At 60.0% G+C, this 56,609-nt stretch carries 52 protein-coding genes and 3 tRNA genes (2 of these 55 running past the window's edge); 29 read left to right on the forward strand and 26 right to left on the reverse strand.

What is annotated here, in order from left to right; all coding sequences use genetic code 11:
- Positions 1–878, reverse strand: partial view of a methyl-accepting chemotaxis protein gene (locus KI617_RS07470; protein WP_226451381.1) — the 5' portion only. It extends 757 nt beyond the left edge of the window; 878 of the gene's 1,635 nt are visible here — the first part of the coding sequence; it begins with the start codon at positions 876–878; its stop codon lies beyond the left edge, outside the window.
- Positions 879–1,061: 183 nt separating this feature from the next.
- Here KI617_RS07470 and clpB point away from each other — a divergent pair, with 183 nt between their 5' ends.
- Positions 1,062–3,680, forward strand: a complete 2,619-nt coding sequence (gene clpB / locus KI617_RS07475; RefSeq protein WP_226451382.1) for an ATP-dependent chaperone ClpB — start codon at positions 1,062–1,064, stop codon at positions 3,678–3,680.
- Positions 3,681–3,751: 71 nt separating this feature from the next.
- On the opposite strand, the gene KI617_RS07480 is transcribed toward clpB, so the two are convergent.
- Positions 3,752–4,051: a DUF2502 domain-containing protein gene (locus KI617_RS07480; RefSeq protein ID WP_226451383.1), complete on the reverse strand. Its 300-nt coding sequence runs from the start codon at positions 4,049–4,051 to the stop codon at positions 3,752–3,754.
- 98 nt (positions 4,052–4,149) lie between these two features.
- Between KI617_RS07480 and KI617_RS07485 the strand changes: the two genes are divergently transcribed.
- The 4 genes from KI617_RS07485 (at position 4,150) to KI617_RS07500 (ending at position 11,313) form a co-directional block, all read left to right on the forward strand.
- Positions 4,150–4,926 carry a DUF1684 domain-containing protein gene (locus KI617_RS07485; RefSeq protein ID WP_226451384.1) on the forward strand — a complete coding sequence of 259 codons (777 nt, stop codon included), beginning with the start codon at positions 4,150–4,152 and terminating at the stop codon, positions 4,924–4,926.
- Positions 4,923–5,528: a hypothetical protein gene (locus tag KI617_RS07490; protein WP_226451385.1), complete on the forward strand. Its 606-nt coding sequence runs from the start codon at positions 4,923–4,925 to the stop codon at positions 5,526–5,528. The genes KI617_RS07485 and KI617_RS07490 overlap by 4 nt, the downstream gene beginning before the upstream one ends.
- Positions 5,529–5,689: 161 nt before the next feature.
- Positions 5,690–9,118, forward strand: a complete 3,429-nt coding sequence (locus KI617_RS07495; protein ID WP_226451386.1) for a PAS domain S-box protein — start codon at positions 5,690–5,692, stop codon at positions 9,116–9,118.
- Positions 9,115–11,313 (forward strand): GGDEF/EAL domain-containing response regulator, encoded by a 2,199-nt coding sequence (locus KI617_RS07500; protein ID WP_226451387.1) that lies wholly within the window; start codon positions 9,115–9,117, stop codon positions 11,311–11,313. The genes KI617_RS07495 and KI617_RS07500 overlap by 4 nt, the downstream gene beginning before the upstream one ends.
- 18 nt (positions 11,314–11,331) lie before the next feature.
- On the opposite strand, the gene KI617_RS07505 is transcribed toward KI617_RS07500, so the two are convergent.
- Positions 11,332–12,459, reverse strand: a complete 1,128-nt coding sequence (locus KI617_RS07505) for an aminotransferase class V-fold PLP-dependent enzyme (protein WP_226451388.1) — start codon at positions 12,457–12,459, stop codon at positions 11,332–11,334.
- 117 nt (positions 12,460–12,576) lie between these two features.
- Between KI617_RS07505 and KI617_RS07510 the strand changes: the two genes are divergently transcribed.
- Positions 12,577–13,860, forward strand: a complete 1,284-nt coding sequence (locus KI617_RS07510) for a Glu/Leu/Phe/Val family dehydrogenase (RefSeq protein WP_226451389.1) — start codon at positions 12,577–12,579, stop codon at positions 13,858–13,860.
- Positions 13,861–13,935: 75 nt separating this feature from the next.
- The gene (locus KI617_RS07515) at positions 13,936–14,805 is read left to right on the forward strand and encodes a hypothetical protein (protein ID WP_226451390.1); all 870 of its coding nucleotides are present in this window, start codon (positions 13,936–13,938) and stop codon (positions 14,803–14,805) included.
- A gap of 20 nt (positions 14,806–14,825) precedes the next feature.
- Here the strand turns inward: KI617_RS07515 and KI617_RS07520 are convergent, their stop codons facing one another.
- On the reverse strand, positions 14,826–15,311 hold the full coding sequence (locus KI617_RS07520) for a DUF2141 domain-containing protein (protein ID WP_226451391.1): 486 nt from the start codon (positions 15,309–15,311) through the stop codon (positions 14,826–14,828).
- A gap of 183 nt (positions 15,312–15,494) precedes the next feature.
- Here KI617_RS07520 and KI617_RS07525 point away from each other — a divergent pair, with 183 nt between their 5' ends.
- Complete coding sequence (locus KI617_RS07525) at positions 15,495–15,752, forward strand: DUF3460 family protein (protein ID WP_226451392.1); 258 nt, start codon at positions 15,495–15,497, stop codon at positions 15,750–15,752.
- 94 nt (positions 15,753–15,846) lie between these two features.
- On the opposite strand, the gene KI617_RS07530 is transcribed toward KI617_RS07525, so the two are convergent.
- Positions 15,847–18,564 carry a bifunctional acetate--CoA ligase family protein/GNAT family N-acetyltransferase gene (locus tag KI617_RS07530; RefSeq protein ID WP_226451393.1) on the reverse strand — a complete coding sequence of 906 codons (2,718 nt, stop codon included), beginning with the start codon at positions 18,562–18,564 and terminating at the stop codon, positions 15,847–15,849.
- Between the two features lie 86 nt (positions 18,565–18,650).
- Positions 18,651–19,058: an OsmC family protein gene (locus KI617_RS07535; RefSeq protein ID WP_226451394.1), complete on the reverse strand. Its 408-nt coding sequence runs from the start codon at positions 19,056–19,058 to the stop codon at positions 18,651–18,653.
- Between KI617_RS07535 and KI617_RS07540 the strand changes: the two genes are divergently transcribed.
- Positions 19,057–19,596, forward strand: a complete 540-nt coding sequence (locus tag KI617_RS07540; protein WP_226451395.1) for a class I SAM-dependent methyltransferase — start codon at positions 19,057–19,059, stop codon at positions 19,594–19,596. The two genes, KI617_RS07535 and KI617_RS07540, sit on opposite strands and share 2 nt — an antisense overlap.
- Here the strand turns inward: KI617_RS07540 and mnmH are convergent.
- On the reverse strand, positions 19,569–20,630 hold the full coding sequence (mnmH, locus tag KI617_RS07545) for a tRNA 2-selenouridine(34) synthase MnmH (RefSeq protein WP_226451396.1): 1,062 nt from the start codon (positions 20,628–20,630) through the stop codon (positions 19,569–19,571). The two genes, KI617_RS07540 and mnmH, sit on opposite strands and share 28 nt — an antisense overlap.
- A gap of 5 nt (positions 20,631–20,635) precedes the next feature.
- Positions 20,636–21,238, reverse strand: a complete 603-nt coding sequence (locus KI617_RS07550) for an arylesterase (RefSeq protein ID WP_226451397.1) — start codon at positions 21,236–21,238, stop codon at positions 20,636–20,638.
- On the opposite strand from KI617_RS07550, the gene KI617_RS07555 reads away from it, so the two are divergent.
- Complete coding sequence (locus tag KI617_RS07555) at positions 21,237–21,911, forward strand: ABC transporter ATP-binding protein (protein ID WP_404826799.1); 675 nt, start codon at positions 21,237–21,239, stop codon at positions 21,909–21,911. The two genes, KI617_RS07550 and KI617_RS07555, sit on opposite strands and share 2 nt — an antisense overlap.
- Here the strand turns inward: KI617_RS07555 and KI617_RS07560 are convergent.
- The 5 genes from KI617_RS07560 to acsA all read right to left on the reverse strand — a co-directional run bounded on the left by KI617_RS07560 (position 21,896) and on the right by acsA (position 28,585).
- Positions 21,896–23,113, reverse strand: coding sequence for an ABC transporter substrate-binding protein (locus KI617_RS07560; RefSeq protein WP_226451399.1), 1,218 nt, complete (start codon positions 23,111–23,113; stop codon positions 21,896–21,898). The genes KI617_RS07555 and KI617_RS07560 overlap by 16 nt on opposite strands.
- Before the next feature lie 237 nt (positions 23,114–23,350).
- Positions 23,351–25,663 (reverse strand): TonB C-terminal domain-containing protein, encoded by a 2,313-nt coding sequence (locus KI617_RS07565; protein WP_226451400.1) that lies wholly within the window; start codon positions 25,661–25,663, stop codon positions 23,351–23,353.
- Positions 25,664–26,024: 361 nt separating this feature from the next.
- On the reverse strand, positions 26,025–26,552 hold the full coding sequence (locus KI617_RS07570) for a GNAT family N-acetyltransferase (protein WP_226451401.1): 528 nt from the start codon (positions 26,550–26,552) through the stop codon (positions 26,025–26,027).
- Positions 26,553–26,555: 3 nt separating this feature from the next.
- Entirely contained in the window at positions 26,556–26,822 is a 267-nt protein-coding gene (locus KI617_RS07575; RefSeq protein ID WP_226451402.1) for an acyl carrier protein, read from the reverse strand.
- The gene (gene acsA / locus KI617_RS07580; protein ID WP_226451403.1) at positions 26,819–28,585 is read right to left on the reverse strand and encodes an acetate--CoA ligase; all 1,767 of its coding nucleotides are present in this window, start codon (positions 28,583–28,585) and stop codon (positions 26,819–26,821) included. The genes KI617_RS07575 and acsA overlap by 4 nt, the downstream gene beginning before the upstream one ends.
- A gap of 370 nt (positions 28,586–28,955) precedes the next feature.
- Here acsA and KI617_RS07585 point away from each other — a divergent pair, with 370 nt between their 5' ends.
- A complete protein-coding gene (locus tag KI617_RS07585; protein WP_226451404.1) occupies positions 28,956–31,946 on the forward strand; it encodes a KAP family NTPase in 2,991 nt (996 codons plus the stop codon).
- 261 nt (positions 31,947–32,207) lie between these two features.
- Here KI617_RS07585 and pqqE read toward each other — a convergent pair whose 3' ends face one another.
- The 5 genes from pqqE to pqqA form a co-directional block, all read right to left on the reverse strand.
- Positions 32,208–33,353, reverse strand: a complete 1,146-nt coding sequence (pqqE, locus tag KI617_RS07590) for a pyrroloquinoline quinone biosynthesis protein PqqE (RefSeq protein WP_226451405.1) — start codon at positions 33,351–33,353, stop codon at positions 32,208–32,210.
- Complete coding sequence (pqqD, locus tag KI617_RS07595) at positions 33,350–33,625, reverse strand: pyrroloquinoline quinone biosynthesis peptide chaperone PqqD (RefSeq protein WP_226451406.1); 276 nt, start codon at positions 33,623–33,625, stop codon at positions 33,350–33,352. The genes pqqE and pqqD overlap by 4 nt, the downstream gene beginning before the upstream one ends.
- Positions 33,625–34,428, reverse strand: a complete 804-nt coding sequence (pqqC, locus tag KI617_RS07600; RefSeq protein WP_226451407.1) for a pyrroloquinoline-quinone synthase PqqC — start codon at positions 34,426–34,428, stop codon at positions 33,625–33,627. The genes pqqD and pqqC overlap by 1 nt, the downstream gene beginning before the upstream one ends.
- 13 nt (positions 34,429–34,441) lie before the next feature.
- A complete protein-coding gene (gene pqqB / locus KI617_RS07605; protein ID WP_226451408.1) occupies positions 34,442–35,362 on the reverse strand; it encodes a pyrroloquinoline quinone biosynthesis protein PqqB in 921 nt (306 codons plus the stop codon).
- Between the two features lie 116 nt (positions 35,363–35,478).
- Positions 35,479–35,553: a pyrroloquinoline quinone precursor peptide PqqA gene (gene pqqA, locus KI617_RS07610; protein WP_141353941.1), complete on the reverse strand. Its 75-nt coding sequence runs from the start codon at positions 35,551–35,553 to the stop codon at positions 35,479–35,481.
- A gap of 206 nt (positions 35,554–35,759) precedes the next feature.
- Here pqqA and KI617_RS07615 point away from each other — a divergent pair, with 206 nt between their 5' ends.
- Positions 35,760–36,725 carry an alpha/beta fold hydrolase gene (locus KI617_RS07615; protein ID WP_226451409.1) on the forward strand — a complete coding sequence of 322 codons (966 nt, stop codon included), beginning with the start codon at positions 35,760–35,762 and terminating at the stop codon, positions 36,723–36,725.
- Between the two features lie 200 nt (positions 36,726–36,925).
- Here KI617_RS07615 and hpnE read toward each other — a convergent pair whose 3' ends face one another.
- From hpnE to hpnC, 3 genes are read right to left on the reverse strand one after another with little or no spacing between them, the layout of a single operon-like run.
- Entirely contained in the window at positions 36,926–38,146 is a 1,221-nt protein-coding gene (hpnE, locus tag KI617_RS07620) for a hydroxysqualene dehydroxylase HpnE (protein ID WP_226451410.1), read from the reverse strand.
- A 4-nt stretch (positions 38,147–38,150) separates the two neighbouring features.
- On the reverse strand, positions 38,151–38,984 hold the full coding sequence (gene hpnD, locus KI617_RS07625; protein WP_226451411.1) for a presqualene diphosphate synthase HpnD: 834 nt from the start codon (positions 38,982–38,984) through the stop codon (positions 38,151–38,153).
- Between the two features lie 4 nt (positions 38,985–38,988).
- Complete coding sequence (gene hpnC / locus KI617_RS07630) at positions 38,989–39,798, reverse strand: squalene synthase HpnC (protein WP_226451412.1); 810 nt, start codon at positions 39,796–39,798, stop codon at positions 38,989–38,991.
- 54 nt (positions 39,799–39,852) lie between these two features.
- Between hpnC and KI617_RS07635 the strand changes: the two genes are divergently transcribed.
- Together KI617_RS07635 and KI617_RS07640 are read left to right on the forward strand one after the other, a co-directional pair.
- Positions 39,853–39,937: transfer RNA gene (locus tag KI617_RS07635), tRNA-Leu, on the forward strand.
- 595 nt (positions 39,938–40,532) lie between these two features.
- On the forward strand, positions 40,533–40,904 hold the full coding sequence (locus KI617_RS07640; RefSeq protein WP_226451413.1) for a hypothetical protein: 372 nt from the start codon (positions 40,533–40,535) through the stop codon (positions 40,902–40,904).
- A 51-nt stretch (positions 40,905–40,955) separates the two neighbouring features.
- On the opposite strand, the gene KI617_RS07645 is transcribed toward KI617_RS07640, so the two are convergent.
- The 3 genes from KI617_RS07645 to KI617_RS07655 are packed head-to-tail and all read right to left on the reverse strand — an operon-like array spanning position 40,956 to position 42,312.
- Positions 40,956–41,960 carry a DHH family phosphoesterase gene (locus tag KI617_RS07645; protein ID WP_226451414.1) on the reverse strand — a complete coding sequence of 335 codons (1,005 nt, stop codon included), beginning with the start codon at positions 41,958–41,960 and terminating at the stop codon, positions 40,956–40,958.
- Position 41,961: 1 nt separating this feature from the next.
- On the reverse strand, positions 41,962–42,165 hold the full coding sequence (locus KI617_RS07650) for a SlyX family protein (protein WP_226451415.1): 204 nt from the start codon (positions 42,163–42,165) through the stop codon (positions 41,962–41,964).
- Positions 42,166–42,174: 9 nt separating this feature from the next.
- Positions 42,175–42,312, reverse strand: coding sequence for a hypothetical protein (locus tag KI617_RS07655; RefSeq protein WP_226451416.1), 138 nt, complete (start codon positions 42,310–42,312; stop codon positions 42,175–42,177).
- A gap of 102 nt (positions 42,313–42,414) precedes the next feature.
- On the opposite strand from KI617_RS07655, the gene KI617_RS07660 reads away from it, so the two are divergent.
- The 15 genes from KI617_RS07660 (at position 42,415) to rpoS (ending at position 53,733) form a co-directional block, all read left to right on the forward strand.
- A tRNA-Val gene (locus KI617_RS07660) sits at positions 42,415–42,491 on the forward strand.
- 142 nt (positions 42,492–42,633) lie between these two features.
- The gene (gene thrS / locus KI617_RS07665; protein WP_226451417.1) at positions 42,634–44,550 is read left to right on the forward strand and encodes a threonine--tRNA ligase; all 1,917 of its coding nucleotides are present in this window, start codon (positions 42,634–42,636) and stop codon (positions 44,548–44,550) included.
- A gap of 77 nt (positions 44,551–44,627) precedes the next feature.
- Positions 44,628–45,104 (forward strand): translation initiation factor IF-3, encoded by a 477-nt coding sequence (infC, locus tag KI617_RS07670; protein WP_455550761.1) that lies wholly within the window; start codon positions 44,628–44,630, stop codon positions 45,102–45,104.
- 84 nt (positions 45,105–45,188) lie between these two features.
- The gene (gene rpmI, locus KI617_RS07675) at positions 45,189–45,386 is read left to right on the forward strand and encodes a 50S ribosomal protein L35 (protein WP_226451418.1); all 198 of its coding nucleotides are present in this window, start codon (positions 45,189–45,191) and stop codon (positions 45,384–45,386) included.
- Between the two features lie 11 nt (positions 45,387–45,397).
- Complete coding sequence (gene rplT, locus KI617_RS07680; protein WP_011288402.1) at positions 45,398–45,757, forward strand: 50S ribosomal protein L20; 360 nt, start codon at positions 45,398–45,400, stop codon at positions 45,755–45,757.
- 79 nt (positions 45,758–45,836) lie between these two features.
- Positions 45,837–46,883, forward strand: coding sequence for a phenylalanine--tRNA ligase subunit alpha (gene pheS / locus KI617_RS07685; RefSeq protein ID WP_226451419.1), 1,047 nt, complete (start codon positions 45,837–45,839; stop codon positions 46,881–46,883).
- A 21-nt stretch (positions 46,884–46,904) separates the two neighbouring features.
- Entirely contained in the window at positions 46,905–49,289 is a 2,385-nt protein-coding gene (pheT, locus tag KI617_RS07690) for a phenylalanine--tRNA ligase subunit beta (RefSeq protein ID WP_226451420.1), read from the forward strand.
- A gap of 14 nt (positions 49,290–49,303) precedes the next feature.
- Positions 49,304–49,606 (forward strand): integration host factor subunit alpha, encoded by a 303-nt coding sequence (locus tag KI617_RS07695; RefSeq protein ID WP_011288399.1) that lies wholly within the window; start codon positions 49,304–49,306, stop codon positions 49,604–49,606.
- A complete protein-coding gene (locus tag KI617_RS07700) occupies positions 49,590–49,967 on the forward strand; it encodes a MerR family transcriptional regulator (RefSeq protein ID WP_226451421.1) in 378 nt (125 codons plus the stop codon). Before KI617_RS07695 ends, KI617_RS07700 begins: the two co-directional genes overlap by 17 nt.
- A 34-nt stretch (positions 49,968–50,001) precedes the next feature.
- Positions 50,002–50,078: transfer RNA gene (locus tag KI617_RS07705), tRNA-Pro, on the forward strand.
- A gap of 100 nt (positions 50,079–50,178) precedes the next feature.
- The gene (locus KI617_RS07710) at positions 50,179–50,496 is read left to right on the forward strand and encodes an H-NS histone family protein (RefSeq protein ID WP_226451422.1); all 318 of its coding nucleotides are present in this window, start codon (positions 50,179–50,181) and stop codon (positions 50,494–50,496) included.
- 3 nt (positions 50,497–50,499) lie between these two features.
- On the forward strand, positions 50,500–51,240 hold the full coding sequence (surE, locus tag KI617_RS07715) for a 5'/3'-nucleotidase SurE (RefSeq protein WP_226451423.1): 741 nt from the start codon (positions 50,500–50,502) through the stop codon (positions 51,238–51,240).
- A 53-nt stretch (positions 51,241–51,293) separates the two neighbouring features.
- Positions 51,294–51,899 carry a protein-L-isoaspartate(D-aspartate) O-methyltransferase gene (locus tag KI617_RS07720; protein WP_264180065.1) on the forward strand — a complete coding sequence of 202 codons (606 nt, stop codon included), beginning with the start codon at positions 51,294–51,296 and terminating at the stop codon, positions 51,897–51,899.
- Complete coding sequence (locus KI617_RS07725; RefSeq protein WP_226451425.1) at positions 51,896–52,807, forward strand: peptidoglycan DD-metalloendopeptidase family protein; 912 nt, start codon at positions 51,896–51,898, stop codon at positions 52,805–52,807. Before KI617_RS07720 ends, KI617_RS07725 begins: the two co-directional genes overlap by 4 nt.
- Positions 52,804–53,733, forward strand: coding sequence for an RNA polymerase sigma factor RpoS (rpoS, locus tag KI617_RS07730; RefSeq protein WP_226451426.1), 930 nt, complete (start codon positions 52,804–52,806; stop codon positions 53,731–53,733). The genes KI617_RS07725 and rpoS overlap by 4 nt, the downstream gene beginning before the upstream one ends.
- Here the strand turns inward: rpoS and mltB are convergent.
- Positions 53,696–54,745 carry a lytic murein transglycosylase B gene (gene mltB / locus KI617_RS07735; protein ID WP_226451427.1) on the reverse strand — a complete coding sequence of 350 codons (1,050 nt, stop codon included), beginning with the start codon at positions 54,743–54,745 and terminating at the stop codon, positions 53,696–53,698. The two genes, rpoS and mltB, sit on opposite strands and share 38 nt — an antisense overlap.
- Positions 54,742–56,609: the 3' portion of a transglutaminase TgpA family protein gene (locus KI617_RS07740; protein ID WP_226451428.1), read on the reverse strand. The gene runs 70 nt beyond the window's last position; only the last 1,868 of its 1,938 coding nucleotides appear in the window; its start codon lies beyond the right edge, outside the window; it ends in the stop codon at positions 54,742–54,744. Before KI617_RS07740 ends, mltB begins: the two co-directional genes overlap by 4 nt.

The following is a 56,609-nucleotide window of genomic DNA, read 5'->3' on the forward strand; positions in this document are numbered from 1 at the left end:
CGATCCGCCACTGCCTCGGAAGCGGATAACAACTGGTCGGCTGCACTGGCGACTTGCTCGGCGTTGCTGACAATGCTGGCGATCATGTTGCGCAGCGTTTCCTGCATGGTGCGAATATTGGCCAGCAGGCTGTCCTTGTCGTTGGGATCGCACTCGACCGGGGTGGCCAGGTCACCGGCGGCGATGCGCTTGGTGATTGAAGAGGCCAGCGCAGGGTCGCCGCCGAGCGTCTTGATGATGTTGCGCGACAGGATCAGCGACGAAACTGCGATAAAGCCGGCAATGCCAAGGCCCCAAAGTAGCAGTTTGATCGCGTCGCTACGGAATTTGGCATCGACATCGTCGACGTAAATGCCAGAGCCGACCAGCCAGCCCCAGGGTTCAAAACCCATGACAAAGGAAATCTTGGGAACACCTTCTTCCGAGCCCGGTTTGGGCCAGAGGTAATCGACAAAACCGGAGCCCTGCGTTTTGACGACCTGGATGAATTCCTTGAACAGGAATTTGCCATTCTTGTCCTTGAGCTGGTCCAGCTTCTTGCCTTCCAGTTCCGGCTTGATCGGATGCATGATCATGACGTCGGTCAGGTCGTTGATCCAGAAATACTCGACTTTGTCGTAGCGCATGGTGCGAATGGCCTCTGCTGCGGCCTTCTTGGCTTCTTCGGTCGTCATGCGGCCTTCGCGCGCTTCCTTCTCGAAGTGAACCAGATTGCCATGGGCAACCTCGACCAGGTTGCGGACCTTGGCCTGACGATCTTCGAGCATCTGGCTCTTGCCACTCAGCAGCAATACCGTGAAGAGTACGGCCAGTGCAACGACGGTCATGACCGTCATTGCGAACAGCTTGCCGCGTAGGGATAACCCTTGTTTAGACATGCCTCAATCCCCCCATGTCATATTATTTGATGAAAGCTGTAAATCTGAAAATGAATTTATCACGAAAGTAATAGTCATGTATGACGATATGGCGATGCTCCAGTCGTTTTTCTGCTGCAGTTGAAATTAGCCAATGCGTCCTCATCTACCGGTGTATAGAAAATCCGACTCGGGAGATCCGCGATGCGCCTTGACAAGTTCACGACCAAATTCCAGCAAGCTTTAGCCGATGCCCAAAGTTTGGCCATTGGCGGCGATCAGCAATTCATTGAACCGCAGCATCTGCTGCTCGCCCTGATCAATCAGGATGACGGGGGAACGACGTCGCTGCTGTCCCGCGCTGGCGTCAATGTGCCGGGGCTGAAGCGCGATCTGGAGCAGGCGCTGACCCGCTTGCCGCAAGTTCAGGGGCATGGTGGCGATGTCTCCATCGGTCGCGACCTGGCCAATCTGCTCAATCTGACCGACAAGGAAGCCCAGAAGCGGGGCGACCAGTTCATCGCCAGCGAAATGTTCCTGCTTGCCCTGTGTGAGGACAAGAACGAAACCGGGCGCATCGCCAAGCAACACGGCGTCAGCCGCAAGTCGATCGAAGCGGCGATCATGGCCGTGCGTGGTGGGCAGGGCGTCGATTCGCAGGAGGCAGAAGGCCAACGTGAATCGCTGAAGAAATATTGCATCGACCTGACCGAGCGTGCCGCCCAGGGCAAGCTTGATCCGGTGATCGGCCGGGACGACGAAATCCGCCGCGCCATCCAGATCCTGCAGCGCCGCACCAAGAACAACCCGGTACTGATCGGCGAACCGGGCGTTGGTAAGACGGCCATCGTCGAAGGACTGGCCCAGCGCATCATCAATGAAGAGGTGCCGGAAACCCTGAAGGGCAAGAAGGTGCTGGTGCTCGACATGGCCGGCCTGCTCGCTGGTGCAAAGTACCGCGGCGAATTCGAGGAGCGTCTGAAGGCCGTGCTCAAGGAGGTGGCGCAGGATGAAGGCAGGATCATCCTGTTCATCGACGAATTGCACACCATGGTCGGCGCCGGCAAGGCCGAAGGCGCAATCGACGCCGGAAACATGTTGAAGCCGGCCCTGGCCCGTGGCGAACTGCATTGCATCGGTGCCACCACGCTGAACGAATACCGCAAGTACATCGAGAAGGACGCTGCGCTCGAACGACGCTTCCAGAAGGTGCTGGTCGAGGAACCGAGCGTCGAATCGACAATCGCTATCCTGCGCGGCCTGCAGGAAAAATACGAACTGCACCACGGCGTCGACATCACCGACCCGGCCATCGTCGCGGCGGCCGAACTGTCGCACCGCTACATCACCGACCGCTTCCTGCCTGACAAGGCGATCGACCTGATCGACGAGGCCGCTGCCCGCATCAAGATGGAAATCGATTCCAAGCCGGAAGTAATGGACAAGCTCGACCGTCGCATCATCCAGCTCAAGATCGAGCGCGAGGCGGTCAAGAAGGAAAAGGATGAAGCCTCGAAGAAGCGTTTCGGCCTGATCGAGGAAGAAATCGCCAAACTGACCAAGGAATATTCCGACCTGGAAGAAATCTGGAAAGCCGAGAAGTCGGCCGTGCTCGGTTCTGCCCAGATCAAGGAAGAGATCGACCATCTGAAGGCTGACATCAATCGTTTGCAGCGCGAAGGCAAGTTGGGCGAAGTGGCTGAGTTGCAATATGGCAAGCTGCCGCAGCTGGAAGCCCAGTTGAAGGCGGCCGAAAATGCCATGAATACAGATGCTGGCACTAGGGCCGGCGACGGTGGCGAGCAGAAGAACAAGCTGCTGCGCACCCAGGTCGGTGCTGAGGAAATCGCCGAGGTGGTGTCCCGTGCCACCGGCATTCCGGTCAGCAAGATGATGCAGGGCGAGCGCGAGAAGCTGCTCAATATGGAAGACCGGCTGCACAAGCGCGTCGTTGGTCAGGATGAGGCGGTGCGTCTGGTTGGTGACGCCATCCGTCGTTCGCGCGCCGGCCTGTCCGATCCGAACCGTCCATACGGCTCCTTCCTGTTCCTTGGCCCGACGGGCGTTGGCAAGACCGAGCTGTGCAAGGCGCTGGCCGAATTCATGTTCGACTCCGAGGATCACTTGATCCGCATCGACATGAGCGAGTTCATGGAGAAGCACTCGGTTGCCCGCCTGATCGGCGCGCCGCCGGGCTATGTCGGCTACGAAGAGGGCGGTTACCTGACCGAAGCTGTGCGTCGCAAACCGTACAGCGTGATCCTGCTCGACGAGGTAGAGAAGGCCCACCCGGATGTCTTCAACGTGCTGCTGCAGGTGCTCGACGATGGCCGGATGACCGATGGCCAGGGCCGCACGGTCGATTTCAAGAACACCGTTATCGTCATGACTTCCAACCTCGGCAGCCAGATGATCCAGCAGATGTCAGGCGACGACTACGGCGTGATCAAGGTGGCGGTGATGGCCGAGGTGAAGAACTACTTCCGACCGGAGTTCATCAACCGGATCGACGAGGTCGTGGTCTTCCACGCGCTGGACGAAAAGCACATCGCCGGTATCGCGAAGATCCAGCTCGGTTACCTCGAAAAGCGGCTGGCCCAGCTCGAAATGGGCATCGTGGTCGAAGACAGCGCCCTGGCCGAACTGGCACAGGCCGGTTTCGATCCGGTATTCGGCGCCCGGCCGCTCAAGCGCGCCATCCAGCAGCAGATCGAGAATCCGCTGGCCAAAGCCATTCTGGAAGGAAAATTTGGTCCCAAGGACACGATACGTGTCAGCTGCGATCCGGCTACCGGCGGAATCATGCGTTTCGCCAAAGACTAATCGATGCGCCATAAAAAAGGGCGAGGCCAATATTGGCCTCGCCCTTTTTTCATTGCTGCTTCAGTAACCGATCAGCAGTTGCCTTTCTTGGCCTGGCCCGGTGGGCAATGTCCGCCGCCCTGATGCGAACCGCCCTTGTTGCCGCGGCCGGTGTAGTACTTTTCGCCGCGCGGGCCATTGTGCTGTTTCCAGTAAGCCGGCTCGCGGTACTCGTAGCCATCCCAGTAATAGCCGCGGTCATTGCGGGAACCGAAGGTGACGCTGACACCCGGCGCGTCAACGCGTACGCTACCGAGATTGACATTGATGTCGGCTGCACTGGTCAGCAGGGGCAAGGCGCCGAGCAGTGCAGCAAGCAGGATTTTTTTCATGGGCAGTTTCCTCGCAGATTGAAAACAGGCAACCGAATGAACTTGAACGGCATTCGGGAATTACCAAGGGAATGGCTTCGTAAACAGGATAGCTGAAGATGCAGGAAGACCAGAAACAATGGCAGGCCCGGCGCCATGCCGAATTGAGCGCTCCGGACAGTTGGTTGGGCATGGCTGGCTTGTTCTGGCTGCAGCCCGGGGTGAACCGGGTTGGCTGCGGCGACGATTGCCTGGTCTGCCTGCCCGAGGGGCCGGAGCATCTTGGTGACCTGCTCTGGCAGTCGGGGCTGTTGTTGTGGCAACCCGTCGGCGCGCCGGAGCAGGCATTGCAAACGGATCTCAACGGCGCCCCCAGCGTGGTGGATTTCGGCGACTGGTCGTTTTTCGTCGTCGATCGGGAGGGGCGTCTGGCCGCCCGTCTGCGCGATCGTGCCTGGGCCGCCAAGCAGCCGTTCAGCGGCCTGGCGTACTTCGACTATGACCCGCAATGGGTCATCGAGGCTGAATGGGAAACCCTGTCTCCACCGCTCAGCATGGAGGTGCCCAATGTCAGTGGCGACCTGAAGTGGGTCGATGTGGCGCATCGCGCGGTATTCAACGTGGGCGGTGAGCCGGTAAGCCTGTTGCCGATGGCGGTCAGCGATACGGAAGTCTTCTTCGTCTTCCGCGACCGGACGAGCGGCCGCGAGACTTACGGTGCCGGGCGTTTCCTCAAGGTGCCGGTACCGACCGGCAGCAAAATCAGGCTCGACTTCAATCGGGCCTACAACCCGCCCTGCGCCTTCACGCCCTTTGCCACCTGTCCGCTGCCGCCGCCCGAGAACTGGCTGCCATTTCCGGTCATGGCCGGGGAGAAGAAGTGGCTCCCGAAATGAACCAGCCCATCGTCGCCAGGCTGCTCGGCGCGCTGCGCCGGCGCCTGGGGCCGAAGCTTGCAAGTGATTGTCGCGGCGGCCGTTTCGTCGCGGTGATCGACTGCATCGTTAATCAGAACGTGCGCGACCGGGGCGCCGCCCGTTTTTCGGCGATGAATTTTCCGTTACTGGCGCTGTGCCATGAAACGGGCATCGGTGTCTGGCAGATGCCTTGCCCGGAGATTGCCGCCCTCGGCTTCCGGCGCGAGCGGCCGCCCGGTGCGACGATCCGCCAGGCGCTGGAGGGCGACGCCGCGCGTCGGGCTTGCGGCGAACTGGCCGCTTCGGTCGCCGAGCGCTTGCAGCAGCAGATCGGCGAGGGCTTCGAGCTGCTGGCCGTGCTGGGCGGCAATGCAGCCAGCCCCGGTTGTGCGGTGCATGATGCAGGGGAAGCTCTGGCGCCCGAGTCCGGCATCTTCATGATGGCCTTGCAGGGTGAACTGCGCCGGCGCGGCATCGAGGTGCCTTTTTACGCAATGCGCGATGCATCCCCCGACTTGCTGGACGAGGATATCGCACACTTCCGGCAGGTCCTGCTGGCCACCAAGGTGGGTGAGCGCTAGGGCTGAACAAGCGGCCATCCCATGCCGGAGCGACACGACAATTCCGGTTGAAGTTAATAGTGGTTGGCGGTACATTTGAGAGATATATCAAAAATAATGCCTGCTTCCCCACCTGGCAGGCGCGGAGACTCATCATCAAGGTTCATAGCCGCATCCTGCTGGTGTTGATCCTGCTGGTTTTCGTCGCGCTGCTTGCCGTGACGGACACCATGCGGCGCTGGCACCGTTCGATCGACGAGCGCCTGAGCAGCGATGCGCACGGAATACTGGCGCGGCGCGATGATGTCTTCGGTCGTGCCCTCATGCAGCCCCTTGGTAGCTTGCGTCTCCTGGCCAGCTTGCGGGTCGTGGCGCGCGGAAATCCAGCGGAGATTGCGACCGATCTCGCGAGTTGGAAGGCAAATTTACCCGATGTCGCCGACATTTACGTGATCCTGCCAGATGGCCGCGGCGTGGCTTCCAGTGAAGGAGGTGTTCCGGACAAGGTGTTGGCTGCCTACCTCGGTGCGCAGGCGGGGAGTGCACCATCCTTGGCCATTCCCCGGATCGTCACGCTGGGCGAGCAGCCGCTGGCCCTGATCGGTGTGCCCTTGCCGGGTGCGGCCGGAGGGGCGGTCATTGCTGCTTTCAAGCTGCACGATATGCTCGGTCCGCTGCTGGTTCGCTTGCCGGGCGCGAATGCACGCCTGCTCATCCTCGATGACCAGAACCGGGTGCTGGTCAATGGCTTTGCCGACACTACCGATGCCGATGGCGACCTCTCCTTGGTGCGGCAGGTGCCTCATGCTGCCGCCCTGATGACAACGCTTGCGGGCCAGGCAATTACCGGTAGCGTGGTTGATGGCCAATATATCGAGCAGCAACAAGAGTATCGCTACTTTGTTTCGCGCATGCGCAGCACGGGGTGGACGATCGCTTATATCCAGCCGGAAAAGGATTTGCTGGCCGCCTATAGCGAGGCCAAATATTTCGGCTGGGTGCAACTCATTGTCGTTCTCTTCGCTGCGCTACTGCTGGTGGCCATGATGCATCGCCTCGTACTGCGCCCATTGCAGACCTTGGCCAGAGGCCAGGCTGCGATGAAGGATGGTGCCATGCCTAAGCCGGTCGAGGTGCCGGGGAGTGGCGAGTTTGCTGCGATGGCCGAGTCGTATAACCGCTTGGTAGCCAATCTGACGGCTTCGGAGCAGCGTCTGCGGACGATATTCGAGGCATTTCCGGAGTCGGTGGTGGTCTTTCGACTGTCGGACAGTGCATTGCTGGACGTTAACCAGGCCTTCCTGAACAAGGTCGGCTTGTCGCGGGAAGAGGTGCTTGGGCGTTCGGGGGGCACAATCGGCTTGTTGCCCGATGAGAGCGCAGCTACAGCGCACCGGGCGGCCTTGCTGGAAAAAGGGAGCCTGGAGCGCCAGGTGATCCGGATGCAGATGCCGAATGGCGAGGAACGCTGGAGCATGTATTCCAGCCGGCTGATCGAATTCGACGGCGTACCGGCTTCGCTCAGTGTCACGGTGGATGTGACGCAACTGAAGTTGGCCGAGGCACAGATCCGTCAGAGCGAGGCCCGGTTCGCTGCCTTGTTCCAAATGGCGCCGGTACCGATGTCATTCACCCACGAGCGGGAGCAATTCAGCCATACGCATTGGAACGATGCCTGGTATCACACCTTTGGATTTCTGCCCGAGGAGGCTGAGGATAGGGGAGGCGATGCACTGGGCATCTGGGTCGATCCGGGCCAGCGCCGACAGTTGATCCAGGGGGTGCTCGATGAAGGTCATGTGCATGCCTTCGAGGTCAATCTACGGCGCCGCGATGGCGCCATACGTCAGCATGTCCTGTTTGCGGACAAGGTCGAAACCGTCGACGGCAAGGCGATGATTGTCGCCTATGTTGATGTGACGGACAGTCGCCAGGCAGAAGCTGAATTACGGGCCAGCGAGGAAACACGGCACGCTATCTTCAACGCTTCGCCAGTGGCCATGCTCGTGTCCGATATCAGTCGTGATTTCAGCGTTGTCGATGCGAACCAGGCCTGGCTGCGCCAGTTCCAGCGCACACTACCGGAAATCGTTGGGCTCAATGGCGGGCAGATCAACTTCTGGGCGAACGAGGTGGATCGCGAAAGGGTCATTGCGCAGATTGAACAGGATGGCTTGGTGAGTGATTACGAGGCCGAGTTTGTTCGCGGCGACGGCAGCCGCCTTCTGTGCCGTGTCGGCGCCAGGCGGGTACAGGTTGATGGCAGGGAACTGCTGGTCATGCTGCAGGAAGACATTACCGCCTTGCGGCAAATGGAACGGGAGCGCCAGGAGGCGGAGATCAAACTGCGCCGCTTCAGCTTCATGGTCAGCCACACCAACGATGCCGTGTTTCTCAACGACAACGGCATCACCATTGACTGCAACGAGGCAGCCTTGCGGATTTTTGAGAGCCCCCGCGAGCGTTTTATCGGGCAATCGCCGGCCGTTTTTTCGCCACTGTTGCAAGCAAACGGTGAGCTATCCAGTACGCTGGCCCTCACCAAAGTGAGGGCGGCCCTGGCTGGCGAACCGCAGCGCTTCGAGTGGGTGCACACCAAGGGAGACGGCACTCCGTTCTATGTCGAGGTGGCGCTCAGCAGTTTCGAGGAAGATGGGCGCTCGCTGATTGTCGGCGTCGTGCGGGACATTACCGAGCGCAAACGAGCCGAAGCCGAAATTTGGGAACTGAACGCGACGCTTGAGGAGCGGGTCGCCTTGCGCACTCGCGAACTGGCGGAGGCCAATACGAATCTCGGCATTACGCTGACCAACTTGCAGCGCGCCCAGGACGAGCTGTTGCGTACGGAGAAGCTGGCGTCGCTCGGGGCAATGGTTGCCGGCATCGCGCATGAGCTGAATACGCCTATCGGTAACGCGGTAACGGTCGCCACCACTCTGCTGGACGAGCATCGTCATTTCACCGGAAAAATGGCTGCTGGCCTGACCCGCAGCGCGCTGGAGCGTTTCCTGAGTGTGGTTGGCGAAGCAGGGCAGATCGTCGAGCGCAATCTTTATCGGGCGGCAGAGCTGATCGGCAGCTTCAAGCAACTGGCCGTCGATCAGTCCAGCTACCAGCGTCGGTCTTTCGATCTGCAGGAAGTCGTGCACGAAATCACGCTGGCGATGGCGCCGACCATTCGCCGTTCGCCCTACCAATTGATCGACGAGGTGCCAGCCGGCCTGGTATTCGACAGCTATCCAGGGCCGCTCGGCCAGATTTTGATCAACCTGATCAACAATGCGCTGATTCACGCCTTTGTCGGCCGCGACAGCGGTCAGGTCCGGATTGCTGCCGAGGCCGCGGAGCCGGGCTGGATTATCATGACGGTCAGCGATGATGGCTGCGGCATCTCGGCGGAGCACCAGAAGCAGATTTTCGATCCGTTTTTTACAACACGCCTGGGTCAGGGAGGCTCGGGACTAGGCCTGCATATCGTATTCAGCCTGGTCGTCGATCTGTTGGGCGGGCGGGTTCATGTGATCAGTGCATCTGGGGAGGGGGCGCGGTTTGTCGTGCATTTGCCCAGCGTGGCACCGGCCGGGGAACAACACAATTGGGATAGTGAATGAGTATGCGCGATGAAAACCGTGACGAGCTGCTGGCTTTCGTCGATGAAGAAGAAGTTGCGCCGGACAACACGGCAGGCCACTGGCGTATCCTGATCGTCGACGACGAGCCGGATGTGCATGAGGTGACCTTGCTGGCCTTGCGAGACGTCGTCATCGAAGGACGCCACCTCTCCTTTTTGCATGCGCATTCGGCGCTTGAAGCGAGGGAGATGCTGAGTCGGGAAGCGGATATCGCCGTCATTCTGCTCGACGTGGTCATGGAAACCGATGACGCCGGCCTGAAGCTGGTGCGTTATTTGCGCGAGGACCTCGATAATCGTGCTACCCGCGTCATCCTGCGCACCGGTCAGCCCGGCTATGCGCCGGAAATAGAGACCATCCGGCTCTTCGACATCAACGACTACAAGACCAAATCGGAGCTGACCCGCGTCCGGCTGTACACCACGATTACGGTCGCTATCCGTTCCTTTTGGCAGATTCACCAGCTGGAAGCCAATCGGCGCGGCCTGGAGATGATCATCAACGCGACGATGGAATTGAGCAAGCCGAATGGCTTGCGTCGTTTTGCCGAGGGGGTGGTTACCCAGCTTTGCGCCCTGCTCGGTGTCGGCGAGGATGGGCTGGTTTGCGCCGCAAGCGTTTCCCGCGGCGTGGCCCCCTATGTGCTGGCGGCGGCCGGGCAATATTCAGCCTGGATCGGGCAATCGCTCAGCGCCATTCCGGACGAGCGGGTCAAGCGGATACTCGAGGATGCGCTGGGCAAGCACCAGCATACTTTCGGCGAATCGACCTGCCTGTATTTCTCGACACCGGACAGCCACGCGTTGGCAGCTTTCGTTGATGTCGATTCCCCTCTCAACGAAGTCGATAGCCAACTGCTTGAGGTTTTTTGCAGCAACATTGCCATCGGTTTCGAGAATGTCCAGTTGTACCAGAAGGTGTATGACCTGGCCTTCGAGGATCTTCTCGTTCATCTGCCCAACCGCAACAGCTTCATTGGCTTGGTCGAGTGCCGTCCGGAGTCGGCCGATCGGGTTGCATTAGTCGATATCGACGGTTTTTCCGATATCAACAGTATTCTCGACCAGGCGTTCGGCGATCTGGTGCTGGAAGCCGTTGCCGCTCGCCTGCGTAATGCCTTTCCGCCCTCGGTGGTGGTGGCACGAGTCGGTAATGATGTTTTCGGCCTGCTCGGGATTGCCCGTGAGGTTAGCCCGGAGCGCATCGCCCAGGTCTTCGCGCAGCCGTTTGCTGTCGATGGCCAGGAACTCCGCCTGTCGGCGACTTCCGGCTTGATTGCGTTGGGCGGGATCCAGGACAAGGCAGTGGAGGTTCTGAAGAATACCGGCGTGGCGCTCAAGCACGCCAAGAGCTTCCAGCGTGGCAAGTCGATGTTTTACGAGCCAGTGTACGCCGTTGAGGCGCGTGACCGGATGCGCATGCTGAACAGCCTGCGCCAGGCTTTCTCTGCCGAGCACCTGTTCTTGCAGTACCAACCCTTCATCAATCTGGCGAGCGGCCGTATCGTCGGCGCCGAGGCTCTGCTGCGCTGGAAAACCGAGGAGGGCAACTTCGTGCCGCCCGACCGCTTCATTCCGTTGGCTGAGCAGTCCGGCCTGATGGTGGCGCTGGGCAACTGGGTCATGCGTAGCGCCCTGCAGTTTTTGGCGCAGCTACGTGCGGAAGGCGTGCGCGATTTCCGCATGGCCGTCAATGTGTCACACACTCAATTCCGCGAGCCGGATTTCATTGATGACCTGATGACTGCCATGGCGATCTACGATATCGATCCATCCTGCGTTGAAATCGAATTGACGGAGTCGGTAGCTATCGACAATGTCGAACTGATCGAACAGAAATTGGCTGCGCTACGCCAGGTCGGCGTGGCGGTGGCCATCGACGATTTCGGTACCGGCTATTCGTCGCTTAATATCCTGCGCCGTCTCGATATTGAGCGGCTCAAAATCGACCGTGCCTTCGTCAGCGGCGAACAATGTGCGGCCGAGGACTATGGCATTGCCCGCATGGTGCTGCAACTGGCTTCCCAACTGGGCCTGCGGACCATTGCCGAAGGCATCGAAACCGAGGAGCAGCGGCAGATGCTGGCTGCGCTCGGTTGCGACGAAGGTCAAGGCTACCTGTTTGCCCGCCCGTTGTCGGCCGATGCCTTCGTGGCCTTCCTGCACGACCACTGAGCGCGACCGGCAGGCCGTTCAGGCCAGGCTGTCCAGCGCAGTGGACAGGTTGGCGACGATGCGCTCGGGATTGTGCAGCTTTTCCAAGCCGAACAGACCGACGCGGAAAGTGCGGAATTCCGGCGGTTCGTCGCACTGTAGCGGCACGCCGGCCGCTGTTTGCAAGCCGGCAGCGAGGAACTTCTTGCCCGACTGGATATCCGGGTCGGTGGTGTAGCTGACCACGACGCCGGGCGCTTGGAAACCTTCGGCAGCCACGCTGGGGAAGCCTTTGGCGACCATCAGTTCGCGGATGCGGCGACCGACTTCCCGCTGTTCGGCGCAGACCTTGTCGAAACCGTAGGCTTCTGTTTCCAGCATGACATCACGCAGCGTCGCCAGCGCATCGGTCGGCATCGTAGCGTGGTATGCATGGCCGCCGTTTTCGAAGGCTTCCATGATCTGCAGCCACTTCTTCAGGTCGCAGGCGAAGCTGGTGCTGGTGGTGCTATCGATGTGGGCTCGGGCACGTTCGCCGAGGGCGACCATGGCGCAGCACGGCGAGGCGCTCCAGCCTTTCTGCGGTGCGCTGACCAGTACATCGACGTTGTTGGCTGCCATGTCGACCCAGATGGTGCCGGAGGCGATGCAGTCGAGCACGAATAGGCCACCCACGGCGCGCACGGCTTCGCCAACGGCCTTGATGTAGCTGTCGGGCAGGATCATGCCCGACGAGGTTTCAACGTGCGGCGCGAAAACGACGGCGGGCTGGTGCTCGCGAATGGCGGCGACGACTTCGTCAATCGGCGCCGGCGCAAAGGGCGCTTGCGAACCGCTGCCGACTTGCCTGGCCTTGAGCACGATGCTCTCCGACGGAATCCTGCCCATGTCGAAAATCTGCGTCCAGCGGAAGCTGAACCAGCCGTTGCGGATGACCAGTACCTTGCGATCCGTGGCGAACTGGCGGGCCACGGCTTCCATGCCAAAAGTGCCGCTGCCGGGCACGATGATCGCCGACTTGGCGTTATAGACCTGCTTCATCAGTCGCGAGATGTCTTTCATCACGCCCTGGAAGCGCTGCGACATGTGGTTCAGCGCGCGGTCGGTATAGACCACCGAATATTCGAGCAGGCCATCGGGATCGGGTTGGGGCAGCAGGGCGGGCACAGAGTCTCTCCGGTTGAATGTTGTGGGCGGAGCATACCGCCAAGACGTGATGGCGCGCTAGTCAGGTGAAGCATGATGCGCGACACTGTGCAGAAGACTGAGTGCGAAGGATTCGACATGAATACCCCCCAACTGCCTTCCTATATTTCCCGGGAAAATATCGGCCCCTGGCAAATCTTCCTGCAGCAGGTCGAGCAGGTCGCGCCGCTGCTCGACAAGGCGTTGTGGCCGTGGGTGGAAACCTTGCGCCGGCCGAAGCGTTCGCTGATCGTCGATGTGCCGATCCGTCGCGATAATGGTGAAGTCGAGCATTTCGAGGGTTATCGTGTGCACCACAACACGTCACGCGGGCCGGGCAAGGGCGGCGTTCGCTTTCATCAGGATGTGACCTTATCCGAAGTGATGGCACTGGCCGGGTGGATGACGATCAAGAATGCCGTGGTCAATGTGCCTTTCGGTGGTGCCAAGGGCGGCATTCGCGTCGATCCGCGCCAGCTGTCGCTGTCCGAACTTGAAGGCTTGACGCGGCGCTATACCAGCGAGATCAGTTCGATGATCGGGCCGGACAAGGACATCCCCGCGCCCGACATGAATACCAACGCCCAGGTCATGGCCTGGATGATGGATACCTATTCGATGGGTGAGGGGCGAACGGTGACCGGCGTGGTGACTGGCAAGCCGTTATCGCTCGGCGGTTCGCTTGGCCGTCAGGATGCGACCGGGCGCGGCGTTTTTGTTACCGCTCGCGAGGCTGCGCGCAAGCTGGATGTACCCATCGAGGGGGCGCAGGTGATCGTGCAGGGCTTCGGCAATGTCGGTGAAGCCAGTGCGCGTATCTTTGCCCAGGCGGGGGCCAGGGTGATAGCCGTACAGGATGTCAGCGGTACCGTATTCAATGCAGCCGGCCTCGATATCGTGGCCCTCAAGCGTTATCAGCTGGAGAACAAGACACTGGCCGGCGCACCTGGCTGTGAGGTGATCGACAACGATGCGTTCTGGTCGCTACCTTGTGAATTCCTGGTGCCGGCGGCGCTCGAGTCGCAGATCAATCGCTACAACGCCGAGAGGATCGCGGCCCGCATCGTCGTAGAAGGCGCCAACGGCCCGACCACACCGGAGGCTGATGTCATCCTGGCCGAACGCGGCATCGTTGTCGTACCGGATGTGCTGGCCAATGCTGGCGGTGTGACGGTCAGCTACTTCGAGTGGGTGCAGGATTTCTCCAGCTTTTTCTGGAGCGAAGACGAAATCAATGCCCGGCTTGAGCGGATCATGTCCGAATCCTTCAACGCCATCTGGCAATTGGCCGAGCAGCGCAGGCTGTCGCTGCGTTCTGCAGCCTTTGTGATCGGTTGCAGCCGGGTGCTTGAAGCCCGGGCGACGCGCGGCCTGTATCCCTGATTGCGGCAATGTCGCCGTCTTGGCATTTTCCTGAAAATGCTTTTGGCGGTACGGAATTTTCTATTTTGGTGATTCATGAATAAATTATTGACTGAGCTGCAACGGCTTTATTTTCTCCAAGACCCGCAATGGCACATTCAGCAAGCGGGCGGCGCTACTTTTCACCCGGAAGATGCATTGACGCCTGAAATCGTGGCGGAGAGCCTGGCCGGCGAGAGAAGCCTGGCCTTCAATCTCGTCGGCGCGGACGGATTGTCGCGAGCCATGGTCATCAAATTCAATCGGCCAGGCGATTGGGAGCGCGTGGCAAATCTTTATCAGGCGGTGCAGGAGGAACTGGATTTGCCGGCGCCTGCCGTCTCCGTGTCCGGGCGCCAGGGTTATCGTCTCTGGTTTTCGCTGGCCGAACCACTGCCTGTCGCCCAAGTGCGGTGCTTCCTCGAGGCGCTTTCTGCTCACTATCTGGCCGATATTCCGGTCGTAGACATTGAGTTTCTCCCGGGCACCGAAATGCCGGCTTCAATGGGGCAGGGCTTGGTCCAACTGGTACCGGCGCCGAACGCGCTGACCGGAAAATGGTCTGCCTTCATCGATCCGAGCCTGGGGAGCATGTTCATTGACGAGCCGGGGCTCGAAATGGCCCCGGCGCTGGATAAACAGGCGGGCATTCTGGCCGGGCTGGAAAGCATCAAACCCGTCGATTTTCAAAGGGCCTTGGAGCATCTCCAGCGGCATGACTCTGAGCAGTCTGCAAGCACGCAAGACAAGGCGCCTGGTCAGGCACCTACCGCAAGTGATTGCGAGCGCCCGTGCTTGAACGTAGGAAAGCATTACAGCGACCCGAAAAGCTTCTTGCTGGCCGTGATGAATGACGCATCGGCCAGTCCTCGCCATCGAATCGAGGCAGCGAAGGCGCTGTTGCCCTATTTTGTCGAAGGTGCGTGAAGTCGCGCCTGGGCTGTTGGCTAGTACGAGAGCTTGATGCTGGTCGCGGTTTCCGGTGCGCTCACATCAAAGGCGCTGTCGGCGAATTTTGGCGGCCCCATCACCTTGGGGTTGTTTGACAGCCCATAGCCTTCGATCGGAAACATGCCGAAGCGCAGGTTCAGCTTCTGATCAGAGTTTTCATCGTGGTAAGCCATGATGGCGTAGCGCCCTGGTGGCAGCCTGTCGAAGGCCAGTTTGGCCTCCCCTTTGGTGGCGGCGAGCGAAACGATCTGCACTGCCTTGTCTTCCTTGCGAAAGGTCTCCGGGTCGCGATAGAGCGAAACACGCAGATTGCCGACATCGTCGCGAACGCCTTGCAGGGTAACGACCAGCCGGGCTTCTTCGGCGTGCAGACTGCCTGAGACGAGCAGGCCGCTCAACAGCAAGCCGAAAAGCAGACGAGTTGCTCGTTGATTCATGAGGGTGTTGGTCATATTGGGCTGGGCAGCGGTCGGCATGGTCATGGCAAGCATGTTGATGGAAGGGAGCGGGTATTGTTCCCGGCATCTTGACGGGAGTCATGGAGCAGTTCTGCTGCGAGCGATGATACAGGCCGTTGGCGAGCTTTCAGGCATTGCTAGTCGCCAGGGATGCCTGGTTTTTCAACAGCAATTGCATTTTGCGGCCGGCTCAACCCCGCTCTCACCATGCTAGAATCGCAACATTGTCTTGAATATCTTGAGGAAAGCAGCGAAATGGGTGAAGTCAATACCAGCTACGTGTCCGATCACCAGACTTGGATGAACGAACAACTCGCAAAAAATCCGCAGTGGGTCGAAGATCAGAAGGCCGGTCGTGCCTTGTGGTGGGACAAGAAGCAGGATGTCGATACCACCGCCCGCAATGCAGGCTCCAAGGTGCCGCAGAAGTCTTATCCCTACGACGTGAATTTCTTCGGCGAATAATCGCCTGCGAATTCCAGTCGTTAAAAAAGCCGGTCATTGACCGGCTTTTTGTTTGCCTGCGCGCCGGACCAGCCGGCGCGTAGCAGCTAATCGCCTAGCCCGTCAGCGGCTTGACGACGCGCTTGACGGCGGTGTCGTCCGGGTGCGGATGGATGGTGAAGCCCAGGCTGGTCATCAGACGGAACATCTTCGAATTGGTCGACAACACGTCGCCGACCACGGCGCGGTAGCCCTTCATGCGGGCACATTCGATCAGCGCGGTCATCAGCTTGCGGCCGACGCCGCACTTCTGCCAGTCGTCGCCGACAGCCAGTGCGAACTCGACCGATTCGCCGTCCGGATTGACCACGTAGCGTGCGACGCCAATCTGCTGCTCGTAAGGTTCAATGCCGTCGACGTTGTCCTCGACTTCCTTGGTGATGGTGGCAACCAGGGCCATTTCACGGTCGTAGTCGATCTGCGTGAAGCGGACCAGCATGGTTTGCGTCAATTCACGCAAGGTATCCATGAAGCGGTAGTAGCGCGACTCATCGGACATGGCCTTGACGAATTCCTGCTCCATGTCGGCATCTTCCGGGCGGATCGGGCGAATGGTGACGACCTTGCCGTCATTCATCTGCCAGTCCTGGATCAGGTGCACCGGATACGGATAGATCGCCATGTGGGCGTAGCGGTCGCCAGAGGCGCTGGCGGCATGGTCGATAACGATACGGGCATCGGCCGCGATGGCGCCATTTTCGTCGACGATCAGCGGATTCAGATCTAGCTCCTGAATCCACGGCAGTTCGCAGACCATTTCGGAAATGCACAGCAGCACTTCCTTCAGGGCGTCGCGGTCGACCGGTGGCATGTTGTGGAACTGGTCGAGAATCTTCGAGGCACGGGTCGATTCGATCAGATCCTTGGCCAGGAACTTGTTCAGTGGCGGCAGGGCCACTGAGCGATCGCTGAAGATTTCAACGTCGAAGCCACCGGCACCAAAGGTGATGACCGGTCCGAAGATCGGGTCACGGAAGACGCCGATCATCAGTTCGCGGCCGTTCGGGCGCGACAGGAAGGGCTCGATTGAGACGCCGTTGATCTTGGCGTCCGGCCGGCGCTTTTGCACGGTGTCGATGATGTCGTGGTAAGCGTTGCGCACGGCAGGCGCATTGCCGATGTTCAGGCGAACGCCACCGGCATCGGACTTGTGCGGCAGATCGGGCGAATCGACCTTCATGGCGATCGGGAAGCCGATCTGCTCGGCCAGCAGCAGCGCCTCGGTGGCCGTGCGGGCCACCATGGTCTGGGCGACCGGCACCTTGAAGGCCCGCAGGATGGCCTTCGATTCCATTTCCGACAGCACCTTGCGGCGCTCGGCGAGCAGGGCCTCGATCAGCATCTTGGCGCCTTCGGCTTCCGGTCGGCCATGCTGGCGAGTCGGCTCCGGTGTCTGCAGCAGCAGCTTCTGGTTACGGTAGTACTTGGAAATATGGTGGAACAGTTCGATCGCGGTTTCCGGCATGCGGAAAGCTGGAATGCCGGCAGATTCGAGGAGCTTGCGGCCTTCTCGCACCTGCTCCTCACCCATCCAGCAGCAGATGATCGAACGGTTGAGCTTGTCGGCCACTTCGATGATGGCCTGGGCGACGGCCAGCGGATCGGTCATCGCCTGCGGCGAGAGCATGACCAGCGTGCTGTCGACACCCGGGTCGTTGGTGACGGCCATGATCGCGTCGCGGTAGCGCTCCGGCGTCGCATCGCCACCAATATCGATCGGGTTGGCGTGCGACCAGTTGGTCGGCATCGCCTTGTTGAGCACGGCCATCGTCTCGTTGCTCAGCTCGGCCAGCGGAATGCCCATGTCGCCGGCACGGTCGGCCGCCATGGCGCCCGGCCCGCCGCCGTTGGTGATGATGGCCAGGCGGTTGCCCAACGGGCGGAATTTGGAGGCCAGCGCCTTGGCCGCGTAGAACAACTGGCCAACGTTCTGGACGCGAACCACGCCGGCACGGCGGACGGCAGCGTCGAAAACGCTATCCGAAACAGCCGCCATGCCCGAGTGCATGGCCGTCGCGGCGGCACCGGCCTCGTGACGACCGGCCTTGAGCAGGATGATCGGCTTGATGCGGGCGGCGGAACGCAGGGCGCTCATGAAGCGGCGGGAGTTACGAATGCCTTCGACGTACATCAGGATGTAGTGCGTGCGGCTGTCGTAGATCAGGTAATCGAGGATTTCACCAAAATCGACGTCGGCGGTCATGCCGATGGAGATAACCGACGAGAAACCGACATCGTTAGCCTTGGCCCAGTCGAGTACGGCGGAGCACATGGCACCGGACTGCGAGACGAGGGCGAGGTTGCCAGGGGCTGCAGTGGTCTTGGAGAAGGTGGCGTTAAGGCCGAGGTCGGGGCGGATGATGCCCAGGCAGTTGGGGCCGAGGATGCGCACATTGTAGGAACGGGCGATTTCAAGAACCTTGCGCTCCAGCGCGGCACCGATATGGCCGGCTTCCGAAAAGCCGGAAGCGATGACGATGACGTTGCGCACGCCGGAACGTCCGCATTGTTCGATCAGCTGCGGCACGGTCTGCGGCCGGGTGGCGATCACCGCCATCTCGACGCGGGCACCGATTTCCTCAATCGACTTGTAGGCCTGCTGGCCCTGAATCGTCTCGTGCTTGGGGTTGATGGCGTAGAGGCGCCCCTTGTAACCCGAGCTGAGAATGTTCTTGAAGATGATGTTGCCGACCGAGTTTTCGCGGTCCGAGGCGCCGATCACGGCCACCGATTTCGGCTCAAAAAGCGCCGTTAGATAGTGCTGTTCCAACATGGCAAGCCCCTTGTTAGGCTGTTATTGTGCAGTGCAGAAGTTTGGCACATTGACGGTCTATTGTCATTGACCATATAGGGTTATTCCTAGGGGACAAGTCTGCACTCAAGCAACATCGATTGCGACAGGGCACGGTGCACCGGGCACTTGTTGGCGATCTCCAGGAGACGCTGGCGCTGCTCATCGGTCAACTCGCCTTCCAGGACGATATCGCGGTGGATGCAGTCGCGGGTGACGCCGTCCACCTCGACTTTTTCGTGGCTGAGCGTGACGCTGACCTTGGTAAGCGCGAGGCCCTTGCGTTCGGCGTACATGCGCAAGGTCATCGAGGTGCAGGCGCCAAGGCCGGACATCAAAAAGTCGAATGGGGCAGGGCCGGCATCGGCGCCGCCCATGCTGGCTGGCTCGTCGGCAATCAATTGATGCTGGCCGACAGTCACGCCCTGCTGGTATCTTCCCTTTCCATTTTCTGCGACAACCACGACTCCCGACATGTCAGCCTCCTTGAATGAAATCGTTCAGATCATACCGCCTTCTCCCTGGGTGGCGCGCTATTGCGACCTGATGCCGGCGTCCGGTGAAGTCCTTGATCTGGCCTGCGGTAGTGGGCGCCATGCGCGGCTGTTGGCCGCACGGGGACATTCGGTGCTGGCGGTCGACCGGGATCTGGCCGCAATTGCCGGTTTGGAGGGCGTGGCTGGTATCCGGGCGCGACAACTCGATCTGGAGTGCGGCGAGTGGCCGCTGGCCGGGCAGTCGTTCAGCGGCATCGTGGTCACCAACTACCTGTGGCGACCGCGCTTGCCAGACCTGCTGGCCATGCTGGCCCCCGGTGGTGTGCTGATTTACGAAACCTTCATGCTCGGCAACGAAGCCTACGGCAAGCCGTCGAACCCTGATTTCCTGTTGCGGCCAGGGGAGTTGCGCGAGGTGGCACAGGCCGCCGGCTTGCGTGAGATCGCCTTCGAGGAAGGTTACACGGCCAGCCCGAAGCCGGCCATGCGTCAGGCGATCTGCGCTGTCCGCGACTGAACGATGGCGGCAGCCAGCCGCTGGATGCCGTCTTCGGACAGATCATCGGTCGAGAAACTGCCTGGATTCTGCAGGCCCGTGTAGTTGCGATCCTGCGAGCGCTGGTAGAGCGGATCGTAATGCTGTTCGAGCAGTTCGCGCACCAGCGTCGGCCAGTCGCCGTCGCGGATCAGCTGCTGCCAGCGATCCAGCGTTTCGCGGCTTTGCAGCGTGCGCAGCGCGTCGAGGCGGCCACACAGAAACTCGGGCAAGGTCAGGAAATAATCGTAATCCTTGAGCAGGAAGGCGACGCGGGCATCCAGCGTGGCATCGACGGCGACAAACTCGCCGCTGCGGATGCGTTCGATCATCGCTTCCGGCACATGCAGGTTGCCGATTTTTCGGCTCTCGGCCTCGACATAGACCGGGCGGGCCGGATCGAGTGCCGCCAGGGCCAGCATCAGTGAGGTTTCAAACCCCTTTTGCGAGGGCTGCGGCGAATCAGGCAGCACGCCAAGTACCGAGCCCTTGTGATTGGCCAGGTTTTCCAGATCAAGCACCTGCTCACCCAGCGCCCCGATGGCCTGCAGGATGCGCGTCTTGGCGCTGCCGGTGGCGCCACCGATGACGATGAAATGGTAGTGCTGCGGCAATTCCTCCAGCTGGGCGATGACATGGCTGCGCCACGCCTTGTAGCCGCCATCCAGTTGCCCGGCCTGCCAGCCGATGGCCTTGAAGATGGTCGTCATCGACCCGCTGCGGTCGCCGCCGCGCCAACAGTAGATCAGCGGCTTCCAGCTTTTCGGCCGGTCGAGGAAGCTTTCCTTGAGGTGCCTGGCAATGTTTTCGGAAACCAGCGCCGCGCCGATCTTCTTCGCCTCGAACGGCGAAACCTGCTTGTAGAGCGTGCCAACCTGGATGCGCTGTTCGTTATCCAGCACCGGGCAATTGATGGCACCGGGGATGTGGTCTTCGGCAAATTCGGCGGGGGTGCGGACGTCGATGATCTCGTCGTACTTCGCGAGATCGGCCACGGTAGGGCGATTGGGTTTCATCGGCTCTATTTTAACAGCGGCACAATGGCCGGCCAGACGTGGTCGAGAATCAGCGGCTGGGCCTCGGCCAGCGGATGCAGGTTGTCGGGCTGGAAATAGCGCGGGTTGGCCGCCACCGGTTCGAGCAGGAAATCAACCAGCGGCGCCTTCTTGGCCTTGGCAATGTCGACAAAGCTGCTATGGAAATCGGCGGCATAAGGCCCGTAATTTGGCGGCAGGCGCATGCCGGCCAGCACGACGCGGGCGCCGGCCGAGCGCGCGGCATCGACCATGGCATTCAGGTTGTCGCGCATCTGGGCCAGTGGCAGGCCGCGCAGCCCGTCGTTGGCACCCAGCGCAATGACCACGATCGCCGGCTGGTAAGTCTTGAGGGCAGGGGTCAGACGCGAACGTCCGCCGGCCGTGGTTTCTCCCGAGATCGACAGGTTGGCAACGCTATAATCAAGGCGTTTATCGCTCAGCCGCGTGCCGAGCAGCGAAGGCCAGGCCTGTTCGGGCCGGATGCCATAGCCGGCCGACAGCGAGTCGCCCATGACCAGAATGGTTTTGGCGGCCAGGGCTGGCGTGGTTGAAACGAGCAGGGCAAACAGGACAAGGATGAACCGCATGGCAGTTGGACCGGTGATTGAAGTATCTGGATTGGGCAAGACCGTCGATAACGGCGGCGAGCCGCTGACGATTTTGCAGGATATTTCCTTTTCGGTCATGCCGGGTGAAACCGTCGCCATCGTTGGCGCCTCCGGTTCCGGCAAATCGACGCTGCTCGGCCTGCTTGCCGGGCTGGATTCGCCGACTGCCGGCGAAGTCCGCCTGGACCGCGAATCCCTGAATGGCCTCGACGAAGACCAACGGGCAAAACTGCGCGGCCGCTTGCTCGGCTTCGTCTTTCAGTCCTTCCAGCTACTGCCCTCGCTGACCGCGCTGGAAAACGTCATGCTGCCGCTCGAACTCGCCGGCACCGCCTCAGCGGCCGACACGGCACGCGACTGGCTGACCCGCGTCGGCCTCGCCCACCGCCTGAAGCACTACCCCAAACACCTGTCCGGCGGCGAACAGCAACGCGTCGCCCTGGCCCGCGCCTTCGCCCCCAACCCGCAACTGGTGCTGGCCGATGAACCGACCGGCAACCTCGATGCCGCCACCGGCCAGCAGATCATCGACCTGATGTTCGACCTGAATGCCAAACAGGGAACCACCTTGCTGCTGGTCACCCACGACGAAGCCATCGCCGCCCGCTGCGGCCGTATCCTGCGTATTCAGTCCGGTCAGTTGGCTGGCTGAGTTTTCGGTTTGCGGTAGATGAGGAGGCTGCGCTTTTCGTCATCCGGGTGGGCGAAGCCTACCTGACCCTGTTTCACTTCACCCATCAGCACCATGTTGTCGCTGATTGCCTCGTGATCATCTTTGGTAAACGGCGGTGAATATGTCGTGATCACCCCATAGACGGGTTTTTGCAGGTTTTCCAGCGCGGCGCGGATTTTCGGGCCTTCGGCGCTGCCGGCCTGATTGATTGCTGCCATCAGCAGCAGCGCCGAGTCGTAGCCTTGGGCGGCCGAGACTGCCGAGGGAATGCGCTTGCCACCGTTGGCATTGTGATAAGCGCTAATGAAGGAAGTTCGGCGGTAGTTGTTCGGCGCCTCGACGAAGGTTTGCGGCATGCGCGCACCTTCGGCGTTCTTGCCGGCAGCTCCGATGAAATTTGGCAGCGACAGCGGCCAGCTGCCGATCATCGGCACTTTCCAGCCCATCTTGGCCCGACTATTGGCGATGACGGCCAGTTCCGGGCCGATGGCATAGGTCAGGATCGCCTCGGCCCCGGCCTCGCGGGCTCGCTGCAGGTTGGCGGCGAGATCCTTGGTGCCGGGGGCAAAACTTTCGACCGCCACGGGTTTGAGTTCGAGTGCGGCGAGTTCCCGGGTTAGCTGGTCGCGCCCTTGTTCGCCATAGGGCGTGCTGTCGTGGAAAATGGCGAGCTTGCTGTAGCGGCCGCGCTTGACTGCCTCGCGAACGATCATCGCGGCCTGGATGTCGTCGCTGGCCGAGTTCCGGAAAACGTAGCTGTCCTGGACGGTCGGCGGGAGAAACTGCCGGGCCACGGTGCTGCCGGTCGCAACGTTGACGATCACCGGCAGATGGGCTTCCTGGTAGGTTTTTAGCGAAGCGAGCGCGACGCCCGTGTTGATGAAACCCAGTCCGGCAACCACCTTGTCCTGGCGAATGGCCTCCTCAACCACCTGCTTGCCGGTCGCCGGGTCGCCCTTGTCATCCTTTTCGACCAGAACTAATTGGCGCCCGAGCAGCCCGCCGCCCAGATTCATTTCGCTGATCGCCAGGCGGACACCGGCCAGCATCGACTGGCCCATCGGCGATGAAGGGCCGGAGTAGGGGCCAGTCACGGCGATCCGGATCGGTTCCGCCGCCGAAGCGGCCTGGGCGCAGAAGCAGAGCGCAATGCCGCTCATGACGGCTGAAATTTTTTTCATGTTTCCTCCTTGGTGGGAGGCAAGCCTAGTGCTCTGGCGATGCGAGCGGAATTAGGGTTGTCACTAAGCGGGAAAACCCGTATTCAGGCCTGTTTATGCGGGATGCCGGCAGTCTCCGGAACCGCTTTCCGGGCCGAAAAGCGCTCGGAACTCCGCCGGCTCAGGTCAGCTTGCCATCTCCAATCGGACGAAGTCGGGCTCCTTGGTGGCCAACTCGTGGATGGTCGCCGGGGCGATTCAATACAATCGAATGGCTGAGTCGAAATGCCAGGTCCGGCGGATTTCGATCACGTCGTAGTCGCGGGCAAGCCCCGGCTGGAAAGGCTGGTACGGGGCATGGGACTCGATGATGCGGCGTACGGCATCGTCTATGGCCGGCACGCCGCTGGAGCGGACAAAGCTAATCGACTCCACCGAGCCATCTCTTCGAATCGCTACCGTCACCATTGGGTCGGTGTGGGTTTGCCTGGCTGCTTCACGGACTATGTCGAAGCCCATGTTCAGATGGATCTTCCGGGCCCAGGCTTCGGCGTACCAGACGAGTTCTGCGTTGGTGTCAGTGCGCCCGAACAGCCTGCCGCGGCGGAAGAGGCTTGACGACGGTGATCGCTGCCGGGCCTCCTCGGCGGCCGCGCGGCGCGCTGCTTCCTCGTCCAGCTGCCGTCCCATCGCCCGACGCGCGGCATCGCGCCTTGCATCCTGCTCGCGTTTTTCCTCGGCCCTCGTGGCTTCCTCTCTGGCTGCGGCTTGCCGGGCACTTTCCTGGCGCTCGGCTTCGCGTCGTGCGGCATCAGCGCGAGCAGCTTCTTCCTTGGCGGCGGCCTGTCGGGCTGCTTCCTGGCGCTCGGCTTCGCGTCTGGCGGCATCAGCGCGAGCAGCTTCTTCCTTGGCGGTGGCCTGTCGGGCTGCTTCCTGTCGCTCTGCTTCGCGCCTGGCGGCTTCGGCTCGTGCGGCTTCCTCCTTGGCTGCAGCTTGTCGGGCTGCTTCCTGGCGCTCGGCTTCGCGCCGGGCTGCTTCGGCTCGTGCGGCATCTTCCTTGGCCGCTGCTTGTCGAGCTGCTTCCTGGCGCTCGGCTTCGCGCCGGGCTGCTTCGGCTCGTGCGGCATCTTCCTTGGCTGCTGCTTGTCGAGCTGCTTCCCGACGCTCGGCTTCACGTTTAGCCGATTCAGCCCGTGCTGCTTCATCCTTGACAGCGGCTTGTCGGGCTGCTTCCTGTCGCTCGGCTTCGCGTCGGGCGGCTTCGGCCCGTGCGGCTTCCTCCTTGGCGGCGGCTTGTCGGGCTGCTTCCTGGCGCTCGGCTTCACGTCGGGCAGCTTCGGCTCGTGCGGCTTCCTCCTTGGCGGCGGCTTGTCGAGCTGCTTCCTGGCGCTCGGCTTCGCGCCGGGCGGCATCAGCGCGAGCAGCTTCTTCCTTAGCGGCGGCCTGTCGAGCCTTCTCCTGGCGCTCGGCTTCACGTCGGGCAGCTTCGGCTCGTGCCGTTTCCTCGTTGATTGCAGCCAGTCGAGCAATCTCCCTGCGTTCGGCTTCCCGGCGCGCTATTTCTGCTCGTGTCGCTTCCTCCTTGACGGCCGCCTGCCGGGCGTTCTCATGTCTTTCAGTCTCGCGTCGTGCTGCTTCAACGCGCGCCGATTCCGCTTTTGCAGCGGCCTGTCGAGCCTTTTCTTGTTGTTCGGCTTCGCGCCTGGCCGCTTCAGCCAGCGCTGCTTCCTCCCTGGCGGCGGCTTGTCGGGCGTTTTCCTGCTGCTCGGCCTCGCGTCGTGCTGCTTCCGCGCGCGTAGCTTCTTCCTTGGCGGCTGCCTGTCGGGCACTTTCCTGCCGCTCGGCTTCCTGTCGCGCCGATTCAGTCGGCGTGGTTTTCTCGACGATTGGCTCCAGCGCGGGAGGCTCGATTTCGGACTGGGTTTCACCGTCGGCATGGGCTGACGTTGTCGATTGGACAGGTGGTGGTTCCGGCGGGGCAGCGGGCACGACGAAATCGTTTTTTTTCGACTGCTCCAGCGCGATGACTGCCGGGAACGGCTTTGGCGCGGGCGGCTCGACCGGAGATGCCTGCACGAGTTCTTTGCGGGTTGCATCCGCTGGCCTTGAAGAGGCCTTCGCTGTCGGGTCACTCCGGGACTCGGTCGCCGGGGCTGGCGGTGCCGGGGATGGTTCCGGGGTGACCTCGGGGACTTTGAATATCACCACCAGTTCGCCTGTGGCGGCGGGTTGCTCGTTCGAGGCTTCAGGTAGCGGCTGGGGTAGCGGCGGGGGTTCCGGGGGGCTGGCGGGTTCCGGGGGGATGACCGGCGCCGGGGCGAGCACGACTTGCAGATTGGGAACTTCGATTCGCCGAACCTGCCAGGGGAAGGCCAGGCCGGGTAGCCCGAATTCGTCACCAAACAGGGTGAGGCTGAGCAGCAGGGCATGGAACAGCGTCGATAGCAGCAGGGCAAAGGCGAGCCGCAGGCGCTGGAGGCGCATCCGGCGAAGTGCTTGCTGGTTGGGGCCGACGGCTGCCATTGCCGATCCCGGCAAGCGTGGCGTCGTGCCGGTCTCTGCCGGACTCAAGTGCACTCCGCCATTGTGCAAGGTGCCGCGAAACGCCGGCGGGGCGGCAAACCAGATGTGCCCCGTGGCGCGTTCGAATGGCTGCGAAATACCAAGGGGTTCTGCTTGCGACAGACGGGCAGGCAGATGGCGGTGGCCTTGGTTGAACGGATATGCATGTGGGAATTATGGGGGCACGGGCAAGCGGCCTGCAACGAAAGCTTAGCTGCTATGGCCGTGCATCAATTTCGTTTTTGGGCGTTTTTTCGGGTTGACCGCGCCCCGCAGGAATCCGCAGCGACATGCCAACTCTGCTGGCCGTCTTGCTGGGCAGGGGGCATCAGCACGCTTGGGGTGAAGCAAGCTCGGCAAAGCGTGTTTTCTACAGCGTCCGCACCGCGTGCATCATGCCCGGGTCGTCGGCGTCGCGCCTGACTTCGAAACCGAGCTGGCGGGCGAATTTGATCATCTTGTCGTTGGAGGAAAGGATGAAAGCCTCCATCGTTTTCATGCCGCGCGTGCGGGCCGCGTCAATCAGCGACAGCATCAGAATGCCGGCCACGCCGCTGCCCTGCCATTCATCGTCGATGGCAATGGCGAACTCGCATTCGTCGCCGCTCGGGCCGGCCACATAGCGCGCCACGCCGATCTCGACGTTCTGCCCATCGCGCTGGATGATGGCGACCAGCGCCAGATGCCGCACGTAGTCGATCTCGGTCAGGTACTTCAGTTTGCCCGGCGGCAGTTCCTTGAGCGTGGACATGAAGCGCTTGTAGCGCGAATCGGCCGAAAGATGCTGGACGAAATCCTGTTCCATCGGCTTGTCGTCGGCGCGGATCGGGCGGATGGTGACCGGGCTGCCGTCGAACAGAAAACGGTTGCGGACGAGTTCGGCTGGATAGTCGGCCACGGCTTACTCCAGCGAAGCGGCGGGGATTTTCCCGGCCAGGTAGGCAACGATGCCATCCAGCGTCTGGACCTTGCCGTAGTCGGTTTCCGGGATATCGACGCCCAGCTTCTCGTGGATGCTCGCCAGCACGTTGAGCCAGTCCATGGAATCGAGGTCGATCTGGGTGCGCAGGGGTTTGTCGGCGATGATCCTGGCCGGATCGATTTCCGGGGCCAGGCGCTTGACGATGGCGAGCACGGCCGTGCGGATTCGTTCTTGCTGCTGACTCATTTTTTCTCCCGCTGCGCCTCGGCTTGTTCCAGCGTCGAACTGTCGCCTTCGGGCAGTCCGAGTTCCCTTGCCTTGAGCAGCCGGCGCATGATTTTTCCACTTCGAGTATGTGGCAGGGCCGGCACGAATGCAATTTCCTTCGGCGCCACCGCCGCCCCGAGACGCCGACGGGCGTGGGCCATCAATTCGAGGCGCAGCTCTTCGCTCGGCTCGATGGGCTGCTTGAGGACGACGAAGGCCTTGATCACCTCGCCGGCCAGCGCATCCGGCTTGCCGATGACGCCCGCCTCGGCGACCGCCGGGTGTTCCATCAACACGCTTTCCACCTCGAACGAGCCGATCAGATGGCCGGACGACTTGATCACATCGTCGCTGCGGCCGACGAACCAGAAGTAGCCGTCGGCATCGCGCCGCACCAGATCGCCGGTCAGGTAGAGATTGCCGGCAAAGCACTCGCGGTAACGCTCAGGCTGGTTCAGATAGCCGCGAAACATCGATGGCCAGCCGGTTTCCAGCGCCAGTTCGCCGACCGTGTCGGGTACCTCGATCACCGTAACCGGTTCGCCCGCCTGATGGCGAACGACATGGGCGGCAATGCCCGGCAGCGGGCGGCCCATCGAGCCGGGCTTGATGTCCAGCGCGGCGGTGTTGGCGATCATGATGCCGCCGGTTTCGCTCTGCCACCAGTTGTCGTGGATCGGCCGGCCGAAGGCTTCCAGGCCCCAGCACACCGCTTCCGGGTTGAGCGCCTCGCCGACGCTGGCAATGAAGCGCAAGTCGGGAAAACGGTGGCCGGCAAAGAGTTCGTGTCCGGCTTTCATGAGCAACCGGATCGCCGTCGGTGCCGTGTACCAGACATTGACCCGCTCGTTTTCGAGAAGGTGAATCCAGCGCAGCGGGTCGAAATCGGCCTCATCGACGATGCTCGTCACGCCCAGCAACAGCGGGGCGATGATGCCGTAAGAGGTGCCCGTCACCCAGCCCGGATCAGCCGTGCACCAGAACACGTCGTCCGGCCGCAGATCGAGGGCGGTTCGCGCTGTGGCGTAGTGGGTCAGCACGGCACCATGGACGTGGATGGCGCCCTTCGGCAGGCCGGTCGTGCCACTGGTGAAATGCAGCAGGGCCGGGTCTTCCGGGCTGGTCGGCACGAGCGCCGGGGTGTCGGGGGCGGCGCCGAGCAGGGCGTGCAGGTCCAGCGTATCCGCAAATGCGCCGGCGCCGATGTCATCAACTAGCAGAACATGCTGGAGCGAGGGGAGTTCCGGGCGAAGTGCCGCGACCTTGCGCTGATAGGCGCTGGCCGTGGTGACCAGCACCTTGCCGGCAGCCTGGGCAATGCGGCTGCGAATCGGCTCGGGGCCGAAGGACTGAAAAAGCGGTGAAACGACAGCGCCGATCTTGAGCGCGCCGAGCACGGCGACGTACAACTCGCAGATGCGGCCGCAGAGCACAAAAACGCGGTCGCCTTTCACCACGCCTAGCGACTTGAGGGCGTTGCCAAAACGGTCAGTCAGCTCGGCGAGTTCGCGATAGCTGATGTCGCGGGCGCTGCCATCGGCTCCCAGAAAACGGAAGGCGGTTTTCTCGGCATGGGCCGAATGGGCGTGGCGGTCCACAGCCAACTGGGCAATGTTGATCTCGCCATCGGGGGCGACGCCAAGTTCACGACCAATGTCTGCCCAGGAGAACGCAGCATCGCCAGCCTGGTCACCGGCTGTACGCGCATCAGCAGACTGTTTCCTAATTAACACCGGCTTCATCGGGGATTCCGCAGGAGGTATGCCACTGGATTCTGCGCTGCGCCATCGCCATCGGCAATGATGCTGCTCATGCGGGAGCGAAATGACGCCCGTTCAGAGGTGAGGACGAGCAACGCTGCCGTCGCGACCAAAGCGACCAGTGGAATCGCCATTTCAAATTCGAACGTTTTTTCCGGTTGACCGTGGAAATGCTCATCTGGCGGTTCGTCGGCCTTTGCAGGCGTTGTCGATGAGCCGGCGAAGTGGCCAGTGTCGTGCTGAGTATCGATGTTGAGGCGGCATGCCAGCCGCATTCGTGTAGAGTGTTTGGGTCGGCTACAGTCTCACCTAGTTCGAGACGAGATTGCGCCGCACTACGGAGGAGAAATCGATGACAGCTTCCAAGCCAGTGATGAAGATGCCCGAATTGCTGGTCTTTGCGAGGTTGCTCGCTACTGGCTTCGTAGGCGCAGAAGTTTGGTGTGTCGCCTTTATTCTTGGTGCGAACTTCGCTCCGACATTGTCTGATATATCCCTATGGGCGCAGATCGTCGGGATGTTAATCGGAACACTGATATGTCTGACATACGCAGCCAAGCGGGGAGCACTTTTCGCCGCCGCACGAATGGTCAGCAGTTTTCGTATCGATCTGCTGATCGCCATCGGTATCGGCATCTGGTCAAACGAACTAGCCTCACCTTGGCTAGACAAGGTCCACGCTGCGCTCAAGAATGCTGATCCTCAGTGGGCGCCTGCGCTCTTTCTTCTCCTTTGCGCTGTGCTGCTGTCGCCACTGATTCAGCAGTACTGGCCAAAACCCAAAAGAACGCCGCCTCAGATGTTCTTCATTGCGGATGAGGAAATCGGAGACGAGAAAGAAGATCTTCTTGCGAGCAAGGCTCAAGCCAAATCGTTCGCGGAAACTGTTCTCGCCAGTGGAGCCCACCCTGGACTTGTTTTTGGAGTCGATGGACCGTGGGGAATTGGTAAGACAAGCTTTATCAATCTCGCTGAGCGTTACTGGGCAAGAGCAGAAGACAGCACCATTGTTTGTAGATTCGAACCCCTTCGGTATGCATCAGAGCCAGACCTGGCGGATCGCCTGATTCGCGATTTGACCGCGGCGATTCAGCGAAAGGTCTTCGCACCAGAATTTCGGCCAGCCGCATCGCGGTACTCCCGGCTTATAAAGGGCAAGGCAGACGTGTCGTTCCTTGGGTTCAAACTTTCTTTGGAACCGTCGCAGGAGACCGTTGATGAATTACTTGACGATATCGATGAGGTCCTGAGGCGGATCGGCCGTCGCGTAATCATCGTCATCGACGATCTGGATCGATTGGATGCGAAGACAACCAACAACGTTCTGTTTGCAACGCGACGGACGTTCAAGCTCTCTCAGGCTACCTACGTCCTCTGCTACGACACTGAAATACTCGCAGGAAGCAAGGAGGAAGGTTCAAGGGCGCGTGAGTTCCTTGAGAAATTTGTGACAGTCAAGCTGAGCTTATTTGTCGACAGCTCCAGTATTCGGGACTTCTTGCGGAGAGATTGGCAACGAGCTGAAAACGAATTGGGCTCGATTCCTTCCGATACGATGGTAAAGCTCGGCGCCGTGCTCAACGTGTTGGCGGATATTCTCGACAGTGAGTTGGCAGCGAAGTACTTGCCCCTTGTTGGTAACTTTCGCAAGGTAAAGCGCTTCGTCAACGCCATGCTGCTCATGCAAATTGAGAAGAGCAACTTAGGTCGGACGGACTTTAATAAGCGCGACCTCATCAACCTCGTGCTTTTACACTTGAACTATCCGGGATTGTTCAGGCGTATCTATGCGGAAGAGACGGAAGGGCGTTGCGGGACCTTCTCGGTGCGTCGCGAATACGAAGAGAGCGAGTTCAAGTTCAAAAACTCGGCTGATTTCTCAACCTTGGTGGTAGAACAAGAAGAAACTGCTGGGTTCCTTTTGACTCAACTCTTCGACATAACAGCGCTGGAGCTTAGTGATCGAAGTGATGTCGATGAGGCGGTCTTGGCATCACGTGCTTGCTTCAATCAGGACTCCTTCAGGAATCTGGAGGGGTACCTCAAGCTCATTGTACGATTCGCCACACCGGAACCGCAGGATACATTTGTACTGTATCAGGAGGCCGTGGAACGAGTTCTTAAGGGGGCATCCATTGCTTCAATTCTTACGTCGCCTGACTTTCTGCTGGAGTATGCGCATGACCAGTTCTGGCGGGTGCTCGTCAATCAGTCTCATGATTTCACTCGCACTGTCGCCGAAGATGCCATCGAGACGCTCATCGACTATCTGCCTCGCTACTCTGCAATCAAGAATGATGATCGAGGATTGCGGCAGAGGTCGATCTACTCCCTGCTACGACTCTTGGATCGCGCTGGCTGGGGGAGGACATCGGGTCGGCGTCTCCCGAATACAGCAGAAAATGTCATAGAGATTGCATGGCGGATCTTCGGTGAACATCCCTACGAAGGTAAAGGTATCCTTCAGCGCCTTGTCGGCAGCGATCGCGGAGTCCTCGGTTGGAACGATCTCATGATATTCAGGCTTCAATGCTCGGCAGATCGTCAAGGACAACTGTACAACCTGCATACAGCCCTCATCGTCCATCAGCATAGAGATGCAGCAACAGCTGGTTTGGTCAATGATCTCGCGTTGATGGGAATGAGAGGACTGTCTCAAGCGGTCTTCTCATTATTCAAACGAACCTATATTGATTCACAGCGAAATTTTCTTTCAGAAGTCAGCGATGCCCCAGCAGAAGCGTTTCTGGGCGAAGCTACGTCCCAAATCGGTCAGCAAGTTTTAATGGACGATCAATCAGAGCGAGATGCAGCTTCGCTTGCTCAGCGTGTTTCCTCGGTGCGCTCCGCCGTAAAGTCCTTTGTGATCTACCAGCTAAGCAATCCGCTGCCCCCGAGAGGATCAGGTGTTGGCTGCGGGTTTTACGACGAGTGTGGGGCAGGCGATGGTGGTGGCATTGCAAGGCTAATGAATGAGTACGTTTTTGGCGTTTGCTTCAACCCAGATTTCCACGAGGACAACGTCTTTTTATTTCTTGACCACTGCCTATCACATTTGAGTAACTCGTTCTTTTCTGGAGGGGAAGAAGAAGGATTCTTTGCCTCCAAGGCTGAACTTCCGGGAGGTCTTGATCCGAAGGTGATGGGACGGTATTGGAGTCAGCATCAGGAGCTCATTCGCCAACTAGTCCAGCACGTTGAAGCGCGGCATGTGATCACATCCAGCTACGTAGCTACTTATAGCGAAGATTTGGCTGGGGTTTTCGCCGAGCTCGACAAATTGGCCGACGAAGCAACTGCGGTTGGAAAAGAGTCCGGAAAACTTCTACAGACCCCGTCTTGAGCGTGATCGAACGGGCGTTGAGCCCAAGTCACAGACTCGGAATGGTAGGCGTTCACAGGACTTCAAGGCCAGTTGATTGCCCCAGCAACATTTTTCAACTGATACGAACGATTGGCGACAATGACGTAATTGCGGTCGGTTACGCTTCAAGCACTGTAGTGACCGCACCGACAGGCCATTGTTCTCTCTAGAGACCCGAAAAACCCAATTTCAAATTTGGCCGTTTTTTCCGGTTGACCGTAGGAATAGCAAGCCAGCCGGTCAGGCGCCTGATTCCGACGCTTCGGCTTCCTCGATCAGGCGCCGGCTTTCATTCGGGTCGCGGAAAATGAGGGGCTGGGTCTGGCGGCCCGGATTAGTGGCGTTTTCGAGCGCCGCGCTGACGATTTCATGGTGCGGGCTTTTCGGGCAGACCGGGTCGGCCGCGTCTGCGTCGCCGGCCAGCAGGTAGGCCTGGCAGCGGCAGCCGCCGAGGTCTTCTTCCTTGTGATCGCAGTCGCGGCAGGGTTTTTTCATCCAGCCGGTGCCGCGGTAGTGGTTGAAGCCTTCGGACTCGTGCCAGATCTCGCGCAGGCTGCTGTCGCGGACGTTCGGGAAGCTCAGACCGTGCAGCATGCGGGCGGTGTGGCAAGGCAGGGCGGTGCCGTCCGGCGTTACGGTCAGGAAGACGTTGCCCCAGCCGTTCATGCATTTCTTCGGCTTGCCTTCGTGGTAATCGGGAACGACGAAAAGGATGCGCATGCGCTCGGCCAGCTTTTCCTTCCATTCGTTGGTGATGGCCTCCGCGCGGCGCAGTTGTTCGCGTGACGGCATCAGCTGGTCGCGGTTGAGCAGCGCCCAGGAGTAGTACTGGGCGTTGGCCAGTTCGAGGTATTCGGCGCCGAGTTCGTCGGCCATTTCGATGATGCGGCCGATGTGCTCGATGTTGAGGCGGTGGATGACGACGTTCATGACCATCGGCCAGCCGCGCGCCTTGATCATTTCGCCGACCTTTTGCTTGAGGTCGAAGGTGCGCGTGTGGGTCAGGAAATCGTTGATTTCCTTGGTCGAGTCCTGGAAGGACAGCTGGATGTGATCGAGGCCGGCGGCCTTGAAGGCGTCGAGGCGGGCTTCGGTGAGGCCGACGCCAGAGGTGATCAGGTTGGTGTAGTAGCCGAGCTGGCGGGCTTCGCTGATGAGTATCTCCAGATCGTCGCGGAGCAGCGGTTCGCCGCCGGAGAAGCCGCATTGCACGGCGCCCAGTTCGCGCCCTTCGCGCAGGACGCGCAGCCAGTCATCGGTGCTCAGCTCGGTCTCGTGTTTGGCGAAATCGACCGGGTTGTAGCAGAACACGCAGTGCAGCGGGCAGCGGTAGGTGACTTCGGCCAGCAGCCACATCGGCGGGCCGATTTTGGCCGGGGCGTTCATGCCTTGGCTCCCGTTTCCAGTTTTAGCCAGCGTTTTTCGATGGCCATGGCGAGAAAGGCCTCGACGTCGCCCCTCAATCCGCTGGTTGAAAATGCCGCTTCAAGATCGGCGACGATGGCCGCGATATCGCGCTGGCCATCGCAGCGGGCGAGGATCTCGCCGCCGCTCTGGTTGAGCTTGATCATCCCTTCCGGATAGAGCAGCACGTGGCATTGCTGCGCCGGCTCCCACTGGAAGCGGAAGCCGTGGCCGAGGTGCGGCGTGCCGTCCATCAGGCGACTTTCCGTTCGGCTTCGACGCTGCAGGTGACGCCATTGGTGCCGTAGTGCTGGCCCATGACGTCGTTCATCGACCACAAAATGTCGAGCTTGAACTTGAGGATCTGCACGGCGCGTTCCTGCATGGCGCGGGTGCGGAAGTAGTCGAGCGTGACATTGAGACCCTGGATCACGTCGCGCGGTGCCTGGCTGGTGCGGTTGCGGAAATACTGCAGGCCGGACGACTCGATCCACGGGTAGTGACCGGGCCAGGTGGCCAGGCGCTGTAGATGGATGACGGGGGCGAACAGCTCAGTCAGCGACGAGCAGACGGCCTCCTGCCACGGGGCGCGGCGGGCGAAGTTGATGTAGGCGTCGACGGCGAAGCGGACGCCGGGCAGGACGTGGCGCAGGTCGACGATTTCCTCGCGGCTCAGGCCGACGGATTCGCCGAGGCGTATCCAGGCCTCGATGCCACCGGCGTCGAGCATTTTTTCGCCATTCGGCAGGCCGTATTCGAAACCGTCATGGTCGAGAATGCGCTGCACCCAGCCCCGGCGCACTTCGCGGTCCGGGCAGTTGGCCATGATCGCCGCGTCCTTCACCGGAATGGCGATCTGGTAGTAGTAGCGGTTGGCGACCCAGCCGCGAATCTGCTCGGGCGTGGCGTGGCCGGTGTTGAGCATGACGTTGAACGGATGGTGGATGTGATAGGCCTTGCCGTTCTCGCGCAATTGCGCTTCGAACTCCTCGCGGCTCCAGGCCGGGCGGCCATCGTCGGCGTCGTGGGATTCGGCAAGGATGTCGGCTCGGATCATGGCGGTCTCTCTTTTAGATGGTGATGCGGGCGCCGTCCTCGGCGACCTCGATACCGCGCCGGGTCAGTTCGGCGCGCTGCGGCGAGTTTTCGTCGAGGATGGGATTGGTGTTGTTGATGTGGATGAGGATTTTGCGCACGTCTTTCGGCAGCTCGTCCAGCCAGTCCATCATGCCGCCGGGGCCGGATTGCGGCAGGTGGCCGATGTCGCGGGCGGTCTTGGTGGATAGGCCGGCGGTGATCATTTCATCGTCGGTCCAGAAGGTGCCGTCGACCATGATGCAATCGGCTTCGGCCATGCGCGCGAAGACCTCCGGCGTGCGGGCGCCGAGGCCGGGGGCGTAGAAGAGCTTGACGCCGCTCGCCAGGTCGGTGATGCTGACGCCGACGTTGTCGCCATCCACCGAGGCTTCGCGGTGCGGCGAATAGGGCGCCGCCTTGCTCGAGAGCGGCAGCACGGAGAATTCGAGGCCGGGTACCTTGGGCATGGCGAAGGGCGTGCCGTCGAGCGGAAGGTCGTGGTGGTCGACGCCGCAATAATGTTCCAGCACCTTCAGCACCGGGTTGCCGGTGGTCAGGTCTTCATAGACCGGCTCGGCGCACCACAGCGGCATCTTGGACTTCTGCTCGCGCAGCATGAAGAGGCCGGTGGCGTGGTCGATCTGGCCATCGACGAGGAGGATGCCGCCGATGCCGGTGTCGCGCAGGGCGCGGTTCGGCTGCAATTCGGGGGTGGCCTTGATCTGTTGCAGGATGTCGGGCGAGGCGTTGAGCAGTGCCCAGTCCTGGCCGTCGTCGGTGCCGACGCAGATCGATGACTGGGTGCGCGGTTTGGCGCGGACACTGCCGTCGCGCAGGCCGGCGCAATTGCGGCAGTTGCAGTTCCACTGCGGGAAGCCGCCGCCGGCCGAGGCGCCGAGAATGATGAGTTTCATGTGTTCGCACTCAAGCCAGAAAATTGTCATCCCCGCGTAGGCGGGGATCCAGTTCGTTGTCTTCCCTGGGTTCCCGCTTACGCGGGAACGACAAACTGATTAAATCAGTGCCTCCCTTAGCGGGCGGCGATGTACATCGTGATTTCGAAGCCGAAGCGGAAGTCACAAGCAGTCGGGGTTTCCCATTTCATTTAGATAGTCTCCGTTATGGATTGAACGTCCGGCGGCACTTGCTGCCGGTTGTCCGCCGTTTTTCAGCGATGCGGCGGACTGGATTGAACTATCGCAAGGGGGCTGACTTGGCGCTCCGCGGGAATCATGAATTGGCCATCATGATTTTCATGAGATTCGGGTCGTGCCTGTCTGGCGGGCGTTGGCGATGGTTAGAATGGCCCGCATGTCTGCTGCTTCCACCGCCTTGCATTCTTCTGTTCAGCCGTTTGATAGCGGCTGGCTTCCGGTCTCCGGTGGCCATCGCCTTTACTATGAACAGCGAGGTTTGCGGACTGGTATTCCTGTGTTGATCCTGCACGGCGGTCCCGGCTCCGGCTGCTCGCCGCTGATGGCCGGCTTCTTCGATCCGCAGCGCTATCGCGTCATCTTGCTTGACCAGCGCGGAGCCGGCAAAAGCCTGCCGGCCGGAAGCTGTGAAGAAAACACGACGCCTGCGCTGATCGATGACATCGAGTTTTTGCGCCGGAACCTAGGCATTGATCGCTGGCTGGTAATGGGCGGTTCGTGGGGGGCCACGCTCGGTATTTTGTACGCTGCCGCGCATCCCGGGCAGCTCAGCGGATTGCTGCTGCGTAACCCTTTCCTGGCGCGGGCGGCTGATCTCGACTGGTTTTTTGGCGGCGCCCGTCTGCATCATCCTGAGGCGTGGCGGCACTGGGCGGCGCTCGGCGCGCCGGAAGCGCCGGGTGCCATGCTGCACTGGCTGACTGAGTGCTTCCGCAGTGCGCCGCCGTCAGCGTTGGCGGCGTACGTCACCGCCTGGCATGTCTGGGAATGCGCCTTGGCCGGGGCGCCGAGTCGGACCTTGAGTCCGGCAGATATCGATTTATTGCAGGCGCGCTATCGCCTGCAACTCCATTACTTCTGCCATGCCTGCTTCATTCCGGAAGGCGGCGTGCTTGCCGCCGCCGAGCGCATTGCCGCGACGAACGTGCCGATCCATGTTGTGCAAGGCCTGACCGACCACGTTTGTCCGGCCAGCGCGACGACCGTCTTGCTGGAGGAACTGCCGAACGCTGGCTGCACGTGGGTCGAGGGCGTCGGGCACGATCCCTATGCACAGGCCATGCTGGCGGCGACGCTTGGGCTGGTCGAATCCTTCGCGGCGCTTGGGCGCTTTGTGCCTTGAAAATCGGCGCTAGTGGCGAAATGCCATACAGTTAAGCGTCATTCCCTGCGGTCTCGACACACCCGGGACTCCGCTTCGCGGCGGGCGAAGCGGGAATTGATAAGTGTGGCATCGGCTGGGTTCCCGCTTTCGCGGGAACGACGAATGGATGTTTTGCTTTTGGCCGTTTTCCCGGTTGACCGTGGAAAATTGCGCCGACTTCAGATGTTCGTTATTTGCCGCGCCGCCCGCAAACCGCTACGCACGGCGCCTTCGAGCGTCGCCGGGTAGTCGGCCCAGGTGTAGTCGCCGGCCAGAACGAGGCGGGGGTTCGCGGTTTTGAAATCCGGTCGATGCAGTCCAGGACAGGCCGAAAAGGTGGCGCGTTTTTCGCGGATGACCTTCTGCCAGTCGTTCGGGTTCGGCAGACCGAGTTCTTCGTCGAGCGCGGCGGCAAGGGCCGCGTCGTCCAGTTTTTCCCATTCGCCATGCCCACTCAGGACGCAGGCCAGCATGCCATCGCCACGGTCAACAACCCACTGGCAATGGCCGCCAAGGCGGTTGCTGAGCGGGAACGATGATTTCATTTTTGGCACAAAATTCCGGTAGACCGTAGCAATCGGCTCGTAGGCGTAATTCGTCGCAGCGGCTGGCCACAAGGCGCCGACATGCTGCGGTGCGGTGGCGATGATGGCGGCGGTGAAAGGCTCACCGTCGATGGCGATGCCGCTTTCCGCTTCTGTAATCTGGCTGACCCGCCTGCTCAGGCGGATTTGTGCGCCATGCGCTTGCAGCCATCGTCCGGCCGGTTCCGGCAGCAGTTGGCCGAGATCGACTCGGGGCAGCAGCAGGTCGGTGTCTTCTCGGCGCGAACTGCCCAGGCTGTCGCGCAGGACGTTGGCGAACAGTTGTGCCGAGGCGCGTTCGGCCGGCAGGTTCAGCGCAGCCAGGCAGAGCGGTTCCCATAGATGGCGGCGCAGGGCGCCGGTTTGGCCGGCGTCGTCCAGCCATTCGGCGACGGTCGTTTCGCGGGCCAGTTTGAAGCCTCGGCGCTTGATGCCGTCCATCCACAGTGCGGTTCGCAGCTTTTCACCGAGGCTGACCCCGCTGGCGCTGAGCAGTCCCCAGGCGACATTGAGCGGGGCGGGCAGGCGGGGCAGGGCAAGGCGAAAGCCGGTGTTGTCGATGACCCGCAGCGGGCGGCGGGCGAAGAGTTCATCGGGATCGGCGCCGACCCGGCGCATCAGCGCCAGCGTGTCGCGGTAGGCGCCGAGCAGGATGTGCTGGCCGTTGTCGAGCCGGCGGCCATCAACCTCAACGCCCCGAGCCCGCCCGCCGAGCACGCGGCCGGCTTCGTATAGCGTGGTTTGAACGCCGGCTGCGGTCAGTTCGACTGCAGCGGCAAGGCCCGCCCAGCCGCCACCGATGACGGCGACCCTCAATGGCTCAGCCCTTGATCCAGGTCTTGGCAGCCAGCCACAGCTTGCGCGTCGGCGGCAGCGAAATGCGCTGGTGCAGCACCTGGAAATTCTCGCGCTTGATCTCGTCGAGCACGGTGCGATAAATCGCCGCCATGATCAGCCCCGGGCGCTGGCTCTTGCGGTCGATGGCCGGTAACTGGGCGAAGGCTTGCTCGTAGTACTTCTCGGCGCGCTCGTACTGGAACTGCATGAGGGCCGTGAAGTTGTCCGAATACTTGCCGTTCAGGATGTCGGCAGCCGGCACGTTGAACTGCTTGAGTTCGTCCATCGGGATGTAGATGCGGCCGCGCCGGGCATCTTCGCCGACATCGCGGATGATGTTGGTCAGTTGGAAAGCCATGCCGAGGTCGTGCGCATATTTTTGCGTCTGGCGTTCTTGGTAGCCAAAGATTTCGGCGGCGAGCAGCCCGACGACGCTGGCGACGCGATAGCAGTAAAGCGACAGTCCCTTGAAGTCGAGATAGCGCGACTGCATCAGGTCCATCTCCATGCCGTCGATGATCTCCAGCAATTGTTCCTTGGGCAGGCTGATGCTCTTGTCGACTGCTTTCAGTGCCAGGCCAACCGGGTGTTGCGGCTGGCCATCGGCGACACGCCCGATTTCCTGGCGCCACCAGGTGAGTTTGGTTGAGGCGATTGATGCATCGTTGCATTCATCGACCACGTCATCGACTTCGCGGCAGAAGGCATAGAGGGCCATGATCGCCTGGCGACGCACCGGTGGCAGGAACAGGAAGCTGTAGTAGAAGGAGGAGCCGCTGGCCGCGCACTTCTCCTGGCAATATTGGTCAGGATTCATGGGGCTACATTCTAATGGAACGGCCGGCCAGAACGAGCCAATCCCATTTGCCGAGCTTGGGTCGGCGGTTGAAAACGTCACCGCGTACCTGGCGGAGACGTTCAAGAATGCGCAGCCCGCCCTGCATGGTCAGGCGAATTTCCCAACCAAGGCGGCCGGGCAGGGCGTGGACGAGCGGGGCGCCGCGCTGCATCAGCGCCGTCGCCCGGTCGATTTCGAAATCCATCAGTGCCGCCCAGTTGGCCGACCAGCGGCTGTGCGCGATGTCGTCCTCGCTGATCCGGAAATGCGGGAAATCGGTCTGCGGGATGTAAACGCGATCTTTTTGCCAGTCGACTGCCACATCCTGCCAAAAGTTGATTAGCTGCAAGGCGGTACAGATGCAGTCGGATTGTTCGAGGTGTTCAGGCTCGGTACGCCCGAACAGATGCAACACCAGTCGCCCGACCGGATTGGCCGAACGGCGGCAGTAGTCGTGCAGTTCCGGGTAGTCGGCATAGCGTTTCTTGACGACATCCTGGGCGAAGGCATCAAGCAGGTCGCGGAAGAGCTGGATGGGCAGGGCGTGGGTCGCAATCACCTTGGCCAGCTCAACGAATAGCGGTGTCTGCGGCGTTGTGCCAGCGGCGATCCGATCCAGTTCGGCCTGGTAAGCCGCCAAGCCTGCCAGGCGCTCTTCCGGTGATGCATCTCCCTCGTCGGCAATATCGTCGGCGCTGCGGGCAAAGCGGTAAATCACCTCGATCGGCTGGCGCATTGAGCGGGGCAGCAGCAGCGAGGCGACCGGAAAATTTTCGTAATGATCAACAGACATCGACGGTCTGCTCTGGAGAAGGTGGCTGAGTCAGTGCTAGAATTCGCCCCGCTTGCCCAGGTGGCGAAATTGGTAGACGCACCAGATTTAGGTTCTGGCGCCGAAAGGTGTGGGGGTTCGAGTCCCTTCCTGGGCACCAAGCAATTGTTTTCATGATTCAAGCAAGTCCATTAAACCCGCGTCACTGCGGGTTTTTTTATTGGGTTTTGTGCCTTGTGTTTGGCGAGGCAATCATCCACGCCAAGCCCGCGGATGCATCCACTGTTGGCGTGTGCCGATGGCTGCATCGTCACTTTCCGGCAAGGCAAAACTGCGATCGCGGAGTATATCCCGACCCTTTGCTGAATGCGGTGGCACGACGGTCGATGGCCTGTCCTGTCGTTCGTGGCGGTTGAGCTTGAAGGTTCGGGATTCAGCGTCTATGTTGAAAGTTCGCCTTCACACCCCAAAGGGGGCCGATCATGAATGACCGCAGAGCGCAGGCAGACAGGAGAAAGATCGACTCTGGTCCCCCGAGTGGGTTCAGTGACCGGCGTTGTCATGAGGAAATCATGCCACTGGAGATCGAGATTCTGGTTGCTGACATGACGACCTTCTCCATCAGGCGCTTGCAGTACTTGGCGGCTAGCGATCTCCACAAACGTGTGAAACACCACCCATGAAGCAGGTTTGGGAATGCTGCTGCCTATGCTGAAAAGTGGAACCGTTTGGTTCGGCGGTGTTTGGAAGCGATCATGTACAAACTCATAACGGCCGTCGTTGTTGCGCTCTCCTTGCAGGCAACACCTGCGCACGCGGATCGTGGATTTGACCACCGAGGGTATGGTCACCACCGAGGCGGTGGCTCCGGATGGGCGGGATTGGCAATATTTGGCGCACTGACCGGCTTGGCTATCGTGGCCGATCGAACCCGGCCGGTTTATGTCGATCCCTATTACGTCGGCCCGGTTTATCCGTCGCAGCCCGTGTATGTCGAGCAGCCGCCTGTGCCGGCGCCAGCCAGTTCGGCAGGTGTCTGGTATTACTGTGGTTCTAGTGCGATGTATTACCCCTATACCCAGGCATGCCCGGAGGGGTGGCAGGCTGTTCCGGCGCGGCCGTATTGAGCAGGTTTCCGGCTTGCTTACTGCAGGTTTGGGTATCAAACCAGGCGTTCTTCAGTCCGGTTCGGGGGCAATCATCAGCACTTCACTGAAAAATTGCTTGGCTGGCATCCGGAAACCCGCTGCATTTGGATGTCCGCCACCGCCGTAACGGGTGGCAATCAGCGAAACGTCGAGCGTTCTGCCTTTTGAGCGTAACGATGCCTTGATTTCTCCATCTCCGGAGAAATGCCAGATCAGCCCGTAGGTGCCGCTCTGTTCGGCCAGCGAGTTGCCCAGTTCAGAGGCAAACAGGGCATTCGCATTGATGGCTATGCCGCGAATAGCCAGCCAGGCCAGATCGCCATCGGTGACAATTTCTTGGCCGTGACGCTGCGCCTGCAAGGAATCGACGGGTTCGCCGCGAATCCTGGCTGGCGTCCGCAGGCTGCTTTGGGCCAGCCACTCAATTTCCCGCTGGAAAAATTGCTCAATGGCCGCACCCTGGAGAATGGTTTCGCTATAGCGCTGCGATGTGACATCCTCTGTCTCGATGACCAGTTGGTGCCAGATGTGCAGATCGAAAGGCAGCAGGCGCAAGGCACGACAGAATGGGCGGGTGCCGGGGTGCACAAAGCGCCACATGTCCTGCTCCTCAATGTGCAGGATGGCCAGCGGTGGCGGCGTGTCGGGGTGGAAATGCTCCCAGGCAAGGCGGGCGCCGGATTTGTCCAGATCGAAAATGACGAGCAAAGGCAGTGTCGGGTGCTGATAGCTCTGCAGGCTGTTTTGGGTTGCGTTTAACCGGTCAGACCATGCTTGGAGTGCCGAGGCGTGGTGGTCAATCTGAATGACCGATTTCGCCAGGGTCGCCATCTTTTTCAGAACTTCGGGTGGAAAAGAGAAGTCCAGAATAAAGACACTGTGCCCTGCGATGTCAGCCATCTCCCAAGGCTCGCCATGATGCATCGGGCGATATGTGGCGGTATCGCCAAAGTGGCGCCATGCCGCATAGGCTGCGCCGAAACCGTCCAGACAATCGGCGTGATAGAAAACGGTAACCGGTGGCGGGGGCAACATGTCAGTAATGCGGCGGAATCTCGTCGCGCAGGCTGAAGGCTTGCTCTGATTGCGGTGAGTTTCGTTGCTGCTCACGCAGGGTGCGGATTTCGGCGGCCAGCAGGTCGATTTGCAGTTGCTGGCGATAAACCATGCGATTGAGTTCGTCGACCAGGTCTTCGGTATAACTGATCTTGATTTCGAGTTCGGTGATGCGTTCTTCCACGGGATGTCCTTATTTTTCGCTGCGCCAGTCGCGCAGGGTTTCCTTGGGCGGTGGCGGGGGTACATCGTTGCGCGGCCGGATCAGGGGCAGGGCGCCACCGATGACTACGATCAGGCAAATGCCGAAAATTATCCAACCTTCGTTCATGGGTGACTCCATTGCTTGTTGAGGCAAGTTTACTGCGCATCGAAAAAAATCGCGAAGGGCTGTTGACATCGGCTTCTACGTCTATATAATGCGCGCTTCCTTAGGCGGTTAGCTCAGTTGGTTAGAGCGCCACGTTGACATCGTGGAGGTCGTTGGTTCGATTCCAATACCGCCTACCAAAATTCCTGACGGAGCTGAAAAATGATTATCCGAACTTGCGTCGCAGTTCTGAAATCGTAATCAAACCAGCTGCGTTGATAAGATAAAGTGCGGCTAACCCCGCACTTTTTTTTCGTCCAGATTTTCTCCTGAGATTCCGCCATGCCTGATATCAAACTGCCCGATGGTTCCATCCGCTCTTTTGAACAGCCGGTAACAATCGCCGAAGTGGCGGCCAGCATCGGTGCCGGTCTGGCCCGCGCAGCGCTGGGCGGCAAGGTCAATGGCGCTTTGGTCGATACCTCTTTTCTTATTGAAGAAAACGTTGATCTGGCCATCATCACCGAGCGCGACCCTGAAGGTCTGGAGCTGATCCGCCACTCAACGGCCCACTTGCTGGCTTACGCGGTCAAGGAGTTGTTCCCGGAAGCCCAGGTCACCATCGGCCCGGTCATCGAAAACGGCTTCTATTACGACTTCGCCTACAAGCGCCCGTTCACCCCGGAAGATCTAGTGGCGATCGAGAAGCGCATGGCTGAACTGGCCAAGAAGGATGTTCCTGTCAGTCGCGAAGTCTGGGCGCGCGATGATGCGGTCAAATTCTTTCTCGATCTCGGCGAAAAGTACAAAGCTGAACTGATCGGCGCCATTCCGGCCGACCAGCAAGTGTCGCTCTATCGCGAAGGCGATTTCATCGATCTCTGCCGCGGCCCGCACGTGCCGACCACGGCCAAGCTGAAGGTCTTCAAGCTGATGAAGGTGGCAGGCGCCTACTGGCGCGGCGATCATCGCAACGAACAGTTGCAGCGCATCTACGGCACCGCCTGGGCCAAGAAGGAAGATCTCGATGCCTACCTGCACATGCTGGAAGAGGCCGAGAAGCGCGACCATCGTCGCCTGGGCAAGCAATACGACCTCTTTCACATGCAGGACGAAGCGCCGGGTCTGGTTTTTTGGCACCCGAAGGGCTGGGCAATCTGGCAGGAAATCGAGCAGTACATGCGCGCCGTCTATCGCAACAACGGCTACCAGGAAGTGCGTTGCCCGCAGATCCTCGACAAGTCCCTTTGGGAAAAGTCCGGCCACTGGGAGCACTACAAGGACAACATGTTTACGACCTCGTCGGAAAACCGCGATTACGCGGTCAAGCCGATGAACTGTCCGGGGCATGTCCAGGTCTTCAATTCCGACCTCCGTTCCTACCGCGAACTGCCGTTGCGCTACGGCGAATTCGGTTCCTGTCACCGTAACGAGCCGACCGGCGCGCTGCACGGCCTGATGCGCGTGCGCGGCTTCGTCCAGGACGACGGCCACATCTTCTGTACCGAAGACCAGATCGAGTCCGAAGTGACTGCCTTCAATGCGCTGGTCAAGAAGGTTTATGGAGACTTCGGCTTCAACGACGTCGCCGTCAAGCTGGCGCTGCGCCCGGATAGTCGCGTCGGTTCCGACGAAGTCTGGGACAAGGCCGAGGATGCGCTGCGCCAGGGCTTGCGCGCTTCCGGTCTGGAATGGACGGAACTGCCGGGCGAAGGCGCTTTCTACGGTCCGAAGATCGAGTTCCACATCAAGGACGCCATCGGCCGTTCTTGGCAGTGCGGCACCATGCAGGTCGACTTTTCGATGCCCGGTCGTCTCGGTGCTGAATATGTTGCCGGCAACGACGAGCGCAAGGTGCCGGTCATGCTGCATCGAGCCATCCTCGGTTCGCTGGAGCGCTTCATCGGTATCCTGATTGAAAACTTCGCCGGGGCGCTGCCCTTGTGGCTGGCACCAGTACAGGCCGTCGTTCTGAATATTTCTGAAAAGCAGGCCGATTACGCTGCTGACGTCGCGCAAAAGCTACACTTGGCGGGCTTCAGGGCTGAGGCGGATTTGCGTAACGAGAAAATTACCTATAAAATCCGCGAACATAGCTTGAACCGGCTGCCTTATCAGTTCGTTGTGGGCGATAAGGAAAAAGCGGACGGACTGGTAGCCGTGCGTACTCGCGGTGGTCAGGATCTCGGACAAATGTCTGTTGATGAACTGATCAAGCGACTTCAGGGAGAAGTCGCGGCGCGTAGTGGCACGGCTTAATTATTGTTGTTTTCGGGGGTTTCACCATAGCTCAGAACAAGGCGCATCGCCTCAACGAAGAAATCACGGTTCCGGAGATTCGTCTCCAGGGTGCAGAAGGTGAACAGCTAGGCATCGTCAATATTCGTGCCGCGCTGCAAATGGCTGAAGAAGCCGGTGTCGATCTGGTTGAGATCGCCCCGACCGCCAAGCCGCCAGTCTGCCGCATCATGGACTACGGCAAGTTCAAGTACCAGGAACAGAAGCGTGCGCACGAGGCCAAGCTGAAGCAGAAGCAGGTGCAGGTCAAGGAAATCAAACTGCGCCCGGGTACCGACGAAAACGATTACCAGATAAAGCTCAGGAACATGACGCGTTTCCTGGAAGAAGGCGACAAGGTCAAGGTGACCCTGCGCTTCCGGGGGCGCGAAATGGCGCATCAGGAATTCGGCATGCGCCAGTTGGAACGAATCAAGGCAGACCTCGACGCCGTTGGTGCGGTTGAGCAGATGCCGAAGATGGAAGGTCGTCAGATGATCATGATTATCGGACCGGCCAAGAAGAAGCAAGCGTAGTAAAGAGTTGTTATTAGTGCTTTCGGGTAGTAAAAGCGTTCCCGCCGGGAACCACCTGACGGCATGTCATTAAGGAGCATCTAAATGCCCAAAATGAAGACCAAGAGCAGCGCCAAAAAGCGTTTCTCGATCCGCGCCGGTGGTAGCATCAAGCGCGGTCAAGCCTTCAAGCGTCACATTCTGACCAAGAAGACCACCAAGGTTAAGCGTCACCTGCGCGGTGCTACTGCTGTTAATGAGCGCGATGTCGCATCCGTCCGCGCCATGATGCCCTACGCGTAAGGAGATAGAAGATGCCTAGAGTTAAACGTGGTGTAACGGCGCGCGCGCGTCACAAGAAGGTTCTTGTACAGGCCAAGGGTTACCGCGGTCGTCGCAAGAACGTATATCGCATTGCCAAGCAAGCGGTGATGAAGGCCGGTCAATACCAGTACCGTGACCGTCGTCAACGCAAGCGCCAGTTCCGTTCTCTGTGGATCGCTCGTATTAATGCTGCAGCTCGTGAGCTGGGCATGAAGTACAGCACGTTCATGAACGGTCTGAAGAAGGCCAATATCGAAGTCGACCGCAAGGTCCTGGCCGATCTGGCTGTCTTCGATCAGCCGGCATTTGCCGCTCTGGCCGCTCAGGCCAAGGCTCAGCTCGGCGCCTAAGCGAAAGCTTGATGAAAAAAAGGAGGCGCAAGCCTCCTTTTTTATTGGTGGTTTTGTTGTTTTGTAAGTAGTGAAGTCCATGGATAATCTCAATCAGATCGTTAGCGAAGCACAAGCTGCCTTTGCTGCCATTTCCGACCCGGACGCGCTGGAACAGGTCAAGGCCCGTTTCCTCGGCAAGAGCGGTCAGATTACCGAGCTCCTGAAGGGACTCGGCAAACTGCCGCCCGATGAGAAGAAAGTAGCCGGTGCGGCGATCAATGTCGCCAAGAGCGCCGTTGAGACCGCGCTCAACGAGCGCCGCGAAGCGATCCGCAAGGCGGCGCTGGATGCCCGTCTGGCCGAAGAGGCGCTGGATGTTACGCTGCCCGGTCGCGCTGAAGCGCGCGGCGGCCTGCACCCGGTGACGCGCACATTGGAACGCATCGAGTCGTTATTCGCCTCGATTGGCTTCGAAGTCGCTGACGGCCCGGAAATTGAAGAAGATTTCTACAATTTCACCGCCATGAACACGCCCGAAGATCACCCGGCGCGTTCGATGCACGATACCTTTTACCTGCAGAACCCGGACGGTTCGCTGGCCGACAAGGTGCTGCTACGCACTCATACCAGCCCGATTCAGGCGCGTTACATGCAAGCGCATGTCGCCCGCTACGGTGCGCAGGAAAAAATGCCCGAAATCCGCATCATCGCGCCTGGTCGCGTCTATCGCGTCGATTCCGATGCGACTCATTCGCCGATGTTCCACCAGGTCGAAGGCCTGTGGGTCGGCGAGGGCGTTTCCTTTGCCGATCTGAAGGGGGTTATTGCCGATTTCCTCAAGAGCTTCTTTGAGACCGATGACTTGACGGTGCGTTTCCGTCCGTCCTTCTTCCCGTTCACCGAGCCGTCCGCCGAGATCGACGTCGCCTTCATGAGCGGCGCGTTGAAAGGCCGCTGGCTGGAAATCGCCGGTTGCGGCATGGTGCATCCGAATGTGCTGCGCATCGCCGGCATTGATCCGGAAAAGTACACCGGCTTTGCCTTTGGCTTCGGTCAGGATCGCCTGACCATGCTGCGCTATGGCATCAATGATCTTCGCCTGTTCTTTGAAGGCGACCTGCGTTTCCTGCGTCAGTTCAACTGACCCACAATTCGAGTCACGCCAATGAAATTCTCCGAATCCTGGCTGCGTACCCTTGTCGATCCCAAACTGTCGAGCGAGGAACTCTCCCATCTGTTGACCATGGCCGGCCTGGAGGTCGAGGAACTCGACCCGGTCGCTCCGGCTTTTGACAGCGTCGTTGTTGCCCATGTGCTGGAAGTGGTCAAGCACCCCGATGCTGACCGTCTGAACGTTTGCCAGGTCGATACTGGCAACGGTATGTCGACGACCATCGTCTGCGGTGCTCCGAACGTGGCCGTCGGCTTGAAGGTGCCGTGCGCGCTACCCGGCGCCAAGCTGCCCGGTGATTTCACCATCAAGATTGCCAAGGTGCGTGGCATCGAATCGTCCGGCATGCTGTGTTCCGCCAAGGAACTGGGTATTGCCGAAGAGGCCTCCGGCCTGTTGATCCTGCCGGGCGATGCGCCGGTTGGTCAGTCGATCCGCGAGTATCTTGATCTCGACGACAACCTGTTCGAGTTGAAGCTGACGCCAAACCGTGCCGACTGTCTCTCCTTGCTCGGGATCGCCCGAGAGGTCGGCGCTATTACCGGCGTGGCGACCAGCCTGCCGGTCGTGCCGGAAGTGGCGGCCAGCATTGCCGATAGCCGCACCATTGTGCTCGATGCGCCGGATGCCTGTCCGTTGTATTGCGGTCGCATCCTCAAGGGGGTCAATGCCAAGGCACCGACGCCAGAGTGGATAAAGCGCCGCCTCGAACGTAGCGGTATCCGCGCCATCTCGGCGCTGGTTGATGTCACGAACTACGTGATGCTCGAACTTGGGCAGCCATTGCATGCTTTCGATAACACCAAACTGGAAGGTGCTGTGCATGCCCGCTTGGCGAAGCCGGAAGAAAAACTGCTGCTGTTGAACGAGCAGACCATCGCGGTTGACGCCGATGTCCTGATGATCGCAGATGACGTGAAGCCCTTGGCCATGGCCGGCATCATGGGAGGCGAGGAAAGTGGTATCACGCTGGATACAAGTGAGCTTTTTCTGGAGTCCGCTTTCTTCGCACCCAAGGCTATTGCCGGCCGGGCTCGTCGCTACGGCTTTGGCTCGGATGCATCGCACCGCTTCGAACGCGGCGTCGATTTCGGGGGGGCGCGGCGGGCTATCGAGCGTGCCACGCAATTGATTCTCGACATCTGCGGCGGCCAAGTCGGTCCAGTCGTCGAAGCCAAGGCTGCTTTGCCAGTTCGTAATCCGGTTCGCCTGCGTACGGCTCGTGCCGAAATGGTGCTTGGCCTGCCGCTCGGTGCTGAACGCATTGCCGGTCTGTTTGCCGGTCTTGATCTGTCTTTCGTGCGCGAAGGCGATGATTTCCTTGTGACGCCGCCATCCTGGCGCTTCGATATGGAAATCGAAGAGGACCTGATCGAGGAAATTGCCCGCCTGTACGGCTACGACAACATTCCTTCTGTTTCCCCGCGCGGGCCGCTGAAAATGCTGGTCCAGCCGGAAGCCCGGCGCCCAGCCTATCGCGTTCGCCAGATGCTGGCCGACCGTGGTTACCAGGAAGTGGTCAATTTCGCCTTCGTCGAGGCAGCCTGGGAGGCCGATTTCGCCGCGAATGTGACCGAAGCCGAATTGATCCGCCTGGCCAATCCGATCGCCAGCCAGATGGCGGTAATGCGCTCGACCTTGTTCGGTGGCCTGATTTCGAACCTAGTTACCAACCTGAAGCGTAAGCAGACCCGTGTTCGTTTATTCGAAGTCGGCCGTACCTTCCATCGCGATGCTGATGCTCTGCCGGTGAATGGTTTCCGTCAGCCGTGGAGGCTGGCTGGACTGGCTTTCGGCGGTGCCTTGCCGGAAGGTTGGGGGAGTGGGGCGCGCAAGGTTGATTTCTACGACGTCAAGGGCGATATTGAAGCGCTGTTGGCGCCGGCTATTTTGCATTTCGAGAAACTGGTACATCCGGCGCTGCATCCAGGGCGTGCTGCCCGTATTCTGCTTGATGGCCGCGATATTGGCTGCGTCGGTGAACTGCATCCGGAATGGGTTCAAAAATACGACCTGCCGCAGGCTCCAGTGGTTTTTGAACTGGATTTCGACGCGGTCAAGGTAGCGAATGTTCCGGCCTATGCCGAGCTCTCCAAGTTCCCGCCGGTGATTCGCGACTTGGCCATTGTGGTTGACCAGAATGTTGTTTTGCAGACCTTGCTGGATGGACTTAAAGGACAGGTTTCTGACCTCATTCAGGACATCCAATTGTTCGATATTTACGTCGGAAAGGGCGTCCCGGAAAACAAGAAAAGTCTTGCTTTCCGTATAGTTATGCAAGATACTCAACGCACTTTGCAAGATTCAGAAGTTGATGCTGCAATGCAGCAACTGGTGTCCTGTTTCGAACAGGCATTCGGTGCTCAACTGCGTGCCTGACGGAAACAAAAACGATGACGCTAACCAAAGCTGAGCTCGCTGACCTGCTTTTCGAAAAAGTTGGCCTTAACAAGCGAGAGGCCAAAGATATGGTCGAAGCTTTTTTCGAAGAGATTCGCAATGCCTTGGAAGTCGGAGATGGTGTCAAACTATCCGGTTTTGGCAATTTTCAGTTGCGTGACAAACCTCAGCGTCCGGGACGTAATCCCAAGACTGGTCAGGAAATCCCCATTACTGCACGTCGTGTTGTGACCTTTCATGCCAGCCAGAAACTGAAGTCCGATGTCGAGTTAGCCTTTGATGGAACCGCGGCATAAAACAACGGGCGGCGAAGAGCTGCCTCCCATTCCGGCCAAGCGCTATTTCACCATTGGTGAAGTTAGTGAATTGTGCGGCGTTAAACCGCATGTGTTGCGCTATTGGGAGCAGGAATTTAACCAGCTCAAGCCAGTAAAGCGTCGTGGAAATCGTCGCTATTACCAGCATCATGAGGTTTTACTGGTTCGCCGGATTCGCGAGCTTCTTTACAATCAGGGGTTTACAATTAGCGGTGCTCGTAATCGCCTGGATGAAGGTGGTGCTGTCGAGGTTGTTTCGGCTACTCATTCCGAAACGGGAAAAATCCCCGGTGGCCTGCGTAGTGAATTGAAATCAATTATCGAGATGCTGCAGCTTTGAATCCCGGGTTTTTCGGGTATAATGTTTGGCTTGTCGGGGCGTAGCGCAGCCTGGTAGCGCACTTGCATGGGGTGCAAGGGGTCGCGAGTTCGAATCCCGCCGCCCCGACCAAATTAATTAACCGGCTTTTGCCGGTTTTTTAATTTGTAGCGTTGATAAATATATTAAGACAAATTAAATTATCACCACGCATTTAAATGAGGAGGTAATCATGGATTTGTCCACTTTGTCCGTTGCTCAGTTGCGCGATTTGCAGCAACAAATTCCGGCCGAGCTTAAGCGCCGTGAAGCTCAGGAAAAGGTTAATGTCCTGAATGAATTGCGTGCCTTTGCCAAAACCCGCGGTTATGCCATCGAGGAATTGCTAGGCAAGGAAACCAAGGTAAAGGCAGTGACCGGGAATAAGGTCAAGGTCAAATATCGTCATCCGCAGAATTCGGAACTGGAATGGACTGGTCGTGGTCGCAAGCCAAAATGGGTTGAGGCCTGGGTGGCTAATGGTGCCAGCCTAGACGGTTTGTTGGTCTAACCCATGCGTATTCTGCTCAGTAATGATGACGGCTATTTTGCTCCGGGGCTTGCCGCGCTGGCTGAAGCCTTGGAAGGGCTTGGCGAGGTGGTTGTCGTTGCTCCGGAGCAGAATCGCAGCGGGGCTAGTAATTCGCTGACACTGGATCGGCCACTATTGCTCAAAAAGGCGGCCAATGGATTTTATTTCGTCAATGGCACACCGACTGACTGTGTGCATTTGGCGGTGACCGGCATGCTTGATAGATTGCCGGATATTATTGTTTCCGGAATTAATCTGGGCGCCAATATGGGCGACGATACGATTTATTCCGGAACTGTCGCTGCTGCAACAGAGGGGTATTTGCTGGGCATTCCTTCTATTGCAGTTTCCATGACCAGTTTTGAGGGTAATAATTTTGCCTCGGCTGGTCAGGTGGCTCGTGAATTGGTTGAGCGCTTTGTTCGTAATCCAATCATGGAACCGATATTGCTGAATGTGAATGTCCCGGATATTCCGTATTCCGAATTGAAGGGTACGGAAGTTACCCGTCTTGGCCGTCGGCATAAGGCTGAGCCGGTAGTCAAGATGCAGTCGCCCCGTAATGAGACGGTTTATTGGGTGGGCGCGGCCGGTGCGGCGGCTGATGCTGGGCCGGGGACTGACTTTAATGCGGTCGAGCGCGGCTTCGTTTCAATTACCCCTTTGCAGATCGATCTGACGCACTCAGCTCAGCTGTCGCACATTGATCAGTGGATGAGGTGAGTCACGGCGTGTTGCACGGAATTGGCATGACTTCGCAGCGCACGCGGGCTCGCATGATCGAGCGCCTGCGTGAAAAGGGAATCCGCAACGAGGCGGTACTCAAGGCGATGGCGGCTGTGCCTCGCCACGTCTTCGTCGAAGAGGCGCTGGCTTCACGGGCTTATGAAGACACAGCCTTGCCGCTGGGTATGGGGCAGACGATTTCCCAGCCTTTTGTAGTGGCTCGCATGATCGAGCTCCTGCTCAACGGGCGAAGCACTTTGGGCAAAACCTTGGAGGTGGGGGCCGGTTGTGGTTATCAGGCAGCCGTGCTCGCCCAATTGACCAAGGATGTCTATGCCGTCGAACGGCTGGGGCCGTTGCTCGAAAAGGCCAAGGCCAACATGCGGACCTTGCAGCAGTTCAATGTCCGTTTGAAACACGCTGATGGCCAGCTTGGTTTACCCGAGGCGGGGCCATTTGACAGTATCATAGTGGCTGCTGCCGGAACCCACGTGCCGCCTGCTTTGCTCGAACAGCTTGCACTGGGTGGACGTCTGATCTTGCCAGTTGGGGCCGGTGAACAGTATCTTAGCTTTATCGAACATACGCCTCAGGGATATGTCGAAACGCGGCTTGATGCCGTACGTTTCGTCCCATTACTTTCAGGAACGCAATGATTCGAATCGTCGCCGCAATTCTTCCAACGCTGCTCCTGGTTGGCTGCATGTCTCAGCAACCGGTGCCGGCAGTGGATCGCTCCGGAACGGGGCAATCCAGGGCAGCGAGTGCCGCTCAACCAACGGGGCCGGGTTATTACACGGTCAAGCGTGGCGATACGCTGTACCGGATTGCTCTGGAAAATGGCCAGGATCACCGCGACATTGCTGCCTGGAACAATGTTGCCAACCCTTCGGCGATCAAGGAAGGGCAGGTCTTGCGTGTGCAGCCGCCAGGGGCACCGGAATCTGCCGACGGCGCCGTCACCAAGCCGATTGCCAATGGATCAGTGCTTGAGGCGCGTTCGCTGGATCAGCCGGCCGGGGCTTTGGTTACGTCGCCCGGCCTGAAGCGCGAGCCGCGCGTTGGCAAGGAACCATATTCCGACGAGGCCTATGCCCGTCTGAACAAGACTGGCGAACCGGTAAAGCCGGTAGAGATCAAGCCAGAAGCAAAGCCGGAAGTGCCCGCCGCTGCACCAGCCGTGGCAGCTGGCCCGGATGATGTGCCTTGGCTATGGCCGACTTCGGCCAAGGTTTCTGCGCCATACAGCGATTCCGGTAACAAGGGGCTGGATTTTGCCGGCAAAGCGGGCGATCCCGTCCTGGCAGCCGGAGATGGCAAGGTGGTTTACGCCGGCAGCGGTTTGCGTGGTTTTGGCGAGTTGGTGATCGTCAAGCACAACGCGACCTATCTCTCCGCTTACGCACACAACCGCAAGATTCTGGTCAAGGAAGGCCAGCAGGTCAGCCGGGGCCAGAAGATTGCCGAAATGGGCAACACGGATGCGGAGTCGGTCAAACTGCATTTTGAAATCCGCAAGCAGGGTAAGCCGGTTGATCCGGCGCAATATCTGCCGAAGCGATGAGCCATACGGGCGAAGGTCTGGAGGAAGAGTTCGAGGGGCAGCCCGATGAATCGGTCCTGCCGCCTGAGCCTGAACAGGTCTTGCCTGAAATTGAACTGCTTGAGGATGTCACCCAGCTCTACCTGAGCGAAATCGGTGCCAAACCCTTGCTGACCCCGGCCGAAGAATTGGCGACGGCACGCCTCGTCCGGGATGGAGACTTCGCAGCCCGCCAGCGCATGATCGAGCACAATCTGCGGCTGGTCGTGAATATTGCCAAGCATTACCTGAATCGGGGAATTCCGCTGCTCGATTTGATCGAAGAGGGCAATCTCGGCTTGATCCATGCTCTGGAGAAATTCGATCCGGAGCGTGGATTCAGATTCTCGACCTATGCAACCTGGTGGATACGTCAGAACATCGAGCGCGGCATCATGAACCAGTCGCGAACGATCCGTTTGCCGGTGCATATCGTCAAGGAAATCAACGTTGTTCTGCGTGCCATGCGGCATCTGGAATCGGCGGACAAGCGGGATTCGACGGTCGAGCGCATTGCGCTCCTGATCGACCGCTCGGTTGAGGATGTGCGCCGTATCCTGTCGCTCAACGAGCACATTGCCTCGCTGGATGCACCGCTGGAGATTGATCCCAATCACACCATGGCCGAGGTGATCGCCGACGATGGCGGGAGCGATCCGGAATCCTTGCTGCAATCGAGCGAGATTGGTTCGCTGGTCGACGATTGGCTGGCGCAGTTGACCGAACGGCAGCGCTCGGTCATCGAGCGCCGCTATGGTCTGAATGGGGCCGATCTGGCGACGCTGGACGTGATTGCCATTGATCTGGGCTTGACCCGCGAACGAGTCAGACAGATTCAGATGGAAGGTCTGGACCGTCTGCGCAAGATCATCAAGCGCGGCAATATTTCTCGCGATTCGTTGCTGTAGTCGCTTGCTGGGCGCACATCCGGCTGCGGATTTCTTCCGCCAGCTGGAAGACCGACATAGCGTAGAAGCTGGAGCGGTTATAGCGCGTGATCACGTAGAAATTGTCGAATCCCAGCCAGTATTCTGTTTCGCGCCCCGGTGAAACGAGATCGATCAATGCCGCGGTTGTCTCAGGATCGATTTCTGCCCGAATGCCTTTCTCCGCCAGTTCTCCAACCTTGAGGCTGGGCCGGATGCCGGCCTGGGTCAGCGCGGCATCCGGTGTGCCGCTGGTCAGCGCCGGAACGGCAATCGGTTGCCCAGCCTGCCAGCCATGCTGCTCCAGGAAGTGGCCGACGCTACCGATGGCATCATCGACACTATTGCCGAGATCGACGCGCTGGTCGCCATCAAAATCCACGGCATAGCGACGCTGGCTGCCGGGCATGAATTGAGGGATGCCGATGGCGCCGGCAAAGGAGCCTTTGACCGCGAGCGGATCCAGGCCGTTTTCCCGACTTAGCAGCAGGAACTGCTCCAGTTCGGTGCGGAAAAACTCGGCCCGCGGCGGATAGTTGAAGGCCAGTGTGGCGAGGGCTTCGAGAACACGGAAGCCACCCGTGTTGCGGCCATATTCGGTTTCGACGCCGATGATGGAAACGATGATTTCGGCCGGTACGCCGTAAAGTGCCTGCGCCTTGGCCAGTTGAGCGCTGTTTTCCTGCCAGAAGCGGACGCCGCCGTCGATTCGCCGATCGTTCAGGAAGCGCGGCCGGTAACGTTCCCACGAGCGCTGCAGCGGCGAGGTGGGCGGTTTGATCAGTTGCAGCACCTTGGCATTGGGCCGGGTCTGGGCAAACTGGCTGATGATTGCATCGGCATTGAACCCGTGGCGTTGCTCCAGATCGCGGGCGAATTCGATGGCGGCGGGATCGTCGGCAAAGGTTGGGGCATTCGGCGCGGCGTCGGCCAGCGTCGCCAGGGTGGCAAGGACTACGGTGGCCAGGGTTTTTTTCAGTTTCAGAGTCATCATCGCAATTGCGCGACTGCTTCGCGCAGGGCTTTCAGGTTGTTGTCGGATCGGCCGTAGCGGGCCTGCAGATAGGCATCGGCCAAACGCTGGAAGGCATCGGCCAGCTCGGGGTGACGTTCCTGCACGCGCTGCGCCAATGCCAGCGGCGTTTCCCAGGGCGCGCAGTCTACCTGTCTTCGGGCCAGATGTCGCAAGGCCTTCTGCCAAAGTTGGCGGGCCGGGTCACGCTTGGGGCGCTGGTAGAGTGTCCAGGCCGTCAGCGCAGCAACCAGCAGGCTGCAGAAGATGCCTAACAGGCTTGCCAGATTTCGCCAGTCGGCATCGGGCAAACCCAGTCGGGAAAGCAGTTCGCGCTGGCGTTGCATGTCGTAGCCGAGTACCTGCTGGTTCCAGCTATTGTTGATGGCCTCCCAGCGGTAACGCAGGGTGCGTACCCAGTCGGCTCGCCATTGAACCAGGGCCGGCAAAGGTTCGCCGAAGGGCAGGGCATCGGCAATGCCGGTTTCGATACGGCTGGGCGAAACGGCTGCGGTTGGATCGATGCGAACCCAGCCCTGTCCATTCAGCCAGACCTCAGCCCAGGCATGGGCATCGGATTGACGGACGACGAGATAGCCGTCGAGTGGGTTGTGCTCGCCGCCCTGATAACCGCCGACCACGCGGGCCGGGATGCCGGCTGCCCGCATCAGGACGACGAAGGCGGCTGCATAGTGTTCGCAGAAGCCACGACGGCTCTGGAACAGGAATTCATCAATGCCGTTTCGGCCAAGCAGCGGCGGACGCAGGGTGTAGGTGAAATCGCTTGCGAACATGCCAAGCGCCTTGTCGATCATGGCTTTCGGGGCCATGCCCGAGGCTTGCCACTGGCTGCCCAGTGAGCGGGTCTTGGGGTTGAGTTCTGTGGGGAGGGCAAGGTTGCGCCGGAGAGTCAGCGGGTCTTCGCTGGTGTTGAAGCGATAGTCGAGCGTGGCAGAGAGGCGGAAGCGTTGCCGCTCGGTGATCGCTCGGCGGCTGGCTGCAGTCAGCGTGCCATTCAGGCTGGTTTCCGGCGGCAGAGCATTTGGCGCTTCAAGGGCCAGCAGCCAGTGCTGGTTGTGAGCCTCCAGCGTGGTTTCGTAGCTGATCGGCGGCGACAGGTTTTCCACGCGTTCCGCCGGCAGACGACCTTCGTGGCGGCGCCAGGTGGTGCCGTCGAAAGTCTCCATGACCGGGCCACGCCAGTAGAGCTTCTGCTTTGGGGGGATTGCTCCATCGAAGCGGACGCGGAAAGCGATGTCGGCGCTCTGGGCGAGGTTGGAGATACTGCCGGGCGACATGGTGTCGGAAAGCCCGGTCATCCCGGCGTGGGCATCCGACGGCAAGCCCCAGAGCGGCCCTGAGATGCGCGGGAACAACAGATAGAGCACCAGCATGAACGGAACGGCCTGCAGGCACAGCAGCGTGGCGTAGCGCAGACTGTGGCGCGGCGTGCTGGCCGGGCCGCCATGCAGGCGGATCAATGTTCCGGTAACCAGGCACATGCTGGCCAGCAGCCACAGGCCGGTGGGGATACTTTGCGAATAAAAGTAATGGGTCAGCAGCAGGAAATAACCGAGCGTGACCACGACCATCGCATCGCGCCGGGATTTCAATTCGAGCAGTTTCATGGCCATGAAGACGACCAGCATGGCGACCCCGGCGTCGCGCCCAAACAGGGTATGGAATTCAATAAGGATACCGGCGCAACCGGCGCCGACCAGTGGCAGGAGTATCCAGCGCCCTGGCAGGCGCTGGTCCCGCCACCAGAGCCAGGTGGCCCAGAAGAGCAGCAGTCCGGCCAGGGCGCTGAGCCAAGGCGGTTGATGCAGCACGTGCGGTGCCGTGG

Source organism: Ferribacterium limneticum (genome assembly GCF_020510625.1).
Lineage (GTDB): Bacteria > Pseudomonadota > Gammaproteobacteria > Burkholderiales > Rhodocyclaceae > Azonexus > Azonexus limneticus_A.

Coding starts and splice junctions, on each gene's coding strand:
- clpB (WP_226451382.1), top strand. CDS start 1,062: ATGCGCCTTGACAAGTTCACGACCAAATTCCAGCAAGCTTTAGCCGAT.
- KI617_RS07480 (WP_226451383.1), bottom strand. CDS start 4,051: ATGAAAAAAATCCTGCTTGCTGCACTGCTCGGCGCCTTGCCCCTGCTG.
- KI617_RS07485 (WP_226451384.1), top strand. CDS start 4,150: ATGCAGGAAGACCAGAAACAATGGCAGGCCCGGCGCCATGCCGAATTG.
- KI617_RS07490 (WP_226451385.1), top strand. CDS start 4,923: ATGAACCAGCCCATCGTCGCCAGGCTGCTCGGCGCGCTGCGCCGGCGC.
- KI617_RS07500 (WP_226451387.1), top strand. CDS start 9,115: ATGAGTATGCGCGATGAAAACCGTGACGAGCTGCTGGCTTTCGTCGAT.
- KI617_RS07510 (WP_226451389.1), top strand. CDS start 12,577: ATGAATACCCCCCAACTGCCTTCCTATATTTCCCGGGAAAATATCGGC.
- KI617_RS07515 (WP_226451390.1), top strand. CDS start 13,936: ATGAATAAATTATTGACTGAGCTGCAACGGCTTTATTTTCTCCAAGAC.
- KI617_RS07520 (WP_226451391.1), bottom strand. CDS start 15,311: ATGACCATGCCGACCGCTGCCCAGCCCAATATGACCAACACCCTCATG.
- KI617_RS07525 (WP_226451392.1), top strand. CDS start 15,495: ATGCTAGAATCGCAACATTGTCTTGAATATCTTGAGGAAAGCAGCGAA.
- KI617_RS07530 (WP_226451393.1), bottom strand. CDS start 18,564: ATGTTGGAACAGCACTATCTAACGGCGCTTTTTGAGCCGAAATCGGTG.
- KI617_RS07540 (WP_226451395.1), top strand. CDS start 19,057: ATGTCAGCCTCCTTGAATGAAATCGTTCAGATCATACCGCCTTCTCCC.
- KI617_RS07535 (WP_226451394.1), bottom strand. CDS start 19,058: ATGTCGGGAGTCGTGGTTGTCGCAGAAAATGGAAAGGGAAGATACCAG.
- mnmH (WP_226451396.1), bottom strand. CDS start 20,630: ATGAAACCCAATCGCCCTACCGTGGCCGATCTCGCGAAGTACGACGAG.
- KI617_RS07555 (WP_404826799.1), top strand. CDS start 21,237: ATGGCAGTTGGACCGGTGATTGAAGTATCTGGATTGGGCAAGACCGTC.
- KI617_RS07550 (WP_226451397.1), bottom strand. CDS start 21,238: ATGCGGTTCATCCTTGTCCTGTTTGCCCTGCTCGTTTCAACCACGCCA.
- KI617_RS07560 (WP_226451399.1), bottom strand. CDS start 23,113: ATGAAAAAAATTTCAGCCGTCATGAGCGGCATTGCGCTCTGCTTCTGC.
- KI617_RS07575 (WP_226451402.1), bottom strand. CDS start 26,822: ATGAGTCAGCAGCAAGAACGAATCCGCACGGCCGTGCTCGCCATCGTC.
- acsA (WP_226451403.1), bottom strand. CDS start 28,585: ATGAAGCCGGTGTTAATTAGGAAACAGTCTGCTGATGCGCGTACAGCC.
- KI617_RS07585 (WP_226451404.1), top strand. CDS start 28,956: ATGACAGCTTCCAAGCCAGTGATGAAGATGCCCGAATTGCTGGTCTTT.
- pqqE (WP_226451405.1), bottom strand. CDS start 33,353: ATGAACGCCCCGGCCAAAATCGGCCCGCCGATGTGGCTGCTGGCCGAA.
- pqqD (WP_226451406.1), bottom strand. CDS start 33,625: ATGGACGGCACGCCGCACCTCGGCCACGGCTTCCGCTTCCAGTGGGAG.
- pqqC (WP_226451407.1), bottom strand. CDS start 34,428: ATGATCCGAGCCGACATCCTTGCCGAATCCCACGACGCCGACGATGGC.
- pqqB (WP_226451408.1), bottom strand. CDS start 35,362: ATGAAACTCATCATTCTCGGCGCCTCGGCCGGCGGCGGCTTCCCGCAG.
- KI617_RS07615 (WP_226451409.1), top strand. CDS start 35,760: ATGTCTGCTGCTTCCACCGCCTTGCATTCTTCTGTTCAGCCGTTTGAT.
- hpnD (WP_226451411.1), bottom strand. CDS start 38,984: ATGAATCCTGACCAATATTGCCAGGAGAAGTGCGCGGCCAGCGGCTCC.
- hpnC (WP_226451412.1), bottom strand. CDS start 39,798: ATGTCTGTTGATCATTACGAAAATTTTCCGGTCGCCTCGCTGCTGCTG.
- KI617_RS07640 (WP_226451413.1), top strand. CDS start 40,533: ATGTACAAACTCATAACGGCCGTCGTTGTTGCGCTCTCCTTGCAGGCA.
- KI617_RS07645 (WP_226451414.1), bottom strand. CDS start 41,960: ATGTTGCCCCCGCCACCGGTTACCGTTTTCTATCACGCCGATTGTCTG.
- KI617_RS07655 (WP_226451416.1), bottom strand. CDS start 42,312: ATGAACGAAGGTTGGATAATTTTCGGCATTTGCCTGATCGTAGTCATC.
- thrS (WP_226451417.1), top strand. CDS start 42,634: ATGCCTGATATCAAACTGCCCGATGGTTCCATCCGCTCTTTTGAACAG.
- rpmI (WP_226451418.1), top strand. CDS start 45,189: ATGCCCAAAATGAAGACCAAGAGCAGCGCCAAAAAGCGTTTCTCGATC.
- rplT (WP_011288402.1), top strand. CDS start 45,398: ATGCCTAGAGTTAAACGTGGTGTAACGGCGCGCGCGCGTCACAAGAAG.
- pheS (WP_226451419.1), top strand. CDS start 45,837: ATGGATAATCTCAATCAGATCGTTAGCGAAGCACAAGCTGCCTTTGCT.
- pheT (WP_226451420.1), top strand. CDS start 46,905: ATGAAATTCTCCGAATCCTGGCTGCGTACCCTTGTCGATCCCAAACTG.
- KI617_RS07695 (WP_011288399.1), top strand. CDS start 49,304: ATGACGCTAACCAAAGCTGAGCTCGCTGACCTGCTTTTCGAAAAAGTT.
- KI617_RS07700 (WP_226451421.1), top strand. CDS start 49,590: ATGGAACCGCGGCATAAAACAACGGGCGGCGAAGAGCTGCCTCCCATT.
- KI617_RS07710 (WP_226451422.1), top strand. CDS start 50,179: ATGGATTTGTCCACTTTGTCCGTTGCTCAGTTGCGCGATTTGCAGCAA.
- surE (WP_226451423.1), top strand. CDS start 50,500: ATGCGTATTCTGCTCAGTAATGATGACGGCTATTTTGCTCCGGGGCTT.
- KI617_RS07720 (WP_264180065.1), top strand. CDS start 51,294: ATGATCGAGCGCCTGCGTGAAAAGGGAATCCGCAACGAGGCGGTACTC.
- KI617_RS07725 (WP_226451425.1), top strand. CDS start 51,896: ATGATTCGAATCGTCGCCGCAATTCTTCCAACGCTGCTCCTGGTTGGC.
- rpoS (WP_226451426.1), top strand. CDS start 52,804: ATGAGCCATACGGGCGAAGGTCTGGAGGAAGAGTTCGAGGGGCAGCCC.
- mltB (WP_226451427.1), bottom strand. CDS start 54,745: ATGATGACTCTGAAACTGAAAAAAACCCTGGCCACCGTAGTCCTTGCC.